Origin of the sequence: Mesotoga sp. (assembly GCF_035363035.1) — a bacterium.
Lineage (GTDB): Bacteria > Thermotogota > Thermotogae > Petrotogales > Kosmotogaceae > Mesotoga.
Genome location: NZ_DAOSEH010000011.1, coordinates 1 through 49,684 on the forward strand (window position 1 = coordinate 1; position 49,684 = coordinate 49,684).

General features: G+C 50.4%; 46 protein-coding genes and 1 tRNA gene. 30 read left to right on the top strand and 17 right to left on the bottom strand.

Features of this window, described 5'->3' with window-relative positions; translation table 11 throughout:
* From PKX57_RS03380 to PKX57_RS03390, 3 genes are all read right to left on the bottom strand, one after another.
* On the bottom strand, positions 1–2,282 hold a 2,282-nt coding region (locus PKX57_RS03380; RefSeq protein WP_472416013.1), incomplete at its 3' end, for a hypothetical protein.
* Between the two features lie 19 nt (positions 2,283–2,301).
* Positions 2,302–2,907, bottom strand: coding sequence for a uridine kinase (gene udk / locus PKX57_RS03385; protein ID WP_213920091.1), 606 nt, complete (start codon positions 2,905–2,907; stop codon positions 2,302–2,304).
* Positions 2,907–3,557 (bottom strand): redox-sensing transcriptional repressor Rex, encoded by a 651-nt coding sequence (locus PKX57_RS03390; RefSeq protein WP_213920090.1) that lies wholly within the window; start codon positions 3,555–3,557, stop codon positions 2,907–2,909. Before PKX57_RS03390 ends, udk begins: the two co-directional genes overlap by 1 nt.
* Before the next feature lie 158 nt (positions 3,558–3,715).
* On the opposite strand from PKX57_RS03390, the gene PKX57_RS03395 reads away from it, so the two are divergent.
* The 24 genes from PKX57_RS03395 to PKX57_RS03510 all read left to right on the top strand — a co-directional run bounded on the left by PKX57_RS03395 (position 3,716) and on the right by PKX57_RS03510 (position 27,601).
* Entirely contained in the window at positions 3,716–4,051 is a 336-nt protein-coding gene (locus PKX57_RS03395; protein WP_169699357.1) for a hypothetical protein, read from the top strand.
* Positions 4,052–4,588, top strand: coding sequence for a DUF4416 family protein (locus PKX57_RS03400; RefSeq protein ID WP_169699356.1), 537 nt, complete (start codon positions 4,052–4,054; stop codon positions 4,586–4,588).
* Positions 4,585–5,886 carry a 30S ribosomal protein S12 methylthiotransferase RimO gene (gene rimO, locus PKX57_RS03405; RefSeq protein WP_472416015.1) on the top strand — a complete coding sequence of 434 codons (1,302 nt, stop codon included), beginning with the start codon at positions 4,585–4,587 and terminating at the stop codon, positions 5,884–5,886. The genes PKX57_RS03400 and rimO overlap by 4 nt, the downstream gene beginning before the upstream one ends.
* On the top strand, positions 5,873–6,415 hold the full coding sequence (gene pgsA / locus PKX57_RS03410) for a CDP-diacylglycerol--glycerol-3-phosphate 3-phosphatidyltransferase (protein WP_214050128.1): 543 nt from the start codon (positions 5,873–5,875) through the stop codon (positions 6,413–6,415). Before rimO ends, pgsA begins: the two co-directional genes overlap by 14 nt.
* A 1-nt stretch (position 6,416) precedes the next feature.
* Positions 6,417–6,989, top strand: coding sequence for an RNA 2',3'-cyclic phosphodiesterase (gene thpR / locus PKX57_RS03415; protein ID WP_213920085.1), 573 nt, complete (start codon positions 6,417–6,419; stop codon positions 6,987–6,989).
* Positions 6,973–8,016 carry a recombinase RecA gene (gene recA / locus PKX57_RS03420; protein WP_213920084.1) on the top strand — a complete coding sequence of 348 codons (1,044 nt, stop codon included), beginning with the start codon at positions 6,973–6,975 and terminating at the stop codon, positions 8,014–8,016. Before thpR ends, recA begins: the two co-directional genes overlap by 17 nt.
* Complete coding sequence (locus tag PKX57_RS03425) at positions 8,013–8,441, top strand: regulatory protein RecX (RefSeq protein WP_472416017.1); 429 nt, start codon at positions 8,013–8,015, stop codon at positions 8,439–8,441. Before recA ends, PKX57_RS03425 begins: the two co-directional genes overlap by 4 nt.
* A 54-nt stretch (positions 8,442–8,495) precedes the next feature.
* A complete protein-coding gene (gene rny / locus PKX57_RS03430; protein ID WP_472416019.1) occupies positions 8,496–10,034 on the top strand; it encodes a ribonuclease Y in 1,539 nt (512 codons plus the stop codon).
* A gap of 45 nt (positions 10,035–10,079) precedes the next feature.
* Positions 10,080–10,155, top strand: a tRNA-Thr gene (locus PKX57_RS03435).
* Positions 10,156–10,200: 45 nt separating this feature from the next.
* Positions 10,201–11,580 carry a tRNA lysidine(34) synthetase TilS gene (gene tilS / locus PKX57_RS03440; RefSeq protein WP_472416021.1) on the top strand — a complete coding sequence of 460 codons (1,380 nt, stop codon included), beginning with the start codon at positions 10,201–10,203 and terminating at the stop codon, positions 11,578–11,580.
* Between the two features lie 4 nt (positions 11,581–11,584).
* Positions 11,585–13,510 (top strand): ATP-dependent zinc metalloprotease FtsH, encoded by a 1,926-nt coding sequence (gene ftsH, locus PKX57_RS03445; RefSeq protein ID WP_213920081.1) that lies wholly within the window; start codon positions 11,585–11,587, stop codon positions 13,508–13,510.
* On the top strand, positions 13,503–13,907 hold the full coding sequence (locus PKX57_RS03450; RefSeq protein ID WP_213920080.1) for a thioesterase, FlK family: 405 nt from the start codon (positions 13,503–13,505) through the stop codon (positions 13,905–13,907). The genes ftsH and PKX57_RS03450 overlap by 8 nt, the downstream gene beginning before the upstream one ends.
* Positions 13,900–15,381 (top strand): B12-binding domain-containing radical SAM protein, encoded by a 1,482-nt coding sequence (locus tag PKX57_RS03455; RefSeq protein WP_472411392.1) that lies wholly within the window; start codon positions 13,900–13,902, stop codon positions 15,379–15,381. The genes PKX57_RS03450 and PKX57_RS03455 overlap by 8 nt, the downstream gene beginning before the upstream one ends.
* Positions 15,353–16,072 (top strand): response regulator transcription factor, encoded by a 720-nt coding sequence (locus tag PKX57_RS03460; protein WP_169699345.1) that lies wholly within the window; start codon positions 15,353–15,355, stop codon positions 16,070–16,072. The genes PKX57_RS03455 and PKX57_RS03460 overlap by 29 nt, the downstream gene beginning before the upstream one ends.
* 118 nt (positions 16,073–16,190) lie before the next feature.
* Positions 16,191–17,324: an ATP-binding protein gene (locus PKX57_RS03465; protein WP_213920078.1), complete on the top strand. Its 1,134-nt coding sequence runs from the start codon at positions 16,191–16,193 to the stop codon at positions 17,322–17,324.
* Positions 17,321–18,622, top strand: a complete 1,302-nt coding sequence (locus tag PKX57_RS03470; RefSeq protein WP_472416023.1) for a thymidine phosphorylase — start codon at positions 17,321–17,323, stop codon at positions 18,620–18,622. Before PKX57_RS03465 ends, PKX57_RS03470 begins: the two co-directional genes overlap by 4 nt.
* A gap of 7 nt (positions 18,623–18,629) precedes the next feature.
* Entirely contained in the window at positions 18,630–20,303 is a 1,674-nt protein-coding gene (locus PKX57_RS03475) for a phosphodiester glycosidase family protein (protein WP_472416025.1), read from the top strand.
* 23 nt (positions 20,304–20,326) lie between these two features.
* Positions 20,327–22,399, top strand: coding sequence for an elongation factor G (gene fusA / locus PKX57_RS03480; RefSeq protein WP_213920075.1), 2,073 nt, complete (start codon positions 20,327–20,329; stop codon positions 22,397–22,399).
* A 45-nt stretch (positions 22,400–22,444) separates the two neighbouring features.
* Positions 22,445–22,789, top strand: coding sequence for a DUF503 domain-containing protein (locus PKX57_RS03485; protein WP_470745777.1), 345 nt, complete (start codon positions 22,445–22,447; stop codon positions 22,787–22,789).
* A gap of 33 nt (positions 22,790–22,822) precedes the next feature.
* A complete protein-coding gene (yqeK, locus tag PKX57_RS03490; RefSeq protein ID WP_472416027.1) occupies positions 22,823–23,449 on the top strand; it encodes a bis(5'-nucleosyl)-tetraphosphatase (symmetrical) YqeK in 627 nt (208 codons plus the stop codon).
* Entirely contained in the window at positions 23,436–24,146 is a 711-nt protein-coding gene (locus PKX57_RS03495; RefSeq protein WP_472416029.1) for a hypothetical protein, read from the top strand. The genes yqeK and PKX57_RS03495 overlap by 14 nt, the downstream gene beginning before the upstream one ends.
* Entirely contained in the window at positions 24,146–25,351 is a 1,206-nt protein-coding gene (locus PKX57_RS03500) for an LCP family glycopolymer transferase (RefSeq protein WP_213920073.1), read from the top strand. Before PKX57_RS03495 ends, PKX57_RS03500 begins: the two co-directional genes overlap by 1 nt.
* A gap of 9 nt (positions 25,352–25,360) precedes the next feature.
* Entirely contained in the window at positions 25,361–26,311 is a 951-nt protein-coding gene (locus PKX57_RS03505) for a GAF domain-containing protein (RefSeq protein WP_472416031.1), read from the top strand.
* A 126-nt stretch (positions 26,312–26,437) separates the two neighbouring features.
* Entirely contained in the window at positions 26,438–27,601 is a 1,164-nt protein-coding gene (locus tag PKX57_RS03510) for a type III PLP-dependent enzyme (RefSeq protein WP_213922610.1), read from the top strand.
* A 25-nt stretch (positions 27,602–27,626) separates the two neighbouring features.
* On the opposite strand, the gene PKX57_RS03515 is transcribed toward PKX57_RS03510, so the two are convergent.
* The 11 genes from PKX57_RS03515 to PKX57_RS03565 all read right to left on the bottom strand — a co-directional run bounded on the left by PKX57_RS03515 (position 27,627) and on the right by PKX57_RS03565 (position 40,192).
* Positions 27,627–28,475 carry a rhomboid family intramembrane serine protease gene (locus tag PKX57_RS03515; protein ID WP_214049194.1) on the bottom strand — a complete coding sequence of 283 codons (849 nt, stop codon included), beginning with the start codon at positions 28,473–28,475 and terminating at the stop codon, positions 27,627–27,629.
* A gap of 9 nt (positions 28,476–28,484) precedes the next feature.
* Positions 28,485–29,405, bottom strand: a complete 921-nt coding sequence (locus PKX57_RS03520) for a hypothetical protein (protein ID WP_472416033.1) — start codon at positions 29,403–29,405, stop codon at positions 28,485–28,487.
* On the bottom strand, positions 29,402–31,084 hold the full coding sequence (locus PKX57_RS03525) for an NFACT RNA binding domain-containing protein (protein ID WP_214050124.1): 1,683 nt from the start codon (positions 31,082–31,084) through the stop codon (positions 29,402–29,404). Before PKX57_RS03525 ends, PKX57_RS03520 begins: the two co-directional genes overlap by 4 nt.
* 227 nt (positions 31,085–31,311) lie before the next feature.
* Complete coding sequence (ispE, locus tag PKX57_RS03530; protein ID WP_472416035.1) at positions 31,312–32,154, bottom strand: 4-(cytidine 5'-diphospho)-2-C-methyl-D-erythritol kinase; 843 nt, start codon at positions 32,152–32,154, stop codon at positions 31,312–31,314.
* Positions 32,121–32,693, bottom strand: a complete 573-nt coding sequence (locus tag PKX57_RS03535) for an NUDIX domain-containing protein (protein WP_472416037.1) — start codon at positions 32,691–32,693, stop codon at positions 32,121–32,123. The genes ispE and PKX57_RS03535 overlap by 34 nt, the downstream gene beginning before the upstream one ends.
* Positions 32,694–32,706: 13 nt before the next feature.
* The gene (locus PKX57_RS03540) at positions 32,707–33,828 is read right to left on the bottom strand and encodes a hypothetical protein (RefSeq protein WP_472411393.1); all 1,122 of its coding nucleotides are present in this window, start codon (positions 33,826–33,828) and stop codon (positions 32,707–32,709) included.
* Entirely contained in the window at positions 33,829–36,411 is a 2,583-nt protein-coding gene (locus PKX57_RS03545) for a CBS domain-containing protein (protein ID WP_472415037.1), read from the bottom strand. It lies immediately after the preceding gene.
* Positions 36,392–37,738 (bottom strand): sigma 54-interacting transcriptional regulator, encoded by a 1,347-nt coding sequence (locus tag PKX57_RS03550; RefSeq protein ID WP_213922618.1) that lies wholly within the window; start codon positions 37,736–37,738, stop codon positions 36,392–36,394. Before PKX57_RS03550 ends, PKX57_RS03545 begins: the two co-directional genes overlap by 20 nt.
* Positions 37,710–39,020, bottom strand: a complete 1,311-nt coding sequence (locus PKX57_RS03555) for an ATP-binding protein (protein ID WP_213922619.1) — start codon at positions 39,018–39,020, stop codon at positions 37,710–37,712. The genes PKX57_RS03550 and PKX57_RS03555 overlap by 29 nt, the downstream gene beginning before the upstream one ends.
* Positions 39,004–39,789: an SAM-dependent chlorinase/fluorinase gene (locus PKX57_RS03560; protein WP_213922620.1), complete on the bottom strand. Its 786-nt coding sequence runs from the start codon at positions 39,787–39,789 to the stop codon at positions 39,004–39,006. The genes PKX57_RS03555 and PKX57_RS03560 overlap by 17 nt, the downstream gene beginning before the upstream one ends.
* Positions 39,770–40,192 carry a DUF123 domain-containing protein gene (locus PKX57_RS03565; protein WP_213922621.1) on the bottom strand — a complete coding sequence of 141 codons (423 nt, stop codon included), beginning with the start codon at positions 40,190–40,192 and terminating at the stop codon, positions 39,770–39,772. The genes PKX57_RS03560 and PKX57_RS03565 overlap by 20 nt, the downstream gene beginning before the upstream one ends.
* A 95-nt stretch (positions 40,193–40,287) precedes the next feature.
* Here PKX57_RS03565 and PKX57_RS03570 point away from each other — a divergent pair, with 95 nt between their 5' ends.
* The 5 genes from PKX57_RS03570 to PKX57_RS03590 all read left to right on the top strand — a co-directional run bounded on the left by PKX57_RS03570 (position 40,288) and on the right by PKX57_RS03590 (position 44,888).
* Positions 40,288–41,358 carry an alanine racemase gene (locus tag PKX57_RS03570; protein ID WP_213922622.1) on the top strand — a complete coding sequence of 357 codons (1,071 nt, stop codon included), beginning with the start codon at positions 40,288–40,290 and terminating at the stop codon, positions 41,356–41,358.
* Entirely contained in the window at positions 41,355–42,188 is an 834-nt protein-coding gene (locus tag PKX57_RS03575) for a GNAT family N-acetyltransferase (protein WP_214047545.1), read from the top strand. Before PKX57_RS03570 ends, PKX57_RS03575 begins: the two co-directional genes overlap by 4 nt.
* 101 nt (positions 42,189–42,289) lie before the next feature.
* The gene (locus PKX57_RS03580) at positions 42,290–42,784 is read left to right on the top strand and encodes a SixA phosphatase family protein (RefSeq protein WP_472416039.1); all 495 of its coding nucleotides are present in this window, start codon (positions 42,290–42,292) and stop codon (positions 42,782–42,784) included.
* On the top strand, positions 42,781–43,884 hold the full coding sequence (locus PKX57_RS03585) for a CHAD domain-containing protein (protein WP_214048484.1): 1,104 nt from the start codon (positions 42,781–42,783) through the stop codon (positions 43,882–43,884). The genes PKX57_RS03580 and PKX57_RS03585 overlap by 4 nt, the downstream gene beginning before the upstream one ends.
* A gap of 2 nt (positions 43,885–43,886) precedes the next feature.
* A complete protein-coding gene (locus PKX57_RS03590) occupies positions 43,887–44,888 on the top strand; it encodes a hypothetical protein (RefSeq protein WP_214048483.1) in 1,002 nt (333 codons plus the stop codon).
* On the opposite strand, the gene PKX57_RS03595 is transcribed toward PKX57_RS03590, so the two are convergent.
* The 3 genes from PKX57_RS03595 to PKX57_RS03605 are packed head-to-tail and all read right to left on the bottom strand — an operon-like array spanning position 44,878 to position 47,903.
* The gene (locus PKX57_RS03595) at positions 44,878–45,690 is read right to left on the bottom strand and encodes an ABC transporter permease subunit (protein ID WP_213922642.1); all 813 of its coding nucleotides are present in this window, start codon (positions 45,688–45,690) and stop codon (positions 44,878–44,880) included. The two genes, PKX57_RS03590 and PKX57_RS03595, sit on opposite strands and share 11 nt — an antisense overlap.
* Positions 45,687–46,616 carry a carbohydrate ABC transporter permease gene (locus tag PKX57_RS03600; RefSeq protein ID WP_470745814.1) on the bottom strand — a complete coding sequence of 310 codons (930 nt, stop codon included), beginning with the start codon at positions 46,614–46,616 and terminating at the stop codon, positions 45,687–45,689. Before PKX57_RS03600 ends, PKX57_RS03595 begins: the two co-directional genes overlap by 4 nt.
* A gap of 54 nt (positions 46,617–46,670) precedes the next feature.
* Positions 46,671–47,903: an extracellular solute-binding protein gene (locus PKX57_RS03605; protein WP_213922641.1), complete on the bottom strand. Its 1,233-nt coding sequence runs from the start codon at positions 47,901–47,903 to the stop codon at positions 46,671–46,673.
* Positions 47,904–48,513: 610 nt separating this feature from the next.
* On the opposite strand from PKX57_RS03605, the gene PKX57_RS03610 reads away from it, so the two are divergent.
* On the top strand, positions 48,514–49,684 hold a 1,171-nt coding region (locus tag PKX57_RS03610; RefSeq protein ID WP_472416041.1), incomplete at its 3' end, for a family 4 glycosyl hydrolase.

Below are 49,684 nucleotides of genomic sequence, written 5' to 3' on the forward strand. Positions count from 1 at the left end.
CATAGAACTGATAGAACAATTATACCTGCAAAAACAATCAAAAACAAAGCGTTTACGGACGGATCAACAGTTATGTTGAGAACTGGGGAGCCACCTTGAACGAATAGAGTTAGCTCTTTGATTCCGGCAAGAGATATCACGAAATAAACACTCACAACGACGATATTGATCAGTGAGATCAACGGTTTCTTAACTACAAAAACGACAGCCGAGAGCAGGAAGAGACCCAGTGCCAGTGCAACGAATTTTGGAACCCTGAAGACTCTCACAACGGCCGGAAGAGCCTCTCTTTCCAAATCGTCGGACACCTCAGCGAGATAGTCGTCCATAACTACGTTCAGCTCGGGTTTGGACTTGAGCGAGGTTTCGACGAATTCAGTGAAGTCTGCCCTCAGTGTTTCTCCCGAATATCTAATTATCCTCTCGGAAGAAGATACGAAACTCTTAAGCAAAGACTCGTAAGTTCTGGCGTTTCTTTCGCTGTCTCTTATGAAACTGTTCAGGTCTTTCGACAATCCACGGAGTTCATCGGCGTAGGCTTGCTGGTTTTCGATAGACATGTACTCTGAAAAAGCCGGTGCGGTTACTCTTAGTCTTCCGTTGCCGTCAACGGTGTATGATAGACCAGCGTTGTTGGAAAATGCGTTCATCTCGTTGGGCACGATGACTCTCAAAACTCTCTTGAAGCTGTTCAATTCGCTGGAGACGACCGAACTTAGATCCCTTATTTCGAGGCTTATCAGAGACTCGGGTGCGAGGAAGAGATCCCTCTTGAGAGTTGAATAATAGATCGAATCGTAGAAACCTTCGAAACTGTCCATCGAGATCTCCGGTACATCGTTGTAAAGCTTCAAAAACGGAAAGATCGCGATCGTCGCCAGTAGTAGAAGCTTTATCACTAGCAGCGACTTTTTTCCGCCCTTCTTGAAAATCGAGAAGACGGCCATTATCAGAATGAAGGCGAAGACCGGTAGCACTATTATCGAGTACAGCGAGAGATCGAAGAGGTTCCTCGTCACGTCGGTCAGGAAAAGCATATAGAATATCTCGAAGGTAATGACGATCCCTAGCCAGTATTTTCTGAGCGCCGGAAGAAGGAAAAAGGCTATCAAAGCTAGAATTATATAACCTACAAATCTTAACCACCAGAGATTTACGCCCTTTTCGCTCACGGAGACGATCTCTCTGGATAACGAATTCCGCAACTGCCCCAGGATGCCGGCCTGAACGGGGATTATCTTTTTCACTTCGTCGCCAATGTCCCTCTCTATTAGACCTACCGGGGTGAACTGTCTGATGGAAAGTACCTGCGAAGCCATCTGTAGCTTCTCGATGGACTTCAGACGCGAATCCAGATTGTTGTTGAGGATCTCAACCACTCTTTCGTAATCTGGATTATCCAGAGGTAAACTCAAATTGAACCCTTTGATAGAAAGCGTTTTAACACTTATTTCGGCCGGATAGTGAGGAACTTCCTCGACCAGCCCGAGCGATCTGTACAACCAGAGCTGGAATAGGTCTCTCGCAGCGTTCATCAGATTGGAATCCATGAGGGGAGCCACATCCAGCGTCGCCTGAACGGCGAATCTCTTCACTTCCTCTTCTACCAGCGATGAAATGTCGTACTCGCGCTTGCCAATAGTATCGATACTCGAATTGAGAAGATTGTAAATCTGATTGCTGGACAGAGAGAGTATCTCTCTTTCGGATTTCTCGTCGGCGTCTGCTTTTAGAGAGTACTGAGCAAAAGTATCGGTCTTTTTCAGCTCGCCCGGAAAGACCGATGGTTCATCTTTGACCAGGCCCAGCGCGTAAGCCATCCATTCTTTGTAGACAGCTTCGGCCATACTCCTGACCTGACTGGTGAAGGAGTTGAATGTCGAAAGGTAGGCGGGCATCTCGTTCAGAGTTCCAACCTGGAAAGCCTTGCCGGAGAAATCCGAGAGCACCCATGCGAGAAAGGCACTGTAGGCTATCCTGTCGTCGTTGCTCGAAAAGTCCTCGGCCGGAAGCGATTCAAGATGCCTTGAAAGAAGATCGGCTATGGTGGTCGCACTTTCCTTCTTCTCGATACTACCGACCGTTTGAAGTTTGTACAACCTGTAAACGGAGAGATAGTTCAGATCCTCTTCCAGCTTTTTTATCTTTTGGAGTTCCGGAGCTTCTCTCTGATAATCGTTCATATAGCTCTTGAATCTATCCAGTACCTCTTCCTGGCTGAAAGAAAAGGAGAGTACAGAAACGGCTAGTAAAAGAACGACCGTGAGAAATCTCTTTGGCACTTCACACCTCCAGCCCCGATCACTTTTTTAGCATGTTCTCTATGGCATTGATAATGACGTTGAGCCCTGTTGTGTTGGCAGCGCCGTCAGGTAAAACTATATCACAAAAATACTTCTGGGGTTCTATGAAACTCTCGAACGACGGAGAGACGAACTTCCTGTACTGAGTGATTATACTCTCGAGTGAACGACCACGCTCCCTGGTATCTCTCTCTATTCTCCTGATCAGCCTCTCATCGGCCGGTGCATCGATGTAAATCGAGAAATCGAACAGTTCTCTCATCTCTTTCCTGAACATCACCAGCAATCCCTCGACCAGCACGAGCGGTCTGGGTTCGAATGTTCTCCATATCCCGTCCTCTCGTCTGTATGTCACCATACTATAGACAGGCACTTTCACAGTACCGTTCTCCTTTATAGTTCTGAGGTGCGACTCGAAGAGCTCGAAGTCAAAGGCTTTGGGCGAATCGAAATTGAACTCCCTTGGATCGGTCCCCGGTTCCAGGTTTTTGTAGTAATCATCCATGGAAAGTACGGCGGCCCGGTCGTTGAAATGGTTGTATATAACGTTCGTGACCGAGGTCTTCCCGGCACCGCTTCCGCCGATTATAGAGACCAGAACCATTACTCCCTCCTCCTCCTGCCAGAGTGAAGACTTATGCTGAAGGCCAGAGATCGGAAGGAAACGGAAATATCTATTTCTTCTACGTTCACACTATCGGGCAGATTCAACCTTACCGGAGCGAAGTTCACTATTCCCTGTACTCCCGCATCAACCAGCGCATCGGCCGTTTCCTGAGCCACCTCGGCCGGTACCGTGATCACTCCCATATTTATCGCTCTCTCTTTCACGACACTCTTCAGGACCGAAATGGGCTCGATCGAGAGATCGTTCGGAATGGGAATCCCAATCTTGTTGGGGTTGTTGTCCAAGAGAGCCCTAATGAAAAAGCCCGACCTGCCCAGTCCCGGATATGTGGCCAGGGCCATTCCTAAATTTCCCATACCTACTATGCACACGTTCCATACCTTTCTCATTCCCAGAATATCGCTGACACTGTCTAGCAACTGCTGGGTGTTGTAGCCGACTCCGCGTCTTCCGAACTCGCCAAAATACGATAGGTCTTTACGAACCTGGCTGGCCTTTATGCCGAGTTGATCGGCGATATCTTTGGACGACACACTCGCCTTACCAGAAAAGAGCATATTTTCAAGACATCTGTGATACACGGCCAGTCTCTTTATGGTTGGTTTCGGAATTTTCTGGTTATCCAATCCGATCAACCCCCTGAAAATCACAGAGATTCCATTTGTGAAAATTATATCACGTGTGGATTCTCTACGGCCCCAGTGTTGGGCTCTCAGATTGTAGTGCTTTCCCATGCTATAATTGCTGTAGTCCTTTACCTGGAGAATGGTGGGAGTTCTATTTTATGGCAAAGAGGGGCAATTTCAATGATCAGATGATAATCATTTTGTTGTTGGTCATTTCGCTTTTTCTTTTTGTCGAATCACTTTTTCTCTATCGTTTCGTAAAAGACAAGATGGCCGTCGAATACGAAATAGAGTTCCAATCGTTATCGGCCGGGTTGAGAATATTGATCGGAGACGAAGGCTACAGATTGGTGGCCGGAGAAAGCCTCATCATAAAGGTTCGTCGCAATGAGAGAGTAGTTGTAAGGCAAGAGACCCTGGGAAGATATACAATTAAAAGTGGTGAAAAGGTGGTCAGCGTGACAATTCCACAAGTGGAAGTGAGTGTAAGATAAATGGGAGATCTCAGAAGAACTGAACTGGTGAATCTGGTTACGTTTATTTTTGGCTCTTATATAGATTACAGACTCCAAGAAGTACAACCTATTCTTGAAAGAAGTTTCGGACCGGTCGATTACATCTCAAAAACTCTCGATTTCGATCGATTCACCTCTTTCTATAACGACGAGATGGGGTACAAGCTCTCGGGAAAATTACTGTCTTTCAAGAGATTGATACATCCACAGCAGCTTTCATTGATAAAACACATCACCAACACCATCGAGATAGACCTGTCGGTTGATGGCAAGAGAAAGGTCAATGTCGATCCCGGTTATGTACATCACGCTCAGTTCGTCCTGGCATCTACCAAGCATTGGGCCAATCGCATCTACATAGGCGACGGAATGTATGCAGAGATTACCCTGGTGTTCATAAACGGTCAATTTACCCCGCTGCCCTATACTTACCCAAATTACAGGGATCGCGAGTACGTGGAAGAACTCATGAAGATTCGTGAGCAGTACTTGCAGAAGAGAAAGGAAAGGTTATGAACCTCGGAGTACTCACTCTGGGCTGTCCCAAGAACCTGGCCGACATGGACAACTTTGCGGGAATCATGAAGAGCCAGGGTCACACGATAGTCGATGAAATCGACGAGACAGATCTGATAATTATAGACACTTGTGGTTTCATCGAAGAGGCGAAGAAAGAGAGCATCGACGAGATATTCAAGGCCATTTCGGCCAGAAAAGGGAAGCCCGGGCTTAAAATCATCGCCGTAGGCTGTCTGGTTCAGAGGTATTTCGACGAAATGAAGTCGGATATTCCAGAGCTCGATGGATTGATAGGTGTCACGAGTCCACTGACTCTGGCCAGACTCATAGAGAGGGGTGAACTCTTTTATTTTCAAGAGCCGGAAGGAGTCTATGGCTACTTCAACCGCCGGGCAACAGGTTACAGCGCCTATGTGAAGATAGGCGACGGCTGTAATAGAAACTGTGCCTTTTGTTCGATACCTCTCTTCAAGGGACTCTCTGTAAGCCGTTCTCTGGAGAGCCTAAAAAGCGAAGCACTTTCCCTTGTGAGGAAAGGTGTCAAGGAAATTGTACTTGTATCTCAGGATAATACCCAGTACGGCAGGGATCTCGACGGCGATCTGGATCTGGGTCGTCTGTTGAGGGAACTCAACGATCTGAACGAAGAATTCTGGATAAGGGTTATGTATCTCCACCCCGACCACGTCGATCTTCCTCTGATCGATACCATGCTCGAGTTACCTAAGGTTGTGGATTACTTTGATATGCCAGTCCAGAGCGGCTCGGACAGAATCTTGAAAGCGATGGGCAGGACCAGGAATAGTTCGGAGCTCGGTTCGATCTTCAATTTTATAAGAGACAAGGCTCCTCACAGCGTATTGAGAACAACTATAATGCTGGGTTTTCCCGGAGAGACGGAAGAGACTTTCAGAGAAACCATGAACTTCGTGAAAAGCGTCGAGTTCGACAGACTTGGAGGATTCGTCTATTCGAGTGAAGAGGGAACAGATTCTTTCAACAAGAGAAGAACGACCACCACCGTCCGCGCGAAGGAGATGCTCGAACTTCTCCTACAGGAACAGGACGGTATATCGGCTGCAAGGTTGAGTCAGTACAGAGGTAAGGTGTTGAAGGTTCTGGTCGAAGAGGCGGGACAGAGCTACAGCATTGGCAGAGCCTTCAACAGTGCCCCGGAAATAGACGGCGTGGTCGTGCTTAAAGGTCACGTCGAAGAGGGACTTTTCACTAACGTTAGAATCACAGATACTTTTGAACACGATATGGAAGGTGTTGTTCTTGATGAACTTGCCTAATCTATTGACCTTGAGCAGGATAGTACTCACCGTTCCGGCCCTCTTTTTTTTGACGGCCGGGAATGGAACGGTTCTATACTTTCTGTCGGCCGTGGTCTTCGTCGTCGCGGCATTGACGGACTTCTTCGACGGAAGAATAGCCCGAAAGCGCGGTCTGGTAACCGATCTGGGAAAGTTTCTCGATCAGCTTTCCGACAAGATACTGGTGACATCGATCTTCCTGGGCTTTTTGACTTTGTCGAAGATTAGCGTCTGGTTTCTCTTCGTGATGATCTTCAGAGATACCATGGTATCGGGAATCAGGATGATGGCCTCCAATCGGGGGAGAGTGATCGCGGCCGATCTTTTCGGCAAGGCCAAGACGGTATCTCAAATGGTCTTCATTGGAATCCTTTATTTGAATGTAATATGGGGTCTTTTTGGTCCACCGCTGATAGTTGTCATAGAGTTGTTGGTTGCGGCACTCACACTCGCGAGCGGCTTCAATTACCTCAGAAAGAATTTGCAGATTTTCAAAGGGGGTAGTTGAGTTGCGCTCATTCATCGCTATAGACACAGGGCAGCAGGTTCAGACGATGGTTGAATCGGTGGTCGAAAAACTCAAGAGAATGGGCTTCAGAGCCTCGTGGGTGCCGGGGGGCAACTCGCACGTCACTATCTCATTCCTGGACAACGTGGAGGTTCAAAGGCTGGAGCTACTGGCTACGATGCTTTCCAAAAGGCTTCGGGGCTTTCCCGCTTTCACTCTCGAGACCGGAAAGCTCGGTTACTTCAAGCATAAAGAACTGCCTAAAGTTGTATGGATCGGTATAGAAAGGAATCAGACACTTTCAAACCTCTACAGAGAAGTCCGATCTGTCCTGGAATCGATGAATTTTCCCGTCGAGGACAATTTCAGGCCTCATCTTACGGTAGGGAGGATGAAGTTCAGCCCGCCCCTTTGGCGTAAGTTTCTCGAAACCATCGAAACAGAGAAGATAGTATTTCAGGTCAACGAAGTGAGCGTGTTCGAGTCTATTCTCTCCAGAGAGGGAGCGAAGTACAGGGAAGTCTTCACGTGCAGTTTTGAAGGAGGACTGATTAAGCATGATTTCGAAGGATAAGAAGAACGCACTTGAAAGAGCAATAAAGGACATCGAAAAGCAGTTCGGAAAAGGTTCGGTTATGTTGATGGGTGAAAGAGAGGATCAGAACATCGAAGTCATCTCCACCGGTTCGCTGGCTCTGGATATCGCCCTCACCGTCGGTGGTTACCCGAGGGGGAGAGTCGTCGAAATTTACGGTGCCGAATCCAGCGGCAAGACAACGATCGCACTTCATGCGATTGCCGAGGTACAGAAGCGCGGCGGCATAGCGGCTTTCATAGATGCCGAACATGCGCTCGATATCAATTACGCAAAGAATCTGGGAGTTGATGTCGATAATCTTCTGGTTTCACAGCCCGATTACGGTGAGCAGGCACTCGATATAGTAGATGGACTCATCAGATCCAACGCCGTAGATCTTATAGTGGTTGACTCCGTGGCGGCCCTCGTACCGCGTACCGAGATAGAAGGAGCCATGGGCGAACTGCAGGTCGGCCTCCAGGCCAGACTTATGTCGCAGGCTCTGAGAAAGATCTCCGGCAATGTGAACAGATCCAAATGCATAGTTGTCTTCATCAACCAGACAAGAATGAAGATCGGTGTCGTTTACGGAAATCCTGAAACCACAACCGGAGGAGTAGCACTGAAGTTCTACTCTTCGGTAAGACTAGAGGTAAGAAAGGGAAGCGCTATCAGAGAAGGAACCAACGTACTTGGAAATGAAACAACCATCAAGGTCGTGAAGAATAAAGTGGCCCCACCGTTCAGAGAAGCCAAAGTCGATATCATCTACGGACAGGGTATTGAGCATGCCAACGAGCTGTTCAACCTGGCCGCCGACGCAAACATAATAGAGAGAAAAGGCGCCTGGTACAACTATATAACCCCCGATAACGCGGAAGTCAGCATCGGACAGGGGAAGGCCAACGGAGTGGAGTATCTTAAAAACAACCCCGAAGTTATGTTCGAAATCGAGAACAGACTCAGGACCACAAACAATCTGCCCCTGCTGGAAAGGCAAAAAGAGGAAAAGGAAGAAGAATGAAGTCCGATCCGGTCGGCGATGCGTTGAGATACCTGAAATTCAGGCTTAGATCGGCCAGAGAAGTTCAGGAATATCTCTCTCGAAGACAATATGAGCAGGATGAAATCGCCGAAACCATGAATAAACTCGAGGAGCAGGGTCTGATAAACGATGAGCGATTTGCGGGCATTTATATAAGCGATGGTCTCAACGTGCACTACAAAGGTCCGTTCAGACTTAAGATGGAACTTTTAGAGCTGGGTGTGGCCGAGGAAACGATAGAGGCGGCCATGAACAGAGAAATGAAAGAATGCGACCTGAAGGAGATAATCAAGAGAGCCATTGGAAACGCGAGGGCAGAGGATGCTGAGAAACTAAAGAGAAAACTCTTCAGAAAAGGTTTCTCGATCGGGAGCATCGACGAAGTATTGAGAGAGATATTGTGAAAGGAGGGAGCTGGTATCCTCGAGTAATTACAGCAAAGGGCCAGCGACGCGTGGATGATTTTAGTAATAGTTGGAATAATGGTCGGTCTGGCAGCCGGATTTGCCCTGGCCTATTATATATTGATTCCTCGGGCCGTCAAAAAAGTAAAAGATGATTTGCAAAATCAGCTTAAAGCGGCTAAACAAGACTCGGAATCGATACTAAAAAGGGCAAACGAAGAGGCCGAACACCTCAAAAAGAAAGCCTTGATCGAGGGCAGAGAAGAATTACATAAACTGAGGGAAGAGCAAGAAAAAGAGTTCAAGAGAGACAGAGAAGAACTCAAACAATGGGAAGAAAGGATCTCGAGAAGAGAGGACAACATCGATAAGAAAGAAGAGACTATCGAAAAGGCGAGACAACAGGTGGAGAACGAAAGAATAGCGGTGGAGACCATGAAAGAAGAGGCTGAAAAGAAGCTATTCCACCTTTCCGAACTCACCATGGAAGAGGCCAGGGATATTGTCCTCAAGAGGGCCGAGGAGATCTACGAGCACGATCTGGCACAGAAACTTAAGCAGCTTAAGGACCAATACGACGAAGAGGGAAGTCGTTACGCAAAATGGGTCATCGTTAATTCTATACAGAGGTATGCGGCCGATTACACCGGTGATGTGACCGTAAGCACTGTGAGCCTGCCGTCCGACGAGATGAAGGGAAGGATAATAGGTAGAGAGGGAAGAAACATAAGGGCCTTCGAGAAACTCACCGGATCGGACCTGGTGATCGACGACACGCCCGAAGTGGTTGTTGTCTCATGCTTCAATCCCCTAAGGAGGGCCATAGCGAAAATGACCCTGGATAAACTGGTTGAAGACGGCAGAATTCATCCGGCCCGCATCGAAGAGATGTACGAAAAATCGAAGAAGGAAATCTACAACGAAATAAAGGAAGCCGGCCAGGAAGCGCTTATGAAGGTCGGGATACCTTCCATGCATCCCGAACTGGTCAAGCTTCTCGGACGGCTGAAGTTCAGAACCAGTTACGGTCAGAACGTCCTGCAACACTCCATAGAGGTCGCACATTTGGCCGCCCTCATGGCTTCAGAGCTGGGGCTCAACGTTGACAAGGTCAAGCGCGGAGCCATACTCCACGATATAGGAAAGGCCGTAGATCATGAAATTGAAGGATCGCACTCGATCATCGGAGGAGAGATAGCCAAGAGATTCGGAGAGAAGACCCAGGTGGTGAACATGATTCAGTACCACCACGGTGAGACCGAAGCCATGACACCCGAGGCCGTTCTAGTGGCGGCGGCTGATGCCGTTTCCGCATCCAGACCCGGTGCCAGGAGAGAATCGCTTGATATGTACATAAAGAGACTGGAAAGTCTGGAAAATATAGCCACGAGCTTCAAACATATCGAAAAGGCTTACGCCATACAGGCTGGCAGGGAGATACGGGTCATCGTCGAGCCGGAGAAGGTCGACGACATACTGGCCGAAAAGCTTGCGATGGACATAGCCAAAAAGATCGAGGAAGAACTGGAATACCCGGGAGTCATAAAGGTAACTGTTATCAGGGAACGCAGGAGCGTTTCCTACGCATCGTGAACTCGTTGACATAGACTGTCGGGTGATATAAAATTGATTCCAGGTGCCAACGTAGCTCAATCGGCAGAGCGGCTCATTCGTAATGAGCAGGTTGGGGGTTCAATTCCCTTCGTTGGCTCCAGATGCGCCCTTAATGGGCGCATTGTTATAGATGGTGGTGTAAAAGATGCATGTACTTGAAGAGGAAACACTCGGTTTCATCGGACGTTGGAGTCTGTTGAAACCCGCCCAGAGGGTTCTTGTAGCCGTTTCTGGCGGAAAAGATTCCATGGCTCTTTTGAACATATTGTGGAACTTGAAGCCCCTCCTTTCGATCGAGCTGGTAGTGGCCAACATGGACCACGGTCTTCGTGAAAAAGGGCCGATGGAAGAAGCCGAGATGATAAGGCAGGTCTGCATCGAAAAGGGAATCGCTTTTTTTCACGAGAGAAGAGATGTGAAGGATTACATGGCGAAGACCCCTGGCCTCTCAGTCGAAGAAGCTGCAAGAAAAGTCAGATACGATTTTCTGAGAGAAGTTAAAAACGCACAATCATGTGACGTCATCGCCGTGGCTCACAACCGCGATGACCTGATCGAAACCATGTTACTTCGAATGGCACGGGGAACGGGATTGAAGGGAGTTGTTGGTCTAAGACCGTCGAATGGTGATATAGTAAGACCATTACTGTTCTGTGATATGCAACGTATCATGGATTATGTTACAATTAACATGGTTACATTTATGGAAGACGAGACAAATCTGGATACCAGCTTTGACAGAAACTCTGTACGTCTCAAGATAGTGCCGGAGTTCAAGAGGCTTAACCCGTCTTTCAACGAAGCGATGTGGCGTTTTTTTGAAAATCTTTACGACGGCTACTCGATAGTCGAAAGAGATGTTAAAGAGGCACTGTCGTCGTTCAAAGCGATAGACGGAATCCTCTTCGTTGAGAGTGTAATTTTGAAAGGTGTTTACAGAGCATTGCTCTTTGAGACTGTGAGAGAGATCGTCTCGAGGATGAGCTCAGACGGTTATCCGCCTTCTAGAGAGAGGGTCGAGGCCTTTTACGATCTTCTTATGAGCGATAGAAACGGCTGGACTGTCGAATTCAGAGAAGACCTCAAAAGCTCCAGGCTGGGAGATTACGTGTTCTTTTACAAGAAGGGTCTGGTTTTTGAAACTCTTGAGGCGGTAGAGGTGTTTTCTTTGCCCTTTGAATTCTCTCATGGAGTCTGGAGGTTGAGAATCAGAGAAGGGGGAAAGCCTTTTGACAGGCTGGATGGGCGGTTTTTAAGCGTGTGCGGTATCGGAAGAATGGCCCTTCCATTGAAACTAAGGCCGGTCGATAAAAAAGATTCTATCGTTCCTTTCGGGATGAGCCGTACCAGGAGAGTTGAACGAATAGTCGCGGAGAAAGGTATGAAGGGTTTTTGGAGCAAATTGATGGTTTTGGAAAATGCAAAAGGCGAGATTCTCTGGGTTCCCGGTGTTGTTACCAGTGAACTTTGCAGAGCAGACCCTTCATATACCGAATTAGCAGTTTTTAGCCTTGAAAGGAGGTAATTCAGTGGAACAAAGGCCCAGGCTCGGGATGATCCTTTTTTATGTTGTTTTGGGCATATTCTTGCTTGTTGCTCTTCGGGGTCTGTACCCGTCAGAGACCAGCGTTGAAGTCCCCTATACCAAGTTTCTGGATGATTTCAATAACATAATAGATATAGTTATCTATGACAATGGAAAAGTTGTGTACGTTACAGGGGACAACCCCAGACGTTCTCTCGAAACCTACTTCCCCTCTCAAACATTGATCACTCAAACCTTCCAGGATCAGATAGATCAGCTCGCCGGAAGGGGTGTGAACATAACTTTCGAAAGGGGAGGCGATTCGCTCTTCTGGGTGAATCTTCTGGGAACTATAATCCCTCTGGCAATAATAGTCTTCATATGGTTCTTCGCCATGAGGTCGCTTTCTGGGAGAAACTCTCAGGCCTTCACTTTCACAAAGAGCCCGGCCAAGAAGTACACTAGCAGCGATAAGAGGGTGACCTTCAAGGATGTTGCCGGTGTTGACGAAGCTCAGCAGGAACTGGCCGATGTGGTTAGCTTCCTGAAAGATCCCGGTATATTTACGGACACGGGTGCCAGAATGCCCAAAGGAATCCTTCTGGTCGGACCTCCCGGAACGGGAAAGACTCTTCTGGCAAGATCGGTCGCCGGAGAAGCCGGGGTTCCTTTCTTCTTCATAAGTGGCTCGGATTTCGTAGAGCTTTTCGTCGGTGTCGGTGCAGCCAGAGTCAGGGATCTCTTCGCGCAGGCAAAGGTATCTGCTCCGGCCATCGTTTTTATAGACGAAATCGATGCCGTGGGCAGGCACAGGGGGGCCGGCCTGGGAGGCGGTCACGATGAACGTGAACAGACTCTCAACCAGATACTGGTAGAAATGGACGGCTTCGACGCCAAGACCGGAGTAATAGTGATCGCCGCTACGAACAGACCGGATATCCTCGATAAAGCTCTTTTAAGACCGGGAAGATTCGATAAAAAAATCTCCGTCGATCCACCAGATCTCAATGGCAGAGCGGCTATTCTGAAGATACACATGCGCGGTAAACCGATCGACCCCGATGTAGATGTGCAGCTTCTGGCAAGAAGAACCCCCGGCTTCGTTGGTGCCGATCTGGAAAACCTGATAAACGAAGCGGCCATTCTCTCTGCCAGAAAGAAGAAAAAGATGATCGGCATGTTCGAGCTGGAAGAGGCTATCGACAGAGTCCTGGCCGGCCCGGCGAAAAAATCCAGGATAATCAGCGATAAGGAGAAGAAAATCCTCGCCTACCATGAACTGGGACACGCGGTGGTAGGCCTTGTTTTGCCGAACGCCTTCCCCGTTCACAAAGTAACGATCATACCACGCGGCACTTCGACATTGGGCTTCACCGAGAGCCTTCCGCTAGAGGATCGCTACCTGATAACCAAATCTGAGCTTCTGGACAACATGGCCCAGGCTCTCGGTGGAAGGGCCGCCGAAGACCTGGTCTTCGGTGAAATAACCACAGGAGCTTCCAGCGATCTCGAAAGGGCAAGCGCCATGGCCAGGAGCATGGTGACGCAGTTCGGCATGAGCGAGAGACTGGGACCGATAGCCTGGGGCAAGGAAGAAGAAGAGGTATTCCTCGGCAGAGAACTGACAAGGATGAAGAACTACTCCGAGGAGATAGCGAGCGAAATCGATTCCGAAGTGAAGAAGATAGTCCTCACCAGTTACGAAAAGGCCAAGAGGGTACTTTCTGATCAGAGGAAAAAACTCGATGAAGCGGCCGAGTTCCTTCTTCAGAAAGAGACTATTTCGGGAAAAGAACTGGCCGAAATTCTCGGCCTCGACCGCGGCAACTTCTACAAAGACGATTTTGAAGAGGCAAATGTAAATGTCGCCCCCGGTCCAAGAACCGAAGGTGGAAAAATCATGGGAAAGCCGGAGCTGGGAAATGCGTGATCTTGAGAAATTGAGAGCTCTCACGGGAAGGATGTACACCTTTTCTCTCACTCCCGATGATGTTTCGTTGCGCTGGTCGGAAAACTACGATGGCGAAATACTTGGACTGCTCTCTACGAGTGGACTTTTGAAGATAGTCCACGGATGTGGCTATTCTCTCATCAGCGAATTTGAAGTCGATGGTCTGGTGAGTGTAGTGTGCGAGACTTCTCTCAGACATCTGTCGCCAGCTAAGATCTTCGAAGAGATAACTGTGAATATAGATCTAACGGTTTTAGACGGTGTAAACATCAAATTTTCAGGCACGGTCTTTCAAAACGAAGTTTTAAGAGCTTCTTTTGAGTTCGTAAGGAGATTCGTATCTCTCGATTTTCTCAGGAGAAGCGTTAGTGCGTAAACCCAGGGATACGAGAAGCTGGAACGAATACTCGCTGGTGTCGGCTTTTAGATCGAAAGAACGTTTCATAGAAGAGATAGACTTCACCGGTGATGTGCTTGTAGCCCTTATATATCCTAACGATTACAGAGTAGCGAGTTCAAGTTTATCGACGCACGTACTCTTGAAAAGGTTTAACTCGCTGCCTAACGTGAGGGCTGAGCGTTTTTATTACGTTCCAGAATCGAAGAGGTTTTACTCTCTGGACAGTTTAACGCCATTGGACGAGTTCAGGATCTGGGCCTTTTCAGTGCATTTCGAACTCGATATACTAAACGTCTTTGACATCTTGAATAGCTACGGAATACCCCTTAAAAGAGGGGAAAGATTACCTTCCCATCCTGTGATAGTTATGGGCGGGGCAATGACGTATTTCAACGATTCTCTAGTTTCCAGAGTAGCCGACGTGGTCAACAGGGGTGATCTAAGTCGGAACTTTCTAGAAAGATTGGCCGCCCTTAGGCCGTCCATGAACAGAGAGGAAACCGTATCTGTGATGACTTTGGAACCGGAGGCTCCAGAGGTTTTTTACGACGATGAGCTGGGACAGAGCTTGTTTATCACCCCGGAATCGGTTTTCAAAGATCGTTTTCTTATAGAGATCGGTAGAGGCTGCAAAAGAAAATGTAGATTCTGTGTTTCGGGTTATCGCTTTGGTAATGCCAGATTCAGAGATCCAGACGAACTTCTGGATATAATGGATCGCCAGGCTCATATCACGAAAAGATTCGGACTCGTCGCGGCCACGGTAACCGATTATCCATTCATTGACCGTGTACTGGAACGTGCGATCGAACTAGATTACGATCTGTCGGTCTCTTCGTTGAGGCTGGACGCTCTGTCGGAAAACCTTCTGGAAGTTTTGAAGAAAGGTAATCAGAAGATTTTCACCATAGCACCCGAAGGAGGAAGTCAGAGAATCAGAAACCTCTTCGGGAAAGGTATAAACGATAGAGACATAGATACAGCCCTGGAAATGGGCATTAAAAAAGGATTCAAAAATATCAAACTCTATTTCATATACGGGGCTTTCTTCGAAGACGAGTCCGACAGGAGTGGAATAGTGGATATTGTGAAATCGGCCGTAAGTATGGGTTATTCGCAGGTGGTATTGAGTTTGAATCCGCTCGTACCAAAACCGGGCACCCCTTTCGAAGGAATGCCGATGGAGAGCTTACAGTTGCTTAAGAAGATTGAAAGGGATCTAAAAAGCAGGTTAAGAATGCCCGGCGTGAAATCAGATTTTGAAAGCCTTAAGGAATCATCTCTGCAGTACGCACTGGGAAACATCGATGAGGCAGGTTCTGAGAATTTCCTGGAATATCTGAAAGAGGAGAGAAATGCTACCCCTTTCCTCCAGAGATATGTAGAAGAACTGAATTTGAGACGGAAGGAGTGGAAAATGCATGGCAAAGAAGAGTATTCTTGTTATTGATGATGAACCCTCGATTGTGGAACTTCTGACCTTTAACCTGAAGAAGGAAGGTTACGACGTTCTGAAAGCCTACGACGCTGAAGAAGCCTTGAAGATTGCAGAGGACAACGAAACGGACATGTTCATAGTCGATATAATGCTTCCCGGAATGGACGGCTTCGAACTGGTGAGAAATTTGAGAGCTACGGAAAAGTTCAGGCAGACTCCGGTGATCTTCCTCAGCGCGAAGAGCGAAGAGTTCGACAAAGTCCTCGGACTGGAACTTGGTGCCGACGATTACATCACAAAGCCATTCAGCGTCAGAGAGGTTCTGGCTAGAATCAGAGCGGTTTTTAGAAGAATTCAGCAGAGTGCCCAGGCCAAGGAGGAAAGACCCAAGAAGATAATCGCCAGAGAACTCGAGATCGATACCGAGAAGTACGAAGTAAGAGTGAGAAACAGGATGGTAAGCCTTACTCCGCTTGAGTTCGAACTTTTGAGATTTTTGGCCGAGAACGAAGGAAAGGTCTTTAGCCGGGACGTTCTCCTCGACAAACTGTGGGGCTATGACTACTACGGCGATACCAGAACGGTTGATGTACACATAAGAAGGCTCAGAACCAAGATAGAAGAAGATGCTTCGAATCCAAAGTACATAATAACCGTGAGAGGAAAAGGTTACAAGTTCAGAGACCCGGGAAAGGAAGACTGATTCATTGCTCCTTCTCTGTCTACTTTTTACAATTGTAGCTGTTTCTCTCTTTATACTTTTTTTTGTCGAGAAGCAGAAGAACGAACGAGCTGAAGCTGCTAAAAGGCGCTTTGCGGACATGGTGGATGTTCCACAAAGCGCCGAGTTCATTTTAATATACAAAAGAGTTCAACAACTGCTCGCCCAGAGCCGGGAGGCTTACAACCGGCTCAGCGCGAGACAGGAGAATTTGATGACCATCCTGGATAACCTCGGCGAAGCGCTCTTAATAACTTCCGACGACGGGAGGATCGAATATGTGAACAAATCGGCCAGAGATCTCTCCAGCAAAGAACTCCTGGGAAGGAAGATAAGCGAAGGCATAGACAACTATTATATTGGAGATCTGCTCGACGAGGTTATCAGGACTGGCGAAAACCAGGAATCGGAAATAAATATGTACTACCCCAAGAGAGCGATAAAGGAATGCAAGATCATCCGCGTTGCTCTGAAGGAACAGGTGAAGCACTTAATATTGCTGAGAGATATAACCAAAGAGAAAGAACTGGAAGCGATGAGAAGAGACTTTGTGGCCAACGTCTCGCACGAGTTGAGAACGCCGCTTACTTCAATACACGGATACTCCGAGACGCTGGCCGAAGACGATCTCGAGGACAGAGAAACCGTTTACAGATTTCTGAAGATAATCGAGAACGAATCGGCGAGAATGACGAGATTGATAAACGATCTTCTCGATCTGGAAAAACTTGAATCGGGTGATGCGGCCTTCAATTTCGAAGAAGTCGAACTGGTAGAGGTGGCCAATTACGTTCTCAGAATAGTGAAACCGCTTGCCGATGAAAGAGAAGTGCAGCTGAACACCGATCTGGAAGAGGGCATCTTCATAGATGGAGATTTCGACAGACTTGTTCAGTTACTTCTGAACCTGGTGGACAACGCAGTCAAATACACCGCTGCCAAAGAGCACGGCTCGAAAGAAGTCTGGCTGAGAATTTATGCGCAAAACAATTTCGCCCTGATCGAAGTAGAAGACAGCGGTGTCGGGATCCCCGAAGAATCGCTAAAACATATTTTCGAAAGGTTCTACAGAGTCGACAAGGCTCGATCAAGGAAGATGGGTGGAACCGGTCTCGGGCTGGCCATAACTCGCTTCATAGTAGAAAAACACAGAGGTAGCATCCACCTGGAGAGCGAGTATGGAACGGGTACGATTTTCAAGGTAAAACTGCCGTTGAAGAAGGTGTTTGAATGAGAATATACGATATCATCCTGAAAAAGCGCAACGGACTGGAAAACACCCGGTCCGAAATAGAAGAACTGGTAATGGGCTATGTGAAAGGTGCGGTGCCCGACTACCAGATGACAGCCTGGTTAATGGCCGTTTACTTCAATCATCTCTCCCCGGGTGAAAGATCCTACCTGACCCATATAATGCTGAACTCCGGAGAGAGAATAGATCTGTCATCAATCGAGGGGATCAAGGTAGATAAACACTCAACCGGTGGCGTCGGCGACAAGGTTACCCTCGTCGTGGGGCCTGTGGTGGCCTCCTGCGGGCTGGTCTTCGCAAAGCTCTCCGGCAGAGGTCTGGGCCACACCGGGGGTACGATCGATAAACTCGAGTCGATCCCGGGCTTCACAACTTCGCTGGATGCAGATAGATTCAAGAGACAGGCCTCCAGAATCGGAATAGCCATCGCCGGTCAGACTGCCGAAGTCGCGCCTGCCGATAAGAAGATATACGCTCTCAGAGATGTCACGGCAACGGTCGAAGAGATCTCGCTCATAGCCTCGAGCATAATGAGTAAAAAACTTGCCATCGATTCCGATGGAATACTTCTCGACGTCAAGACCGGCAGAGGCGCCTTCATGAAGAACTTCGAAGATGCAAGGGAGCTAGCGCTGGCCATGATCGACATCGGCGAAAGAGGAGGCAAAAAAGTAGGCGCGGTCATAAGCGACATGGACCAGCCACTCGGAAGGATGGTGGGCAATTCTCTGGAGGTCATCGAGGCTATAGAGACGCTGAAGGGCAACGGTCCGGCAGATTTTGAACTGCTGTGCCAGGTGATCTCCGAAAGAATGTTGATAATAGGAGGAAGAGCCGACGAACAGAGCGCGCCCGGTATAGTTAAGGACGCGATCGACTCGGGAAAAGCCCTGGCCAAATTCGACGGGTTCGTGGCTGCTCAAGGAGGTCCGACAGACTTCTCCACCAACTACCGGAAATATCTTTCCCCAGCCGGTATTATCGAAGAGGTGAAGGCCGAATGCGATGGCTTCGTCTCCGGAATCGATGCAGAAGGTGTCGGGCTTGTCTGCATGAGGCTTGGAGCGGGCAGAAAGACTAAAGAGGATGTGATAGATCCGGTCGTAGGGGTGGAATTAGTGAAGAAGATCGGCGACAGAGTAGCCAGAGGTGAAACGCTGGCCATAATACACGGGAACAGTCGGGAACTGGTAGAGTTGGAGAAGAAGGCCCTTACCGAGACCTTTTCTTTTTCCTCTGGCGAGGTAGTGCCTCCTCCGACCGTGCACGAGGTTCTCTGAGGCGCCAATGAGACGTATATTTCTTCTCCTTTTCATTGTTGCTTGTCTCACCGCCCTTTCGAAAAACCTCGTTTATCTCGACGAAAGAGGACAGATGATGACCTACGACGATGTCGTCATCTCGACTCCTTCCGGCGAATTTGTGAGCATCGAAATCATCGACAAAATACTGAAAGGTGTTGTGATTTCCCAGTCTCTCCGACAGGAGGAGACGATAATGATCCTGCCCTCCGGGGCGATAGTATCGTTTTCACACAAAACTTCCAGGGCCACAGTAGAGTTCGGGAACGAATTCGATAACGCTCTTCTGATAAGGGATGGTGTTGCATACATCAATTCCGAACTGCTCTCGGTTATAACCAGGGCATCCATTTTCAGCGAAACAGACTCGCTGGTGCTCTATTCGCAGCCTCTGAGAATCAAGAAGATCGATAACCAGGCCGACAGCATCAGAATCACGCTGGACCGGAAGGTCCTTCCTGACTTCATAACATACTGGTGGACCGGGAGCGGCTCGCTGGCGATAACCCTTCGCCCAGCTATGGTCGACCCGCTGCTGGACTACGATGAAGTTTCGATATCATCTGGAAGAGACTTCGTTCGCCTGGTCTTCGAGAAGCCCTGGGGCGACATCGAGTACGAGATCGATGGGCTGTCCGTGATTTTCCGAAACAAGAGCGGACTGGGCAGGACGGTCCAGATAGAAACCGCATCCAGCTACTCTCTGAGTCTTTACGAGTCGTACGTCGATGGCCGCAGGTTCAGCATGTCTTATCTCGAAATGAATCCCGAGAAATTCGTTTTCTCCGTCGAGCTCGCCTCCAACGGGATAGCCGGGCTCGAAAAGGCTTCCGATATACTCAATCGAAGGAAGTCCGAAATCATGATCAACGGCGGATACTTCGATCAGAACCAGAACCTGCCCATTGGATTGCTAATAAGAAACGGAGAGGTACTGGGGCTGCCTTCGCTGGGCAGGCCGGCGCTGTACGTAACCGACAAGGGTAGAGTTTACGTCTCCAGGATGGACATAATCTACCTGGCCGAAATCGGCGGAAGAACCGTACAGATAACCGGCGTCAACTCTCCGTACAGAGGAGAGGTCGTTCTCTACACTGACGAGTATAGAAATACCCTCCCTGAATTCGACGATTTCCAATACTTGGTGATCGAGAACTCCGGAAGAGTCGTCTCGAAAGGTTACGTCTCCTTCGTAAAGCAGGGCACTAACGTTCTCGTCCTATCGCCGTCGGCGGTCCAGAAGTCGGGAAACATTTCCGTCGGCAATACCGTCAAATTCAAACTTATCAACTCCTATGGAGAAAACCTGGTCTCTGCGGTTGAAGGCGGTCCGATGATAATCCACGACGGCGTTCCGGTAAGCGATTACGAACGAAACTATTACTCCTCATCCTTGATAGACGTTCGCGCCCCAAGAACTCTGGTGGGCATCAAGAAGACTGGCGAGATAGTTTTCATAGTCATCGACGGTTACCAGCAGAGCAGCTATGGTCTATCCATGAAAGAAATGATAGAATTTTTCAAGGACAAAGGTTTCGATTCCCTGATGTGTCTGGATGGCGGTAAGTCCTCCATAATGATGGTTGAAGGTAAAGTTGTTAACACTCCTTCTTCTGGAATACCTTCCCTTCCAGTAGTTATAATGGGTACACGTAAATAGACAGATTTGGAGGTGGTCAGATTATGAACAAGATTCCGGTCGATGCCAAAAGAGATATCGCGCTCATTGGACACCACGGCTCCGGAAAAACTCAGCTGGTGGATGCGATGCTGTTCAATGCCAAGCTTATCGATAGAACCGGCATCCTGGCAACTGATACTGAAGAGGTAGAAAAGGAGAAGAAGGCCAGCTTCTCTATGGGAGTAACGAGTTTCGCTCACGGAGATAACAGAATATACGTGCTCGATACCCCTGGTATGGCCGACTTTATGGCCGAAACCGTTAACGGGATCTATGCCTGTGAAAATGTGGTTGCGGTCATAAATTCAACGGCGGGAATGGAAATACAGACCGAGAGGTTCGGTGCGATAGCCGGGGAACAGGGTAAGGGGATTATCGCCTTCTTCAACATGCTAGACAAAGAGAGGTCTTCCTATCAGGACGCTCTGGCCGACCTCGCCGACACCTTCGAGAGAACACCGGTACTGGTTCAGCTTCAGATTGGTAGTGAAGGAAACTTCAAGGGACTTGTCGATCTCATCGCCATGAAGGCCTACATCTACGAAGGCAACAGCGGGACCTTCAGTGAATCGGCTATCCCGGCCGACCTGGCCCAGGCGGCCGAAGAGGCCAGGACGAAGATGATCGAAGATATAGTGCAGAACGACGAAGAACTCATGATGAAGTACCTTGAAGGTGAGGAACTCTCCGGCGACGAGATAGTTGGTGCGTTGAAAAAGGCCTACCTGGCAAACGAAGTAGTTCCGGTCCTTCTCGGCTCGGCCCTCAAGAACATTGGAGTCCACCAGTTGATCGATTTCGTTGTAAGCGTCGGCAAAAAGACTTCCGAAAGTTCTCCAAGGAGCGCTACGCTTCTTTCGGATGATAAAATCGAGGTCAACCCGACCGAAGAAGAGCCACTGGTAGCCTATATTTTCAAGTCCGTCGTCGATCCTTTCGTTGGAAAGCTCACCTATATGAAGCTTCTGTCGGGAAGTCTAAAACAGGGTGACACTTTCGTCGTAGTAGATCAGGATTCCCAGGAAAAGGCCGGTCATGTGATACTGCCCGAAGGTCTAAAAGAAATCGAGGTCGATGAAGCGACGGTCGGCGATGTCGTAAAGCTCAGCAAATTGAAGAAAAGCGCTGTCGGAAACACGGCGACGCATAAAGATAGACAGATGAAACTCGATCTCCCCGTACTGCCCGAACCCATGATATCGAAATCTATCCAGCCGAAATCCAAGGGAGACATAGACAAGATAAGCGGAGGTCTGGCGAGACTGGCCGAGTCCGATCCGACTTTCAAGTGGGAAAACGACCCGGAAACCAACGAAACGGTCATCAGCGGTCTTGGCTCGGTTCACCTCGACATTATGATAGAGAGGCTCAAGAAACTCTTCTCGGTCGATGTTGAAGTGGGCAAGCCGAAGATAGCCTACAGAGAAACGGTCAGAAAGACCGTCGAAACGGAGTACAAACACAAAAAACAGACCGGTGGCCACGGCCAGTACGGTCACGTTCAGATAAGGATAGAGCCCAACGAGCGCGGCGGCGGCTTCGAATTTATCGACAAGATCGTCGGAGGCGTTGTGCCCAAGAACTACATACCGGCCGTCGAAAAGGGAGTAGTCGAAGCCATGAAGAAGGGCATTGTAGCCTTCTATCCGGTCGTGGACACGAAAGTCACGCTCTTCTACGGATCGTACCACGACGTTGATTCTTCCGATATGTCGTTCCAGATAGCTGCAAGACAGGCCTTCAAGAACGGTATGACCGATGCCAACCCTGTCATTCTCGAGCCCATAATGGATATTGAAGTCTTCGTTCCCGACGAAGCAACCGGCGATATAATGGGTGAAATCACCTCGAGAAGGGGTCGCCCCATGGGAATGGAACCCCAGGGAAAAGGTACTTCCAAAGTCGTCGCCCAGGCTCCTCTGGCTGAGATGCTCGATTTCGCCAACAAGCTGAGCTCAATAACCAGCGGCAGGGGCTACTTCACCATGAAATTCAACGGTTATCAGGAAACCCCGCCCGACGTTCAGCAGAAAATAGTGGTCGAACGCCAGCGCGAACTTGAAGAGCAGAAATAATCCAGAAAATTCTACGGGGAGCCCTGGAATCGGGGCTCCTTTTTTATGAACGTGGCTTTGGCCTTATCCGTCATAAAGGCAGCGATATCTTTCTTTTCGGGAGGCCGTGTGATGCATTTCGGTTATATGACTTACCTTGTAAAGCTCGAGGGTATAAATTCCTTGAAGGAGAAACGCGGTGTTATCAGACCTGTTTTCAACGACCTCAAGAAAAACTTCAACGCCTCCATTGTCGAAACGGGACGTCACGATTCCAGGGAAGAGTTTGAAGTGACGATAGGGATAGTCGCCAACACAAGGGGAGAACTAGATTCTCTCTTCAACTCTGTCTATGAGAGAATCCTCTGGAACGGCTTCGAAGTCATAGGGGAAAGTGGCGAGTCCTGGTGATGGCGGTTAGTTCAAAGTTTATGGACGGAGTCAATGGATGCGGGTTTCTTCAGAAAGGCGGTAAGAATAATGGGGTCTAATTCCCATGTAGCCAAAGATCTCGTCAAAAAGGCGGGAGCTCTCTGCACCGTATCCAGGTTCGAGCACATCATGGGCGTCGAGAGACTCGCGGTGGAACTGAGCAGACTACACGGCGAGGATGAAGAAAAGGCCTCGCTGGCCGCTCTGGGACACGATATTTTCAGAGACCTTCCCGGAGGCGAGCTGTTGAGACTGGCCAACGTTTACGGCCTCGAACCGTGTATTCTTGAAATTAAGCAACCCGTACTACTCCACGGAAAAGTGGCGGCTTCTCATATCAGGAACGAGTACGGGATCGACGGCGATATCTTCGAATCGATATACTGGCATGTAAGCGGCTATCACTCCCTTCCGCGGCTGGCGAAGATATTGATGATCGCCGATATGGGCGAAGAGACTAGGCAGTTCACCCAGGCGGCCAGGGTCAGAGAGCAGGCGAAAAGTGATCTGGAAAAATCTTTTCTCAACGTGATAAGATTGAAGATACAATGGTCACTGAACTCGGAGAAGTGTCTACTTCCCGAAACTGTATTGGCATGGAATTACTGTATTGGAGGTGCCGATTATGTCTCTGATTAAGCCGAAGAGACGTCGTGGTCCGAGGATGCTGTGGTTGATCCTGGTGCCCATATTTATCGTGGTGGCGCTGGGCCTCTATGTATATCTGACAATGAACGGTGTCAATAACAGCAACGAAGTCAAGGCCAGATACGTGGATTATCTCTTTTACCTGGAAGAGCCGGGCGGCGGTTCTTATTACTACCTGCTGACCTCAAACGACGGCAGGAGCTCGCTGGTCACCTTCCCTGTCTATTCGACGATCGAAAACTCCAAAGAGGTCCTCGATCCGCAGCTGGAAGCCTCAGCCATAAAGCTCATCCAGAGCTGGCTAAACACGAGTGGCGATTATTCATATTTCGTGCGCCTCTCTGACACGCTCCTGGCCAACCTTTCCGAATCTCTAGGGATCAAAGCTTCCAACGCCGTTCAGTTGATCGACGGAATGGCCGTGAGGGGTTTCAAGCTGCTCGATTACTGGAAGCTTGGAGGTTTCTCAAAAGTGATAAAAGAATTCAACCCCTCCACGACAATCACCCCGAAGGGAATGGCCGTTCTCCTGAAAAGGCTGAGCACCTCTTCGAGGATCGCGTACCAGGTGGAGACGCTCACCCAGTATCCGCTGAAGATAAAAGTCGGTGTCACCGGCGAGTCGGTGAATAGACTGTACATAAAGACCGATTCTATAGAAAGTGTGAAAAAGGCACTGGCAAGGTGATGAGGAGAGTTCAGTACCTTCTCTTCTTGCTCTGTGTGGTTCTAATGGCTCTTTTCTTCTCCCTGCTGGTCTTACTCTTCAGAGGGTCCTATTCCTCCATCATAAATCTGACGACCCCGGGAGAGAGTTTCCTCATAGTCGGTATAGACACCGGTGGAAAGGCAAACAACTCCATCGGTGGCCGGACCGATTACATAGCTCTCTTCTATCTCGACGATGCCGGTACTTTCAACATCAAGAGCATACCGCGCGATACCGTCATAACTCACAACGGTGCGACAAGGAAGATAAACTCTCTCTACAACTCTTTCGGTATGAACGCACTGATCTCACAGGTGGAAACTCTCACTAAAAGGAAGATATCCGGTTTCGTGATAGTAGACTTCAACACGGTCAACGATCTGACGGATTTCACCGGCCCTATCCGGGTAGATGTGCTCTCCCCCATGCACCACGACGACTACCAGCAGGATCTGCACATCCACTTCGAAACCGGCGTTCATTACCTTGAAGGGGAAGATCTTTTGAAATACCTCCGCTTCAGAAGCAGCGATACAGGTGATCTGGGGAGGATCGAAAGACAGAAGTACATCATAAATCAGCTGGTCTCCCAGCTCATACAGGCGGGACCGAAGAAGATTCTGGAGTTGATCGATTACGTCATGAGCAAGACCGAGATCAACGTAGACAAGAAGACGCTTCTGGGAGTTGCTTACAGCTTTCTCAGGGGCAGCAGATCCATCACCTTCTCCCAGATAGATTACTACCTGGACAGGGACGGACAGATAATCCCGAGAGAGCCAGCGGCCACAACGGTCCAGACACCGGTCACGCCTACCGTTAGCTCGCCTACGATACTGGTGATAAACAATATACCCGATTATCAAACCAGGCTGGGCGATTTCGTCGAGACGGTGAAGAGCCAGTGGCTGAAACAGGCCAGTATAAAGGTCGAAGCCACCGGCATAGTCCCGGAGATACCAGGTATCGAGAAGCGTGAAACATACTTATTCATAAACTCAAGAGCCTCAGAAGTTAGGGACGCCTTCTCTTTGGCTCATCTATACCACAACCCCGTGGTGATTACTACATACAACTTCGCCAATATAGAAAAGTACTACGCTCTACTCGATTCGCTTTCGAAAGAGAGATTCTATCCGGTTACTTACGACGCCCTGGTGCTGCTGGGTGTCGGAGGAAGATGAAGGAGGACTATGAGAAGCATTTTCAGAGATTTCACCTACGATTACTTCAGCATACTGGCTTACCCTAAAGAGAAATGGCATGACTTCTGGCTCATCTACAGGGAAAAGCATCCAAGGGTTCTCGAAGAGTATATGCACAAAAACAACCTCGACGACTCATCGCTTAGCAGGGAGCTGGAAAGACTTGACAGGAGAGAGATAGACAGGCTTTCACAGTACTGGCAGGAAGCCGGTCCCCATGAAAAATCACGTGTCCTCAAAGAACTCGGAACCATGTCGGCCGATCTCCACCTTGAAAGAGAGGACTTCGTCATCCACATACTCGGTGGCCTTGGAAAGCAGGAACATCTCATTGTGCCGACTTCGAAAGGCAATGTCGTGATGATCGACCTGTTGCACTGCTGGAAAAACGGAAGTATAAACGACTTTCTCGCCGTCGTCAATAGAGCTCTGGAAGACTTTCTCGACTACTCGCGGATACACGTCAGAAACACGATGAACCCCCAGCAGAGAGAGGAACGGTACACCATCCTTCACGAAAGACTGATTAAAGAACTCGACGGTCTGTCTTTCGAACATAGAATGAAAAGAACGGTGGCTTTTCTAGATAAATACATCGAACATTACAATTGGACAGGCTTCTACCTGAGTGACGGTGAAAATTACCTGGTGCTCGGCCCGTACGTGGGGGAACCGACAGAGCACACCAGGATCCCTTTTGGAAGAGGCATTTGCGGCCAGGCGGCAGAAACCCGAAACGTCTTTCTCGTCCCGGACGTTACGAAGGAGAGCAACTACCTCTCGTGCAGTCCGAAAACGAAATCGGAAATTGTACTCCCTTTGATAAAGGAAGAGAGAGTAATAGGTGAACTGGATATTGACAGTCATTTTCAAAATAGTTTCTTAGATTCCGACAGAGAGTTTCTGGAAAAAATCTGCCAGTTCCTGATTGGCAGCTGAAAGTGGCTGACAAATTGCTATTCAGTATTGTAACTTTTTTAAACTAAAACTGACATTTTATCTTTGGCATTCTTTCATACTAATGGTGCTACAATAACTTGATCATTTTATGGGAGGGATGCCGTAGTGCACATAACGCCTGAGGTAAGAAAGGCCGCAATGGAAATAAAGACACCGTTCTTGATAATGGATATGGACTACGTTAGAAACAATTACTTCGACATAGTAAACCATGTAAGAAATGTCCAGGTGTTTTACGCGGTTAAGGCGAATTCACATCCAAGGATCATCGAAACCCTTCGGGATCTTGGCAGCAACTTCGATGTAGCATCACGTGGAGAGATCGAGAAGCTCCTTTCCCTTGGAGTAACTCCGGAGAGAATGAGTTTTGGCAACACGATAAAAAAAGTGGAAGATATAGCCTTCGCTTATTCGGTGGGTATTGATTACTACGCGGTCGATTCCGAAATGGAAGTCGAGAAGATCGCCGCCCACGCCCCCGGGAGCAAGGTTTATGGAAGAATAGCAACCAGCGGCGGTGACTGCGATTGGCCGCTTTCAAGGAAGTTTGGAACGGATGTCAACCATGTTATCTCTATCCTCGAATACGCCGATCAACTCGGGCTCGATGCGTACGGCGTCAGCTTTCACGTAGGTTCCCAGAACTACAACGTCAACAGCTGGGACGACGCCATAAAGGATGCCGCGCAGGTCTTCAAGGCCCTCAGAGCGAAGGGTATAAACCTCAGGATGCTGAACCTCGGAGGCGGAATGCCCGTCAAGCACATTCGGGAGATCAAATCCGTAAAGGCCTACGGTGACGTTATAAACAAGGCCCTGAAGAAATACATGTCCTTCGTTACCGATCTGGATCTCTTTATCGAACCGGGAAGGTCGATGGTGGGTAATTCGGCCATTCTGGTAAGCCAGGTGATACTTCGAAGCAGAAAAGGAGACGAAGACTGGGTTTACATCGACGCGGGAGTTTTCCATGGCCTGACGGAGACTATCGAAGGCTTCAGGTACGAGGTCCTGACCGAGGGAAAGGTCGACGATACCAAGATCTCCTTCCACCTGGCCGGGCCGACATGCGATTCCGTGGATACCGTTTACCACGAAATCGATCTCCCCAAGAACATAGGTTATGGAGATATCGTTTATTTCATCAACGCCGGTGCTTACACCACAGAATATGCAACCAATTTCAACGGCATCGAAGCCCCGAGGGTCTATTTTGTTGAAGACTTCGTGGACGCACAGATGCCAATAGAAGGCGACTTTGCAGAATAAGAGCCCCTTTCGGGGCTCTTATTTTCTATAGAAACTTTCTCAGCTTCTCGAATTCCTCTTGCGATATGAGATCCCTCTTGAAGAGCTCCCAGAGAACCTTTGAAGCCACCTCTTCATCTCTGAGGTTGCTCAACTCGCTCCTCAACTGGGCCAACCTCACGGTTCTCTCTTCGGAATCGCCGTTCTTGAGCGCGTTCAGAATCGGCAGATACTTGATGAGGATCTCCTGCGAGACCTCCTGGGAACTTTTTTCCGTAACCCTGGTATAAACTCTCCTCTGTCTTCCAAAGCGTGCATAGGCCGGCTTTGCGAACCAGCCGATGGCCGCTCCGGCGATCAATCCGCCTATATGGGCGGCGTTGCTTATACCCGGAATACTGAAACCGAGGAAGAGGTTTATCAGAATTATGGGGAGAAGCGAATAGCCGGTTATCGACCTCAACATCACCGGGGTGTCCTTCTTCAGTCCCAGAGTGAAGAGAATTCCGACCAACCCGAAGATCGCGCTGCTCGAGCCTATGGTGAGGGCCGGCGAAAAAGCCGCGGCGCTGAGCCCTCCGGCGATACCTGTCACGAAGTAGAAGAGCAGATACAGCTTCTTCCCGTAAACGGCCTCGACAACCATACCGAGTTGAAAGAGAGCCCACATGTTGAAAAGAATGTGCATGAAATTCCCGTGAAGGAACAGCGCCGTCACCGGAGTGTAGATCAATCCGCTGGAGAGCGCGTACCTGCTGACCCCGCCGTAAAGAGTTATGAGATCGCGCAGGCTTATACCGCCGGGACCTTTGAAAAAGCCAAGTATCGCTACGAAAAGATACACGGCGACGTTTATGACTATCAAGACTATCGTAGAGTTTCTGTATCGATTCAAAATACCCTCCTATACCAAAAGTCTTATCAACCTGTTGAACTCGTTCTCGCTAAGCAGCTCCTTCGAAAGCAATTGATCGAGAAGCGATCTGGCCTGATCGGTCTTAAGATCTCCCAGGTCTTTGAAGAGCAAGGCGATCACTTCTTTGCGATCTTCCGGTCCATTGACACGACTCAGGCTCTCGGAATATTTTTTCAGCAGGTCTTTGGCTAATTCCTCCGATTCACTTTTTACTTCCCTATCCTGTCCTCTCTCCTGTAAACTGACCAATTTCATAGACTCGCTGTCGAGCTTCTTCTCAAAGAAGTTGTGCAACTTTTGAAAGGAGGATAGCCTGTACCTCATGAACCAGCTGAAAAGCCCGTAGGTTACGAGAGTGAAGAGCAACACGAGAATCACCGAAAGCGGTTTGGTGACTAATAGCGGGATGTTCCTCGCTTTTCCCTCGAGAGATTGGATCTTCATCTCGTCGTTGTACAGTAGCACTATCAGCTTGGCATAAAGAAGGATCGAGGCTATTCCCGACAGAAAGAAGACCCAGCTGAAGAGCACATAACCGGTTCCGAGCATCTCGATCAATTCTTCCATCCTCGGAGCTTCCAGAGTTACATCGACATTGTCTATTATCGCCTTTATCACGAACAGTCCCGAGATGTTCATCACTATGAAAGAGGCCGAATAAAGGATGACCCACAGTCTCGCGTTCGGATAGATCTTCAGATTCCTCAGGTTTTCTTCAGCGATCAGTTTTCTGACCTTCATTATCTTGAGGTGTATATCTCTGTTGCGGGCCAGAACGTACCATATGTAGAGACTTATAATCATGCCGATGATCGACATCGTCATAGAGACGGCGGGACTGGCGAAAAAGATCGAAGCGTAAGAAAAAAAGCCTCCGATGAAGAACAAATAAGACGGAAGTCTTATCAAAGCCCTTCCTCCAGCTCCGTCGAAAGATCGACTAGGATAGTTTTTGCCTTCCTGTAAACCACCATTCCCGGCTTCGCTCCCTTTGGCTTGATAATATTGCCGGCCGTCGTGTAGACGACCTCCACTTTGCCCGAAAATCTGCCCTTCGAATAACGTCCTGCAAGTGCGGCGCCAAAGCTTATCGCCTTCTCCGGAACGTCTTTCCCGGCCTTCTTAAGTATAACATGAGCCCCGGGTATCCCGCGGGCATGAAACCAGAAGTCTTCTTTAGAAGCGGCCTTTGTTATTTCGTCGTTCTGTGTGTTGTTCTTTCCGACCAGGTACTTGAATTCGTGCCTCTCAAAGATCCTCGGCCCGGAAGGAGGTGTCCTCTTTCTCTTCTTTTCGACGCTCTCGGCCCTGATGATTCCGGCCTGTCTCAATTCGTCTTTGAAGGAGTCCAGCTCGACCAGATTCTCCGAAAGACTTACCATCTCTTCGAGCTGTTCGAGATACTCCCTCTCGCCGTTGAGTTCTTTCAGTCTCCTGGTTACCTGAATCTCTTTCCTGCGGGATTTGTCGTAGTATTTGAAGAAAAGCTGGGCGTTCTCCGAAGGGGTGAGCCGATCGTCCAGATCTATCCTGATCCTTTCACCGCTCTCCCAGTCTTCGAGTTCGATACTGGGGGTTCTATCTTTCAGTCTGTAAAGGTTGGCCACCAGCAATTCTCCGTAATACCTGTATCTGTCGTAATCGTTAACCTCCTGCAATTCCCTCTCGAGCTTTTCGATCAACTTTTCCTGTCTCGCGATCGCTTTGAGTAGCTTCCCTACAATCGATCTACGTCTGCGATCTATCTCCTTATCGACCCCAAAATGGACGAGCGCCTCGTTTATCACCATAGAGGCCTGCATGGCTTTGCAATCGCCCTTGAAATCCAGCGGTATGGGCGAGATCTCCATCTCTCCCTCATTCAGGCAAGTGTAAAGGATAGAACTGTTGAAATCGCTGGCTATCTTGCCAAGAAAGGTACACAGTTCATCTAGCTTCTCATCTTCCAGCTCGTCCGGGGCGACCTCCTCCAGACCCAGGTAACCGGTTATATTATGTGAGGTCCTTTTCGAGATACCGGAGAATGTGCTCCATATAGCTTTGGGGAGTTTCTCACCCGATACGAGCATCGAACTCCTGATCTCCCCGTCCGACAGGCTCGACAGATCCTTTCCCCTCGGTTCGGGCGGCACGTACCTAACCCCGCGGGCGAGGGTCCTCTTTTCGGTTATCATCTCGCGAAAGGCGTGGGTGACGGTTCCCTTACCATCGAGCACAATCATATTCGAACCAGGTCCCATCAACTCGATGACCAATTGATAGATCTCTCTCATACCGAAGGCGTTTCCGCCCTCCAGGATTAAACGGACGATCCTGTCCGTCTTCTCCTGGGTGATCGACTCGAGAAAGAGTCCGTTCAAATGCCTGCGAAGATAAATACTGAAGGGCGTCTCCAGAGAAGAGCTTTCATCCTTCTCGCCAAAAGAGATATAGGGAGTCGAAGGATCGAGAGAGACGTTCAATCCGGACCGGGAGAATTTGAAGAAGAACTCGCTCTTACCCTTCTGGTAAACCTGACGTAGCTGCTGCCCTACTATGTTTTGCAGTCCGTTGACCACCCTCTTCAAAACCAGACCGTCGAATATCACAGATATAACACCTCATTTCTGAATTCTAACTATAGAGCGAAAGAGCCGTCCTTGGCCCTTCGTCCAGGAGCATGGACCCGTCCTTTGAAAGAGCGTTAGGAGCGGTTCTCCGTTTCGACGCTGCGCGTCCAGGTTCCTGGTAAAACAGTTCACACTCCACTTCTCAACCCTCAACTCACCACCCACTACCTACTCTACCCACCATGGCTCCTGTTGCCCTTCATACCTCACCCATCTGTGGAAGTGATGAACCTGTATTCACCCTTCGTCCCTTCGAACAGAGAGAAGAGGGTAGATCCCGATCCCGTCATTCTGGTTGCGATGGCCTCTCTTTTCTCTTTGAATTTATCGTAAGCTCTCCCGATCTCCGGAAACATTGCGAAAACTGGCCCCTCGAAATCGTTCTTCGAGAGCCTGCCAATTAGTGTCAAATCCCGCTCCCTTAAAGCTGAGAGAAGCTTTTCTACCTCTTTATTCCCTAACTCGTGTCCGTCTGCCGATCTGCCCAGAAGGGTGTAAGCCAGAGGGGTCGAGACCACGATCCCCGGGAAGCAGAGATCTACCGAGTAGTCTTCCAGATCGCCGGGAAAGGTCAGAACTTCCCCCCGGCCGGTCCCGATTGCCGTCCCGCCCCTTAGAAAAAAGGGTACATCGCTCCCGATAGAGCAGGCCACTTCGAAAAGCGCTTCTCTTTCGATGTGAAAGGTCTCTCCGAGGTATCTCAGAAGAGCCGCAGCGTCTGAGCTACCGCCTCCGAGACCCCCGCCGGCAGGTATCTTCTTTTTTAGCTCCATTCCCAGAGCGAGCTCTTTGCCAAGGTGCTTCTCCACGGCTTTAACAGCTTTATAAAGCGTGTTCGAACCATTCCACGCAAGATCGATGTTGCTCCGAAAGTAGCCCGTGGGTACCCCCGGATGCAGGATCAATTCGTCGTAGAGATCTATCGTCTGGAAGATAGTCAATATCTCGTGGTAACCGTCCTCTCTCTTTTGGCCTACCTCGAGAAAGAGATTGATCTTCGCGGGACATTTCAGGGTTATTTCAACCGGCTCATTACGATCTGCGACCATGTTTCCATCTTCTCTCTGTACATTTCTAGCTCTTCGAATTCTACCATCGAACCGGTGAACTTGTCCTTTTCGTTGAAGCCGTGAAAGACTACGCTGGCGATATAGACTATCCCTATGTGGACCCTGCTCACGGCCGTGGAGAGATCGTTGAGGATACCCAGATACTCCAGAGAGGAGATATCCACATTCACCTCCTCGTCGATTTCGCGCCTCATACCTCTCTCGAATGCTTGCCAGGGATTCCGACCGTCTTCGGGGTTTATATGGCCGCCGACCCCGATCGAGTATTTATCATGAAGTCTTGACTCACCCTGCCTGTTCGTCCTGCGCATCAAGAGATACCTCTTTTCGTTTCTCAGAATCACATAAGGTATTATCTGCCGGCCGCTTTCATCTCTTTCAGCTTCCTCGCGGGGGACAAAACATCCGTAAAGCTCGACGGTTTTTTTTATATACTCTAAAGGAAGAGCCAGCAGCCCGTCGCGGGTTACCAGCTCTCCAAGACGATCAACATCGACTACGAGAACTTTTTCCTTCAAACCGTTCTCCCCACTACCAGCTCTTGTTGGGGAAGAGAACCATGGCCGATCCCTTCAGTGCTGCGAAAATTATGTCTTCTTCGTTGTACTGGGAGGAAGGAGCCGTCTTCTGTACAGCGATCACTCCGAAATAGTAATCTTCATCCCAGAGATGGCTGCCCGGCGGTAATAGATTGCCTTCGCTGAAGGCGAAACTCACGAATGTGCCGATATCTTCCTCGACGAACTCCTCCACGGCTCCGGGTACGTAGTAACCGTTTATCTTGACCAGGTGTGTGGCCCTGTTATCGCTTTTTCTGGCTCTGAAAAGCCACAGGTCATCGGTGAAGCGATCGATGTTCTGGACCTTTACCTTCCAGCCTGTCGCCCGCCAGCCGCTGAAGGTGGTGGGTTCGATCCTGACAGCCCAATCGCCAGTGGTGGGAGCGTTGTTGAACATGGTGCTCATCTGGGCGTTGGAGTATGTGTTGCTAGGCAATTTTGTCCAGGCCTGGAAAAAGACCTCGCCGGCGTTGTATATTGCCCCGGCGCTGGTAGGATCGATCCCGAAAAGTAACCTCTGGGCGTATGGATCGAATCCCACACCCGATTCCAGGAAGCCCTCTTTGTAACGGACGAAGTTGGGGACTCTGTTCGACCAGGAGAAAGAGAAGGCACCAAACCAGGTGGATGGCTGTCCGAAGGTCGTTCCTGCCTTCTCGAAGACCTCCACGAGAACGGATGTCTTCGGGTTGTAGGAAACCGTTTGGCTGTATTCCACGGTAACGAGAGCGCCATCATCGTCTTGGCCCGTCGCTCTGGCAGTTATCTTGACCCTTCCCGTCTCGGGAACGGTCGGAATATAGACCACTACTGTATCATCCTTGAATCGGGCGCTCTTCATGATCTTGAGATTCTGCGCGGTGATGTCCTGCCAGCCGCCTCCGCCCAGTTCTTTCTCAAGTTTCCAGATATAACCTGTCGCGTTCGGGGCGAATCTGAAGTTCATTGCCTCTACCATTATCGGCTTGCCTGGTTCCCTATTGCTACCCTGGATGGTCAATGATATGGATGGAAGCATCGGCCAGCAAGAACTGATAAAAAGCACTAAAGCGGCGATGAAGAAAATCACCAGTAACGTTCTGAATCTTTTCATTCATATCCCCTCCATTCTAAGAAAATCTTTCACGAATCCATCTTCCTTCTCGATTTCAAGCCCGTCCAGTCTAGCACAGTACAGGGCATCGAGTACTTTCTTTATTTCCGGTCCCTCTTTCAGACCGTACGCTCTCTTCAGACGCTCGCCGTCGACCGCCAGCTTCGTCTCTTTGAGCCTTTTAAGGTACTCCACGAAAGACCTGTCTCTTTCATCCTCGAGCTGGCTGTTGAGAAAGTTCAACGTCTCTGCCTTTTTCGACTTGATCGCACAGTGATATTGCGAAGGTTTTTCCGGGTTCTCACGGGAGATACTCTCGGCGTTCTCCCTGGCATCTCTGAGCCTCTCCAGAAAGTTTCTGGGGAGACCGTAACGTTGAATGTTCCACTGAACCTGCTCATTAATACTATACCTCAACAGTATCATCATTAGTGTATAAAGTATTCTATCCTCCCCGATATAGCCGTTGTTTCTCGGCCGCCTCAGAAAATACTTCTCGATCGCGAAATCGATCCGCCTGTCGAAGACCACTCCCGGGAAGAGCTTCTCTATAACGCCCAGTGTCGAAAGCCTCCTTATAGCTTTAAGGGGCTGGGGCTCCAGCAGGATTTTGTTTAGCTCGTCCCTCAATCGCTGGCCTGCCACTTTGTCCAGATAGTCCTCGCGAACGCAGTTTTTAAGGAGCTCCGCCGTTCTTACTTCTATTTCGAAACCGAACCTCTGCTCGAATCTTACGGCCCTCAGAACCCTCGTCGGATCCTCTATGAAGCTCAGCGGATGAAGCGCCCTGATGGTTCCCCTGGCCAGATCGTTTCTCGAACCGAAGAAGTCGATCAGCATTCCGAACTCCTCCTGGTTGAGCTTTACGGCCATGGCGTTTATCGAGAAGTCCCGCCTGTAAAGATCCTTCTTGATGGTGCTCATATCGACCTCAGGCAGTGCGGCCGGTCTCTTATAGAACTCGGTGCGCGCAGTGGCGACATCTATCCTCAGCCCGTCGTGAAAGAACATCGAACTGGCCAGGAATTCCTTGTGTTCCACTATCTTTATATCGAAGTACTTTTTGAAGGCCGCCGCGAAACTGTTCGCATTTCCTTCGACCACTATGTCGAGATCGAGGTTCGTCTTGTTCAGCAGAAGGTCTCTCACGAATCCTCCCACGATGTAAGTCGGCATACCCAGCTCGCTTCCAACGGCGCCCAGGAATCTGAGCATGGTCAGTAGCCTGCCTTCGACGCGCTCTTCCAGTAGCCGTGCTATCGAAAGCTTGACATAGTTCTGGTCTTCCTTCTGCTCTCTGCTCTGAAGGAACCTCTGGCGACTGAAAGGGCTCTTCAAAAGATCCGTTCTGGTCACTATGCCTGTGAGAATACCGTTTTCAAGGACCAGCGCCGAAGTAGTATCGTTTTCCACCATTCTGTCCGTAACCGATTGAACGGAATCGTTTGCCGAAGCCACAACGAAGAAGGGGTCCATGATTTCAACGATCTTCCTGTCGCCAAGGTTGTGCCTGGAGGCCTTCTCCACGTTCCTGTGTCTGGCGATACCCACGATCTTGTCCTGATCGACCACCGGCAGAGTGTGGTGGCCCGTTCTCTGCATTATTTTCAGAACGTCCTCGACTCTCATTTCCGTCAGAACGGTCCTGACCGGAGAGGACATTATGTCCCTGACCTTTATAAGTCTCTCTATATTCTTCTCGAAGGCTCCCCTGATGGCCAGATCTGCCTTTTCGAAGTCGCCCTCTTCGAAATAACCCATCGTGAAGGCCCCTACGCCGTTCCTTAAACTTCCGCCGAGCCCGTTGAGGTCGAGGTTCATATGCCTCGATCTGATAGTGAAATAAATCCTCTCTCCAACCTTCACCAGTACCACCAGATTCTCCACGCCCAGAAAAGACCAGAGTTTCTCTATCGCCAGACTCATACCGCTGGGGAGAGAGTCTCTCTGTGCTCTGGCGAAGCTAATCTCTACCCCCCCGACATCGACCGTCTCGATGTTGAGCAGAAGCGTCTCGACCAGCTTTTGCTGCGATAGACTCAACCTGTAGCTAGAATAGACGCCAAGTTCGTCGGGATGGACGCCCGAATCCAGCAGCCAGGCGGCCGTTCTCAAATCCTGCGGTTTTGTGTTGGCGTGCGTGAAGTTGCCGGTCTCCCTGTAGATCGCCGTGGCGAAGAGCGATGCCTCGTTCTGCGTGATGTGCTTCTTCTTCTTTCTCAGGAGGGTGCACATAAGGGTGGTGCAGGCTCCCAGATCGCGGTAGGTACCAGGCTTCTCGCCGGTGGCCTGAAGATGATGATCGAAGAATTTGACTTCCGTGCCGGCGGTTATCAGCCGCCTTATCGAAAAGGGAAGCCTCTGAATATCTGAAGTATCGACTACTATGAGCGAGTTCAGTCTTTCCAGTTTCAGCTCCCCGGTCTTGTAGAAAGAGAGGAGCAGTCCTCTGGAAGAGAGAAAACCTTTCAGCGCCGGCGAAAGCTCGCCGCCCAGAACGATCATGTGATCGGGAAAAAACTTCTGTGCGGCCACGGCCGATGCGAAGGCATCGAAATCGGGGTTAAGATGGGTCGTTATCACCTTCAAAGCTTTCCCACCTCTTCATTTTCTCGTATAACGTACTCTTGCTTATCTTCAGTACCCTGGCCGTCTCGCTCTTGTTTCCCGAGTGTCTCTTCAACAACCACGAGATATAGCGTCTCTCCATCTCATCCAGTGATACCTCTTCGAAACCTTTTTCGACGCACTTTTCGTTTTCAGGATTTTCCAGACCTATCGAGGAGAGGATCTCTCTGTCTCCGTTAACGGCAAGCATGGAGAGGAGCTTATTTCTGAGCTCACGGATGTTGCCCGGCCAGTCGTACCCCATCATCTCGTCCAGCAAACCGGCCGGTATCATGGGGTTTTTTCTCAGACCGAGCTCCTGGCAGAGCCTGGGGAGAAAGTACTCGACCAGCACGGGAATGTCCTCCCGTTTCTCCCTGAGCGGAGCGATCTTCAACTTCACCACGTTCAACCTGTAGTACAGGTCGCTCCTGAACTGCCCGGCAGTCACGTAAGATTCCAGGTCCCTGTTGGTAGCCGCTATGACCCTCAGGTCCAGCCTGCGCGAGATGTTGCCACCAAGACGCTGGTTGGTGGAGGTTTCCAACACCCTCAGCAGCTTCACCTGAAGGGCGAGCGGCATCTCCGAAACCTCGTCTAGAAAGAGAGTTCCCCTGCTCGACTCCTCTATGAGGCCGGGCCTGGAATGAAGCGCGCCGGTGAAAGCTCCCTTTTCGTAGCCGAACAGCTCACTCTCGAAGAGGTTCTCCGGTATGGCCCCGCAGTTGATCGCGACGAACCTCTTCCGTCCGCTCAATTGGTGGATCGCCCGGGCAACTATCTCCTTGCCCGTTCCACTCTCTCCCTCCAGGAGAACCGTTACCTTCTTGGGAGCGATCATCGAGATCGTCTCTTTCAGACGAATAACAGACGGACTCTTTCCCACGAACTCCGAGAGCGTATCGCCTCCGACCATTCCTGCCAGATCGTCTCTCTCCCTGCTGAGTTCCGAGTACTCTATCGACCTTTTCACCTCCAGCAGGGCGTGGGTCAGATCGAAGGGCTTCTCTAGGAAGTTGAAGGCTCCCTTTCTCACCGCGTCTATGGCGGTGTTTATATCGCCGTGGGCCGACACAACTATGACCGGAGCGGTCTGGGCGGCATCTGGGAGAAGGTCCAATCCTGACCCATCTGGAAGTCTCACATCCAGTATCACGCAATCGAAGAACTCGTCCAGCAGCGACTTTTCGGCTTGCTTCAGATTGTAAACCTGTGTCACATCGTAACCTTCCTCGCGAAGAGCCGCCGCGAGAAGGCCGTTGAAGGCCAGATCGTCATCTACCAGAAGAATCCTGCGATTCATCATCATTCCTCCTGAAAGTCAAAACGAAAACCGTTCCCTTTCCCGGAACGCTTTTCATCTTCAATCTTACATCGTTCTCATCGCAGAAATTCTTGATCAGGTACAGTCCCAGCCCCGAACCCTCCGATTTGGTCGTGTAGAAGGGTTTGAAGACCTCGGCCTGTATCGACTCGTCGATGCCCTTTCCCCGGTCGGACACGATCAGAGTGAGGTACTCGCTCGAACGGCGAACCTTCAGAGCGATCTCCCCTCCGTCTTCGCTGGCCTCCACCGCATTCATCAGTAGGTTTTTCACTACGTTCTCCAGCCTACCCTTTTGAACCAGGACCTTTCCGTCATCCAGCGAGATTGTATCGAGAGATATACTTCTGGCTGCCAGTATCGGTTCCATGAACGAAAGAACCTTCCTGACCGATTCGGAGAGATCGAGCCGTTCGAACTCCTCGCCATACCTGAAGATTTGCAAAATTCCGCCCACCTTCACCTGGAAACCCGAAAGCTCGTTCGAGAGTGTTTGCAGGTAGGAGTCTTTCCTGGAGCGTATATACAGATCCAGCGCCAGCCTCATGTTGGCCAGCGGCTGTTTGAGCCCGTGGGCCAGGTCGGCGACGGTCTGGGCATCGACGGCGTAGCGCCTGGTCTTCTCGAGGAGTTGCCTGGTCTTCCACTGGCTAGTCTTGTCATCCAGAGTGACGAGAAAGCCGCTCCTCTTCTTTTTGGTCACCGTCACCAGGTAACGCCTGCCCAGTTTTTTACTGTAAACATCGTACTGCCCCTCCTGGAGTGGAAAGAGCAGCCCGGTTCTCCTTATGAAATGATCGAGCTTCAGGTATCTCATGTTCTGGGCGCCGTAGGAAAAGCTCTTTACGAAAGCCTCGTTCGCCAGATCAATATTTCCGCTCCCATCGAGCGAAACCACGGATATGTTCAGCGTGTTCAGCAGCTCGGAATAATCCCTGTATAGCTTTTCGTAGTAGTTTCTCTCCTGCTCCACCTGAAGCGAGAGGTTCCTGTAAAAACCGTAAAGTTCGTGGAACTGGCCCTCCAGTTCGGCAGCCGGTTTCCGCTCGCCGCTCCGTATGAGTTTCACCAGCCTGTTGAGCTGTCTCACGATCACCAGGTAAACGAAGGCCGTCGCCGAAAGACCTGAAAAGATAACCAGCAGGAGACTCTCCACGTTGAACCCGATAAGCAACGAGGCCAGCAAGCCGGCACCCGCCACCACGATTCCCGTGATGTAGTGGTAACCGGAACCGAAAAGGACCTTATCTGGCTTTGACAACCGTTATCTGCTCTCCTTCGTCCATTCCGAGGAGTTCCCTGGCGCTTCCCTTGTTGACCGTTATCTCCATATAACCGCTGGAATCGAAGTGGGCCATAAGCTGTCCGAAATTCACGTCGTAATAAGTGTTGCCGAAGGTTATAGTGAACTGCTTTCTACCACGGCTCAACTCCAGAATATCCCCCTCTTCCAGCCCTGTTCCGAGAGAGAGCGGAATGTTGGTCTCGAGATTGCCGAAACCGTCGTAGAAGGCCACCTCGCCAGTGAGAGCGTCTCCGCTTCTGGTTGCCTTTCTGTATTTGAGGTATTCGAAGTTCATCAGTCTGGATCCCAGCTTCTCCACCGCCAGTCCCTTGGCTATGTGGGCGGCGACCGGTGCGAAGATATCTCTTCCGTGGAAGCTCCTTGAAACTCCCCTGTGGTATTGGCGGTTCTCGAGCTCCCTCACTTCGTGGACGCCAAAACTCTCGGCGGCCAGCGTGAAGATCCCGTTGTCAGGTCCGACCATGCACATTCCATTCTTGAGAACCATCGCCACAGGCTTTCTAGAAGTCCCTACACCAGGATCGACCACGGCCAGGAAGACCGTATCGGCCGGCAGGTCTTTGATCGCCCTCTCTATCACGTGAGCTGCGTGCCTAACGCTGAAAGGCTTTATATTGTGGCAGATGTCGAGAATCTCCACGTCCCTGTTTATCTCCCTTACCACGGCCTTGGCTATCCCGACGTAGTAACTGTCGTATCCCCAGTCAGTCAAAAAAGCTATCATCTCTCTCCCTCCAGTTTTTTACTATCGCATAGAATACTTCCGAAACGGCTTCCAGTTCTATTCTGTAAAGGTTCGACTCCACATTGCAATCGCTAGCACCAAAACCCTTCACGCTCTCGCCGTATTTAGAGACGAACCGCGAGAGCTCCTCTTCCATCCTCCTGTCGGAGGGAAGGAGAAGAGCGGCAAGGACCCTCGACTTCTCCCTGAGATAGTCTATGTGCCAGTGCTTCCTCTTTTCAAGCCTCAAATGGCGCCCGATTCTCTCAGAGAGCGAGTTCATCGCCGATCCCACGTATATATACATCCCCGGCTCGAGCTCCCATTCCCTTGCACCGGTCGAAATCAACGTTCTATGCTCAAGCTCGAGCAAAACGAGATAAACTCCCCTGTTAGCATCCATGACGTAGCTATTATACGATAGCGATCGAATATGATAGAAGAGACTCCTTGAAAGTTGTCCGTCGGGTTGCGTATAATTCCTTGAGAGGTGATCGCATGGCTTACGTGGAAATCAACAAATCGAACATATCGAAAAACGCCCGCCATCTGCTGAATCTTACGGGAAGAGCCGGTGTGGAGATGGCCTCCGTCACGAAGGTCGTCTGTGGCGACCCTGAAATAGTTTCGAAGATAATCGAGGCCGGTGTGCGAGAGATCGGCGAATCGAGACTGGAGAACATAGATCGAATCAGGAAGTTCGGCCTCTCGCCGGCCTTTCTCCTGTTGCGTCTCCCATCTCCGCAACTTTATAGAAAAGTCGTCGAATCGGTCGATTCCGTCCTTCTTAGTGAACTGAAATCCCTGAAGGCTCTCAAGGAGCTCTCGGAAGAGATGGGCCGCCGCTTGAAGTTCATCTACATGGTGGATACCGGTGACCTTAGAGAGGGCGTGATGTACGACCGGGCCTTCGAAGAGCTTGGAGAGGCCGCGAAGATAGCGGGGCGGAGTTTAGACGGTATCGGCACGAACCTCGGCTGCTTCGGCGGTGTGATAGCAACGCCGGAAAAATTCGAGATACTTCTCGCTCTGGGCGATAGGCTGCGCAGGGAGGACGGTATCGAGATCGAGAGGTATTCGGCTGGAAACACCGCATCGCTACCGCTGATAGAGAATGGAACACTCCCGCGAGGGATCAACCATTACAGACTCGGCGAATCCATCATGTGCGGCACCGACGTGACCAATAGCCGCGCCGTACCCGGAACTACCAGGGAGACCTTCACACTCTACGGAACTGTTCTGGAGCTCAAGAGAAAACCGTCCGTCCCGATTGGAGAGATAGGATCGGATGCCTTCGGAAGAAAGCCCCATTTCGAGGATATGGGCGAGAGGTTGAAAGCCATTCTGGATATCGGTGAGCAAGATGTCGTTCCATCAGGCCTCACACCGATGCTTGAAGGCTGCCGGGTCCTCCACGCATCCAGCGATCATCTGATAGTTGACGTTACCGATTGTCCGGAAAAACTTTCGGTGGATGATAGGATACCGTTCAGAATGTCTTACGGAGCCCTTCTAAGGGTTATGACCTCCCGCTATATCGCCAAAGAGTACAGGGATTTATCATGATTAGAGAACTCGAGCTTAAAGACAGGAAAAGTGTTCTCGAGATTGTCAAAGACATATGGGAGGGCGACGATTATATCCCGGCCGCCTTCGACTCGTGGGTTAGCGACGGCGACTGCCGTTTCATGGGAATGTGGAAGGACGAAGCGCTAGTTGGTGTGGCCAACCTCAGGCGTCTCTCGCCGACGGTGGGCTGGCTCGAAGGAATGAGGATCAAGCCAGAGTTTCAGGGGAAGGGATACGGCAGAGAACTGGCCGTAGAAATGATGAAACTGGCCCGGAATGACAGGCTGGAAGAACTTTATTTTTCGACTTACTTCGACAATCTGGCCTCGATCAGGATCAACGAATCGCTGGGATTCTCCAGGGTCGCCGTCTTTACGAACCTGGAGCTGGAACTCAAGCCCTCCGCGGATCTTGAGGGCGAATTGAAATACGCAGGATTGCAGATTGGCCGGGAGATCGCGGAGATAGAGACTTACATGAGCAACGACTGGTTCTTCATCCCCCCGGAAATCGGCCGCAAAAGCAACTGGTTGAAAGAACCGGAAACCTTGAGCCGGGAGGGCAATATGGCCGTAGTCTCCAGAAATCCGAAAGTCCCCGAATGCATGGAGATCAACTACATCGAGATAGGCAAGAGCGAAGACGCCGAAAACTTTCTTTCGTTGCTTGCCGGGTACGCCCGCGAAAAAGGTTACTCCCGCGTCCATACGATGGTGCCCGAAAACGTTGAGTTAGACGCCTTTTTGAAAAACCGGTTCGCACCCTTCGAGAGGTTTCACGATGTTTTCATATACCGGGCCAGAACCGACGAATTGAGAATAGACTGAAGAGAGTCTAGCTCTCTTGGTTTTCTGGAAGGAGAGATAGTATCATTGTTCTCGTACGTTCCAACGGGTGACGACTTTGGTTCACTAAAGAGGTGGAATGATTGAGAAGAATTTTCGTAGTACGTCACGCAGAGGCCGAAAAAGGGAAAAAAGGCGATATGCAGGATATAGACAGGCCGCTCACCGATAGCGGAAAGACCGATTCACTGTCGATGGCCGAAATCGTAAAACCGTTTATAGACGGACCGGCGATAATAATCTCCTCCGGAGCGAAGCGCGCCATGCAGACGGCCAGAAAGTTCCGGAAAGCCATAGGAGGGATCAAGCTGATCGAGAACGGTGAGCTCTACACCGGAACGGGGGAGACCATAGCTGCGACGATTACCGCAACGGACGACAAGTACAATTGCGTGATTATAGTCGGCCACAACCCGGCAATCGAAGAGTTCATGGCAGCCGCCCGGTGCGTCGCCAGAATGGCGACCTCATCGGTGGCCTTCTTCAAGGTCGATTGCAACAGCTGGAAAGAGCTGGACCTAAACAAGTTCAAGCTCGAATTTCTCCTCAAGCCGTCGCTATTAAGAAAGACGAAATGATCTTCGACTGGACCGTTCAGGAGTCTTTTCTCAAGGCCTTCCCGCAGAAGGTCGGAACGATGCTGGACACTCTCAAGGGCCATATCGATAAGGGAAGAGACTCGCTGGACGAAGATGCTGTCCACGATACGAGGGTGTGGAGCCGGAGACTTTCCGGGGCGCTTTCGATCGGTGCCATTCTCATCGACAGAAAGCCCTCCAGATCTCTTGAAATGCTTTCGGCTCTCAGGACCTCGCTCGGTCGTCTCAGGGACAACCACGTCCAGAGATCTCTGGCCATCGAATACGGTATCGAAGGCCTTCCCGAATACCTGGAGGCCAAAGGTGAAAGACTCGCGGCGCAGGCCTCCAAATCGCTGGCCGATTTCGATATGGAACGTCTCGAGAGAGACTTCCTCCACTTTCACAGAGAGCTCATAGTGGTCTGCAACGACGGGAATCTCCTGAAACAGAACACAGAACGAATATCTAACCGGATAGAAAAACGTTATTCGTCAGTCGGGAAGAGCTTCACCGGGTCGGACCCTGCCGATTTTGCCACGCTCCACAGCTCCAGGATCGCCATAAAGAAGCTCCGTTACACACTCGAGACACTTGACGGATACACAGGGCTTGACGGCGATACGCTCGCGCTCCTCAAAAAGATCCAGGACAGACTTGGAAAGGTTCAGGACCTCACCGTACTGCTGAAGACTATAGGTAAACTGGTTAATAAAAGAAGGCTCTCCGTTCCGGGCGAAACAGTTCAGAGGATCTCTATCGACAGACATATGCTGGTGAGTGAATTTCTCGACGGCTGGAGAGATGAGCTGGCCGCCATCGGCCGTTTCATCGAGGAGCCGGCTACAAAGCAGTGCGAGAGAGAGGATAAAGACAGGAGAAACCTCCGTTCCGGCGCGGTCGAAAAGTTCAGCGACGGGATTATCGAGAAGATCCTCTCTCTGGCCGATGAGAAGAGACTGAGTTACAGAGGCGTTGTGGCCTACCTCAGGGAAAACCCGGCCATGCTCGACAAACTGGACATCGAAAGCCTTCCTTCATACCAGACGCTGGCCAGGAGGGCCGGCAAGTTGGGGAAGAGAAAGAAACCGGGAGGTTGATCTTGAAAGTATCTACGGACAAAAGGATCAGGCTTGTATCAACCGCGATGATGCTGACCGAATTGCCGGAGCTGGAACTGCGCAAGCCCCACGCCCATCACTTCCTATACGAGGACACGATGCGCCACCTGGCGGGCAGAAAGCAACCTGAACTCCTCAACTCGCTTCTCAAAGATGGGACGGCCTATTATTTTCTCTTCACTTACGCCGTAAACCTATCGTGGCCTTACCTCGAACCCCTGAGCTTTCCAGATTACCTTTACCGATACGAACCGGCGCTTTGCGCCAGCAAACTTCACCTCGAGTTGAGAGAGTTACTGGCTTCCGCCGATCTCGAAAGTCTGTGGGAAGGCCAGAAAACCGGCTGGGAGAAACTGGAGCGGGATGCCTCGACGGCGCTCGAAGACAACCGCATAGAAGAGCTCCTGAGAGATTTCTTCGGCGATCACGGAAGAAATCTCTTTTTCTTCCCCAATCCCCTCTTTCCCGAACTGGCCTCTCTAGGTGCGGCCAGCGATAATTGTCTATACTGTATAGCCAGATACCCCGGTAGGTCCAGCCAGAAATGGCCCCACGAACCGGGAGTCACCCTGCCTGGCGAGGAATTCGGAAGTTTCGGCGACCAGCCAGTCTGGTCAAGGATAGTCGCCTTCCACGAGTTCTGCCACCCACTCATAGACCCGCTCATAACGGCAAAGCCCGAACTGGTGGAAGCGTTGAGAACTTCGCCCTTTTCACGTGGCGTGCTTTCCGCCTTCATGGACAGGTACCCTTCCTGGGAGGACATGCTGGCCGAATTTCTAATATACGCAATGACCTACGCCTATCTTTTCCACGAGTTCGATCGGGAGACGGCCGAAATTTTTCACAGAACCATGGAAGAGAGGTCCGGCTTCTCGGGCGTAAGACCTATGGGAGAGCCGCTTCTCCGTTATTTGGAGGAAAGAAAGAATGGCGAATACACGAACCTTTTCGATTACCTTCCGGTGATGTTCAACCTTTGACAGAGCCGGCGAGGAGCCCCCTCAGGAAGTACTTGCCCAGAAGTATATAGACGATCAACGTTGGAAGAGCCGCGAGCAGGGCGCCGGCCATCTGGACGTTCCACTCCACCACCTGGCTTCCGGCCAGGTTTACCAGCGCCACGGTGATCGGTTGCTTCGTCGGGTCGCTAGTGACGGTGACGGCGAAGAGAAATTCATTCCATATGTTCGTGAACTGCCAGATTACCACGACCACGAAGCCCGGCAGCGATATGGGGAAGAGAACCTTGAGATACGTCTTGAAGATACCGGCCCCGTCTATGCCGGCCGCTTCTATCAACTCGGTAGGCACTTCACTGTAATAATTCCTGAAGATCAAAGTCGTTATAGGCAACCCGTAAACCACATGCACCAGAACCAGCCCCCAGATCGAACCGTAAAGACCTATATCCTGCAAAAAGCGTATCAGCGGGAAGAGCACGCTCTGGTAGGGGATGAACATCCCGAAGAGAACGAGGGCGAAGAGAAAGTCCGATCCCCTGAACTTCAACTTGGATAAAACGTACCCGTTGATCGAACCGATCACGGCCGATAACAGAGTGGCCGGTATCACCAGCATGAAAGAGTTTCTCAGGTTGGGAGCCAGTTTGTTGAAGGCCTTGACGAAACCATCGAAGGAGAACTCGTTCGGTGGAAACCACATTCTCACCAGTCCGACCTCCTTCAGGGGCTTGAAACTCGTGGCCAGGAGAACGTAAACCGGCATCAGAAAGAACAGGGCGAAAACAACCAGAAGTATGTAGATCACAAGCTTCCTGATCATATACTTTTCTCCTTTCTGAACGCCGAGAAGAGGTACGGCACTATTACCACGGCGACCATGATCAGCATTACCATGGCGATCGCCGAGCCTGTGGCGTACTTGTTTGCCCTGAAAGTAGTCTCGAACATATAGATGGCCGGCACATCCGTGACGTTGTTTGGGCCGCTGCCGGTCATCGCGTAAACGAGGTCGAAGATCTTCAACGAGATATGTCCCAGAATTATCATGGCGCTCAACGTTATGGGCCTCAGTATCGGAAACTTTATCCTCCAGAAGATCTGCCAGCCGGTCGCGCCATCGACCTCGGCCGCTTCGATCAGATCCTGCGATATCCCGCGCAGTCCGGCCAGATACATCGCCATCGTATAGCCCGAAAGCTGCCAGACGGCGGCGATTATGACCGGAATTAGAGCCACGTTGAACTTCAAAAAACTCGTCGTACTCGTGAACCACTTCCACTGGAATATATCCAGTCCCACCAGATCCAGGAGAAGGTTCATACCCTGGGGACTGCCCGGTAGAATTCCCGGCGCAAATATCCACCGCCAGACCGCCCCGGTGACGACGAACGAAAGCGCCATTGGAAAGAGATAGATATTTCTGAATATAGCCGACCCTTTAAGATTCCTGTCTATAAGAACGGCGAGAATTATGCCCAGTATTAGACAACCGGCGATGAAGAAAAGAGTGAAATAGAAAGTGTTCCAGAGATCGGTCTGAAACCTCGGATCTTCGAAGAGCCTGAGATAATTGCGCAGACCCACGAACTCGAACTCTCCCTTCAATAGCCTGGCAAAGCTGTTCCAGTTCGACACCGACGTTCTGGCCGTCCAGCCTATGAAGAAATAAACGAAAATACCTATCGCGGCGAACGTTGGCGATAGTATGAGGAAGGAAATAATTCCACGCCTGGTTTTCCGCTTGATCTACAACACCTCCAGAGAAGGGGGCCCGCTTCAACGCAGGCCCCGCCGAACATATCAGTCTATGTAGTCTTCCGCGGCGTTTCTTATTGCCTTCAAGAAGCCGTCCCTGTCTTTTGTAGTTATGAAGATATTGACAGCGTCGTTCAATTCGGTTATGAAGCCCTCTGGAGCCGCCGAACCGTGAGCTATTGACGGACAGAGCGCGTTGGTGGCGAAGTCGTTCATCGACCAGGTCAGGTAAGGATCGTAAAGCGACTTGTCGGCATCTAGCCTCGCCGGAATCGACCCCTTGATCGGGTTGAAAGCGTCCTGTCCCTCGACCGAAGCCACTATTTCGAGCCACTTCAGGGCGTTTTCCCTGTTGGGCGCGTTCTTCGGAAGACCGAAGGTATCTGTTACGACCATGAAGGAGCCCTGAGTTCCGGGGACGGCCATCCAGCCGAATTCGACGCCGGGAGTCCAGCCTAGCGTCTTGAGGTAACCTTCGGCCCAGTCGCCCATGACGTTGAAGGCGGCCTTACCGTCGAAAACCATCTTCGTTGCATCCTGCCACGTGAGCGCGGCGTGGTCCTCGTTGACGTACTTGATCAACTCTTCGAAGATAACGATAGCCCTTCCGATCCCCGGGTCGTTGAAGCTGGTCGTGCCGTTCCATAGACCGTTGTAACCTTCAGGACCGAGAGCCGAAAGCAGTACGGTTTCGAAGAGATGAGCCGCTTCCCACTTGTCCTTGTCGCCGAGGGCTAGAGGAATGAAGCCGGCCTGCTTGATCTTCTCACAGACCTGCAGGAACCCCGGTCCGTCCTGCGGTACCGTCTCGACACCGGCTTTCTTCAGAATCTCGTTGTTGATGAACATCACATTACCCCTGTGCACGTTCACCGGTATGGAGTAAACCTCTCCCTCGTAACTGCAGATCGTCATGATGTCTTTGGGGAACTTGTCGAGTATCCCCCAGCCTTCGAGGATGTCCGTCAGAGGTTCCATCATGCTCGTGATGACGTAGGTGTCTATAAGCTCCATTCCACCGTGCACCTGGAAGGAATCCGGCGGGTTGCCACCCAGCATCCTCGTCTTCAAAACGGCCTTCGCGTTCGTTCCGGCTCCACCGGCGACCGTTGCGTTTATTATCTCGACGTCGGGGAACTTCGCTTTGAAGACCTCGTATATCGCCGCGAGGCCCTCCTCTTCTCCACCGCCCGTCCACCAGCTGAAAATCTCCACACTCCCGGACGCTAAGAGTGCGCTAACGGATAAAAGAAGAACCGCGACCAAAAGCTTTTTCATCTAAACACCCCCTGTGTTTTCGGCTTTCTAGCCGTACTTTACGAATTCAGTTCCCCCAGACCGAACGGATAATTACATTGTTATTATACAACTGGAAATATTTACTCAATACATTTCTACTCTCTCTGTCAGATGGCCAATTCACTAACAAACCGATCTTTACACGACGGAACGATAGAGCTCGCTTCGCTCACGAGAAGGCGAGAATTCTCTTAAGAAACGTTGTTGGTTGTGCGTGGTGTGTTGTGGGTAAGAGCGAGATGCCGGGTCGAGGTCCGGCATGACGGGAAGGGTGGAAAGACCAGGATCCTCTGCACGAGGATGACGTGAAGGGAGAGCCTGTCCTGATGGGCGAAAATAGGGACTGACGGGCTCCTAGCGTCTGTCCCATTTTTCGAGTCTCGCATATCGTCCGTCTCTAAACAGAGGTTAGAAAGTCAAGATCTTCACGCTCTTCACACCTCTCGCCTCTGACCTCAGGTTTACCAAGAACCTGGACGCGTAGCGTCGTCAGACAAACAACCGCTCTTCCGCTCCTCTCTGTGGACTGTTCCTCTTATCTCTGATCAGGTGTTATTATTGTTTCAAACATTCAATGGGAGGGATCATCTTGTCTAGAGTAAAGATAAGCATCATCGGCGCCGGCAGCGCTGTCTTCTCACTGAGGCTGGTGAGTGACCTGTGCAAAACCCGCGGTCTCCACGGGAGCGAGGTGACTCTCATGGATATCGACGAGAACCGGCTGAAGGCGGTGCAGGTCCTCGCTACAAAATTCGCCGCGGAGATGAAAACCGAGTTGACCTTCAAAACCACGACAGACCTTCGAGAGGCGATAAAGGGAAGCGACTTTGTGATCAACACCGCGCTGGTCGGCGGGCACGCCTTTCTCGACAAAATGAGGGCGATCGGCGAGAAACACGGTTATTTCAGGGGTATAGACAGCCAGGAGTTTAACATGGTCTCGGACTACTACACCCTGACCAACTGGAACCAGCTCTCATACTTCCTCCAGATCGCGCGAACGATGGAGGAGCTCAGTCCCGACGCATGGCTCCTTCAGGCCGCCAACCCCGTCTTCGAAGGGACCACCCTCATAAGGCGCAACAGCAAGATAAAGATGATAGGCTTCTGCCACGGTCACTACGACGTCTTCGAAGTATCAGAGGCTCTCGGTCTTGAGAGAGAGAAGATAGACTGGCAGGTCGCCGGTGTGAACCACGGGATATGGATGAACAGATTCAAATACGACGGAAGAGACGCCTACCCGATCCTTGACAGATACATCGCCGAAAAGGGCGCGGAGCGTTTCAAACCGGCCAACCCTTTCAGAATACAGATGTCACCGGCCTCGCTGGAGATGTACGGCTTCTACGGGATCATGCCCATCGGCGATACCGTCAGGAACAGCGGCTGGAAGTATCACTACGACCAGGAGACGCTCGAAAAATGGTACGGAAGCCCCTGGGGTAGTCCCGACTCTGAACCGGGCTGGCAGTGGTACAAAGATCAGCTAGGTCAGATCACTCAGGCTACGATGGGACTGGCCCAGGCTATTGCCTACTATCCACAGGCCAGCCTGGAAATGCTCGTGACCGAGGGAGCGAAGAGCCTCTCGGGCGACTTCACAGGCGAGGCGATGAAGCTCTACGATCCCTCCCAGATGAGCGGAGAGCAGCATGTACCTTTTATAGACGCCATAGTGAACAACAACGCCTCCAGATTCGTCGTCAACACTCTTAATAATGGAGCGATAAGGGGTATCGACAATGACGTCGCCGTCG

Excerpts from the sequence above, each read along its gene's own strand:
- ispE (WP_472416035.1), bottom strand. The coding sequence starts at position 32,154 with ATGGTCGCAGATCGTAATGAGCCGGTTGAAATAACCCTGAAATGTCCC.
- PKX57_RS03465 (WP_213920078.1), top strand. The coding sequence starts at position 16,191 with ATGGTGGATGTTCCACAAAGCGCCGAGTTCATTTTAATATACAAAAGA.
- udk (WP_213920091.1), bottom strand. The coding sequence starts at position 2,907 with ATGGTTCTGGTCTCTATAATCGGCGGAAGCGGTGCCGGGAAGACCTCG.
- PKX57_RS03605 (WP_213922641.1), bottom strand. The coding sequence starts at position 47,903 with ATGAAAAAGCTTTTGGTCGCGGTTCTTCTTTTATCCGTTAGCGCACTC.
- rimO (WP_472416015.1), top strand. The coding sequence starts at position 4,585 with ATGAACCTCGGAGTACTCACTCTGGGCTGTCCCAAGAACCTGGCCGAC.
- PKX57_RS03540 (WP_472411393.1), bottom strand. The coding sequence starts at position 33,828 with ATGAAAAGATTCAGAACGTTACTGGTGATTTTCTTCATCGCCGCTTTA.
- PKX57_RS03550 (WP_213922618.1), bottom strand. The coding sequence starts at position 37,738 with ATGAATCGCAGGATTCTTCTGGTAGATGACGATCTGGCCTTCAACGGC.
- tilS (WP_472416021.1), top strand. The coding sequence starts at position 10,201 with ATGCATGTACTTGAAGAGGAAACACTCGGTTTCATCGGACGTTGGAGT.
- fusA (WP_213920075.1), top strand. The coding sequence starts at position 20,327 with ATGAACAAGATTCCGGTCGATGCCAAAAGAGATATCGCGCTCATTGGA.
- PKX57_RS03395 (WP_169699357.1), top strand. The coding sequence starts at position 3,716 with ATGGCAAAGAGGGGCAATTTCAATGATCAGATGATAATCATTTTGTTG.
- pgsA (WP_214050128.1), top strand. The coding sequence starts at position 5,873 with ATGAACTTGCCTAATCTATTGACCTTGAGCAGGATAGTACTCACCGTT.
- PKX57_RS03425 (WP_472416017.1), top strand. The coding sequence starts at position 8,013 with ATGAAGTCCGATCCGGTCGGCGATGCGTTGAGATACCTGAAATTCAGG.
- PKX57_RS03470 (WP_472416023.1), top strand. The coding sequence starts at position 17,321 with ATGAGAATATACGATATCATCCTGAAAAAGCGCAACGGACTGGAAAAC.
- PKX57_RS03575 (WP_214047545.1), top strand. The coding sequence starts at position 41,355 with ATGATTAGAGAACTCGAGCTTAAAGACAGGAAAAGTGTTCTCGAGATT.
- PKX57_RS03570 (WP_213922622.1), top strand. The coding sequence starts at position 40,288 with ATGGCTTACGTGGAAATCAACAAATCGAACATATCGAAAAACGCCCGC.
- rny (WP_472416019.1), top strand. The coding sequence starts at position 8,496 with ATGATTTTAGTAATAGTTGGAATAATGGTCGGTCTGGCAGCCGGATTT.
- PKX57_RS03450 (WP_213920080.1), top strand. The coding sequence starts at position 13,503 with ATGCGTGATCTTGAGAAATTGAGAGCTCTCACGGGAAGGATGTACACC.
- PKX57_RS03495 (WP_472416029.1), top strand. The coding sequence starts at position 23,436 with ATGTCTCTGATTAAGCCGAAGAGACGTCGTGGTCCGAGGATGCTGTGG.
- PKX57_RS03485 (WP_470745777.1), top strand. The coding sequence starts at position 22,445 with ATGAACGTGGCTTTGGCCTTATCCGTCATAAAGGCAGCGATATCTTTC.
- PKX57_RS03585 (WP_214048484.1), top strand. The coding sequence starts at position 42,781 with ATGATCTTCGACTGGACCGTTCAGGAGTCTTTTCTCAAGGCCTTCCCG.
- PKX57_RS03460 (WP_169699345.1), top strand. The coding sequence starts at position 15,353 with ATGGCAAAGAAGAGTATTCTTGTTATTGATGATGAACCCTCGATTGTG.
- PKX57_RS03475 (WP_472416025.1), top strand. The coding sequence starts at position 18,630 with ATGAGACGTATATTTCTTCTCCTTTTCATTGTTGCTTGTCTCACCGCC.
- PKX57_RS03565 (WP_213922621.1), bottom strand. The coding sequence starts at position 40,192 with ATGGATGCTAACAGGGGAGTTTATCTCGTTTTGCTCGAGCTTGAGCAT.
- PKX57_RS03595 (WP_213922642.1), bottom strand. The coding sequence starts at position 45,690 with ATGATCAGGAAGCTTGTGATCTACATACTTCTGGTTGTTTTCGCCCTG.
- recA (WP_213920084.1), top strand. The coding sequence starts at position 6,973 with ATGATTTCGAAGGATAAGAAGAACGCACTTGAAAGAGCAATAAAGGAC.
- PKX57_RS03500 (WP_213920073.1), top strand. The coding sequence starts at position 24,146 with ATGAGGAGAGTTCAGTACCTTCTCTTCTTGCTCTGTGTGGTTCTAATG.
- PKX57_RS03560 (WP_213922620.1), bottom strand. The coding sequence starts at position 39,789 with ATGATAGCTTTTTTGACTGACTGGGGATACGACAGTTACTACGTCGGG.
- PKX57_RS03505 (WP_472416031.1), top strand. The coding sequence starts at position 25,361 with ATGAGAAGCATTTTCAGAGATTTCACCTACGATTACTTCAGCATACTG.
- yqeK (WP_472416027.1), top strand. The coding sequence starts at position 22,823 with ATGGATGCGGGTTTCTTCAGAAAGGCGGTAAGAATAATGGGGTCTAAT.
- PKX57_RS03400 (WP_169699356.1), top strand. The coding sequence starts at position 4,052 with ATGGGAGATCTCAGAAGAACTGAACTGGTGAATCTGGTTACGTTTATT.